Origin of the sequence: Bradyrhizobium sp. SZCCHNRI20481 (genome assembly GCF_032485055.1) — a bacterium.
GTDB lineage: Bacteria > Pseudomonadota > Alphaproteobacteria > Rhizobiales > Xanthobacteraceae > Bradyrhizobium.
Genome location: NZ_JAUEUE010000011.1, coordinates 172,215 through 229,885 on the forward strand (window position 1 = coordinate 172,215; position 57,671 = coordinate 229,885).

The following is a 57,671-nucleotide window of genomic DNA, read 5'->3' on the forward strand; positions in this document are numbered from 1 at the left end:
GATCGGCCTCGGCGAACGCGACGCGAAAAGCACCGTCCGCATCGGTTTCGGGCGGCAGAACACGATCGAGCAGGCCGAGACGGCGGCCGTACTCCTGCGCGATGCGGCCGAAAAAATCAGGGGAAACGCGGTTTCGAGCGACGCCGCGGCGTGACCTCAACCGGCTGACGGCGCTGACGGATTTTTACGATTGCGCCTCGCAGGCCCGTCCCGTAAGAGTTGCCTCCTGGAGAGATCGTCCAGTAGGATGCCGGGATGCTCAGGGGACCGATCAGCGCGGAAGACTTCAAAGGGCAATTTTGGGGCCACGAGACGTTTCCCCTCCGCCATCTTTGGTTGCGAAAGGCATTTGACGCAGTCAAAGGTGGAAAGCCGCGCGGCATCTTCTCCGACGAGCAGTCCATCGTCACGTTCGGCGTCGGAAAGAACATGGCGCTGTCCATCCGCTTCTGGGCGCTGGCCTGCCGGATCATCGAGGACGACGGCTCGCGGGCCGACGCGTCCAAGCTCGGAACGCTTCTGTTCGGCGGAGATCATCCCTGGGATGAGTTCATGGAACGGCCCGCCACCGCCTGGCTGATGCACTGGCTCGTCGCCGGCGAGCCGCGGATGACCACGACCTGGTACTGGGCGTTCAATCATCTGCAGGCCCGCACCTTCGATCACGAGACGCTCGCCAAATCCATTCTCGACTACTGCAGACTGCGCAAGTGGCCGAGGATCTCGGACCGCACGGTGGTCCGCGACGTCGAATGCTTCATCCGCAGCTACGTCCCGCGGGGCGACAAGGCCGTCGGCGAGGATGCGCTCGAGCCCGTGCTCTCGGAGCTCGGACTGATCCGTCCGGCCGCCGGGCGCCTCTACGAATTCAGGCATGGCCCCAAGCCCAGCCTTCCGGACGGCGTGTTCGCGTTCGCGCTGAACGAGTTCTGGGACCGGTACGCCCCGCAAACTTCGACCTTGTCGGTCGAGGCGATCGCCTACGAGCCCGGATCGCCCGGCCGAACCTTCAAGATGGACGAGAATTCCGTCGTGGAAAGGCTGGCGGCGATCGACCACGTCACGCGCGGGCGCATGGTGTGGTCGGACTCCGCTGGCGTCCGGCAGATCGTCCGCCCCAAGGCGATCCCCGATCCGTACGTCCTCCTCGCGACGGCCTACAAGGGCGACCCCGACAGGAGGCGCGTGGCATGACTCTCGCCGACCACGTCAAGATCTCCCGGCGTTTCCAGCGCGCGATCCGGTTGGACACCGACATCGAGAAGAGCGACGCGCTCAACGGCTTCATCTGCCAAAGGTCGGCCGCCGAGTGCCTGCAGACGATGGCGGCTCACGTCGCGCGCAGCACCCACAGGGCGTTCACCTGGACCGGTCCGTACGGCGGCGGAAAATCCAGCCTCGCCGTGGCGCTCGCCGCGCTCGTGGGACCGAAGAACGCCGCGCGATCGGCGGCGATGGAAGCGGTCGGCCCGGCGACCGCGCGCGTCGTTGCGGACGGATTCGGTCCGAGCAAGCGCGGATGGCTCGTCGTGCCCGTTGTCGGACGGAAGAGCGATCCGGTGGCGGACATCGGGCGGGCTCTCGAAGAGGCGCGACGGAGGGACCGGTCCGGCGGCGGGCGGCCGCGCGGCGAGGTCGCGTCGGGGCGCGAGCTGATCGACCGCATCGTCCAGGAAGCGGAGCAACGCGGGCACGACGGAGTCCTCCTCGTCATCGACGAGATGGGCAAATTCCTGGAAGGCGCCGGTGAAAGTGGAGACATCTACTTCTTCCAGGAGCTCGCCGAGGCCGCCGGCCGCGCCAAAGGGCGCATCGTCGTCATCGGCATCCTCCATCAGGCCTTCGAGCAGTACGCGAGCCGTCTCGGCCGTTCGACGCGGGACGAGTGGGCGAAGATCCAAGGCCGCTTCATCGACATTCCTCTGATCTCAGGCGTCGACGAAGTGATCGGCCTGCTGGGTCGCGCGGTGGTCTCCGAGCGTCGGCACCCGTCGACCGCGGAAGCGGCGGAGGCGATCGCGCAATCGATCCGGACGCGCAGGCCGGGGAGCGCGCCCGACCTCGGCAAACGCCTGGACGCGTGCTGGCCGCTGCATCCGGTCACCGCGGCCCTTCTCGGTCCGATGTCGCGACGCAGGTTCGGGCAGAACGAACGCAGCGTCTTCGGCTTTCTCGCCTCGGCCGAGCCTGGCGGGTTTCAGGATTTCATCAGAACGACGCAGGAGCGGTCCGGAGAACTCTTCGGCCCCGATCGGCTCTGGAATTATCTCAGGACCAATCTCGAACCCGCCATCCTCGCGTCCAACGACAGCCATCGTTGGGCTCAGGCCGTGGACGCCGTGGAACGCTGCGAGGTACGCGGTTCAGACCTGCATGTCCGCTTGGCCAAATCCGTCGCACTGATCGACATGTTCCGGAACGGCTCCGGCCTCGCCGCCGACCGCGTCACGATCGGCGCGTGCGCGCCCGACGCCACGAAGGCCGAGATCGATCGCGCGCTGAACGATCTGGAGAAATTCTCGGTTGCGGTGTTCAGGAAGCACCTCAACGCGTGGACGATCTATGCCGGCAGCGACTTCGACATTGACGCCGCGGTCGCCGGCGCCATCGCGCAATCGACCGGATTGGACCTGGCGAGACTCGCCAAGCTGGCCGGCCTGCAGCCGGTGCTGGCCAAGCGCCACTACTACCAGACCGGAACGCTTCGTTGGTTTCAGACCGAATTGATCGATCTGGACAGCCCTCGCCACGAGAAGAGCCATGCGGGAGACGAAGCGGGGCGCTTCCGTCTCGTGATCTCCGTCGACGAGGCGGATCGGAAAGCCGCGGCGACCACGTGCCGCGAGGCATCTTCGGCCGCCGGCGGCACGCTCGACGTCGTCGGGTTGCCCCGCAACGCTCAGCGGATCCGCGAGCTCGGAAGCGAACTCATCGCCTTGGAGACGGTGAGGAGCAATCGCCCCGAACTGGAAGGCGATGCGGTGGCACGTCGGGAGATCGCCGCGAGGTCCGCAGCCGTCTCGGCCGGCCTGGAGGAGGAGTTTCGGGTCGCCTTTGCCGGCGCGGATTGGTTTGCCGCGGGCGAACGACTGGAGCCGCGATCCGGAGGCAGTCTTTCGCGTCTGGCCTCCGATCTCGCGGATCTGCGCTTCGGCGACGCACCGCACATCAAGAGCGAGCTTCTCAACCGACAACGTCCTTCGAGCAATACTCAGGGCGGGGTACGCGAATTGATCAAGGCGATGATCGCCAATCCGGAGAAGGAATTCCTCGGAATCGAAGGGTTCCCCATCGAACGCGGCCTCTACAGCACGTTTCTTTCGGCATCGGCGCTGCACCGTGAATCGGAGAAGGGCGGCTTCGGCTTCTTTAAACCGGGCAACACCAAGATCGGGAAAACGTTCAAGCCCGCATGGGACGCCGCCGACCAATTGCTGCGTAGCGACGGCGCTCCCGTTCCGCTGGGGCGCCTCTATGCCCGCTGGTCGGCTCCGCCCTTCGGCATCCGACGCGGCGTGATGCCGATCCTCGCCGTCGCCTACATCATGACCAACCGGGACCGTATCGCCGTCTACGCGGAGGGGCGATTCCAGACGGACGTCAACGACTACTTCGCCGACATCCTCCTGCAGGACGAGGACTTGATCGCTCTGCGCGGGATCGAGATCGACCACTTCCGGGGCGCGCTACTGGACGGCGTGGCCGAGGCGATCGAAGCGGTGACCGGCCAGACCGGAGGCCGGGACGCGCTGGACCTCGCGAGACGGCTGGTCAGATTGGTGCGCGATCTTCCGCCTTGGACGAAGAAAACGCTCGGTCTGTCGCAGAAGACGGCCGACGTCCGGCACGTGCTCATGCTGGCCGACGATCCTCACAAGGCGCTCTTCGAGGACCTGCCCGCGATCTTCGAAGGCGGCGATGCCAAGGTCGTCGGAGACGGGATCGCCACGGCGCTGCGGGAGTTGACCTCCGCATATCCGGACATGCTGGGCGGGTTGGAGAGAAAGATGCTCAATGCGCTGGGATATGCCGACGAGGTCGACCTGGAAGATCTACGCAGCCGCGCGCGCAACGTCCGCGACCTGACCGGGGACCTTTTGGCCGACGCCTTCGCCGCGCGACTTGCCACCTACGAGGGGCAACAGTCGGAGATCGAGTCGATCGCCGGTCTCGTGACCCGTCCCGTCCGCGACTGGTCGGATCGCGACCCCGATCAGGCGACGCTCGCGCTCGCCGATTTCGCGCTGAAGTTCAGGCGAGCCGAGGCGCTCGCCCGCGTCAAGGATCGAAAGCCCACCTCGGAGGCCATCGCGGTGGTGATCGGCACCGGCGAAAGCGGGAAGGAGCTCTTCGAGGAGTTCGAAGTCGCCGAGCGCGATCGGCGACGCGTCACCGAGCTGGCGGAAGAGCTCTCGCAAGTGCTTTCGCGCTTCGGCGCGAACCGCAACATCGCGCTGGCCGCCTTGGCGGAGGCCGGACTCGTCGCGTTCGGCGCGGGCGGCGCGCCGCTCGGAAAGGTCGGATGACATGGAACGGCACGTGCTCGGAATTTCGGGAGGGCGCGACAGCGCGGCGCTGGCCGTTCACATGCGTCGTACCCGTCCCGACCTCGACATCGAATACTTCTTCACCGACACCGGCAAGGAGCTTCCCGAGGTCTACTCGTTCCTGGGAAAGCTCGAGGGTTTCCTCGGGGTCCCGATCCAGAGGCTGAACCCCGACAGAGACTTCGATTTCTGGCTCAGGGAATACAACAACTTCCTACCCTCGCCGCGGACGCGCTGGTGCACGAAGCAGTTGAAGCTCCGGCCCTTCGAGCGATGGCTCAGGCCCCACCTCGACGCCGGGGTCACCGTCTACAGCTACGTCGCCATCAGAGCCGACGAGAACCACCGCGAAGGACTGACGGCCACGCATCCCAATCTGCGCGTGGTCCTGCCGCTGCGGGAGCGGGGCATCGACAAGAACGGCGTCATCGAGCTTCTGGACGGCGCCGGCATCGGTCTGCCGACGTACTACCGTTGGCGCTCCAGAAGCGGCTGCACGTTCTGCTTTTTCCAGCAGAAGATCGAGTGGGTCAATCTGCTGCGCGAACATCCCGATGCGTTCGAGGAAGCGAAGAAATACGAGAAGAACGCGCTCGACCACGGGTCCCCGTTCACGTGGACCGAAAGGGAATCCTTGGAAGAACTCGCGCAGCCGGAGCGCATCGCGGACATCGAGAAGCAATTCCAGATCCGTCAGGAGCGGCTGAAGGCGAGACGGCGCCCGAACGCGCTCCGTCCGGACGAGGCGATCGACGAGATGCCGTTCCAGGACGACGGTGCCGGCTGCCTCGTCTGTCACAAGTGAGGATGCCATGACCACCGAAACGGGCGACGGTCCCGCATCCCCCACGGTCAGCGAAATCTATAAGGAGCAATATGCTCATTTCCGGAGCATGAACGACATCCTGTACAAGATTCCGCCGCTGTTCGGAGCCGTGGTCGGCGGCCTCTGGTACGTCGCCCTTCAAAATCTCCCGTCGGACAAATGGCTGGCCCGAGCGGTGCTGTTCTTTGCGGGATTGTCTTGCGTCGGATTCGTGCAGGTCATGCAGCGCTTCAGCATTGCGTTCAAGCTCTATCTGAAGAACCTGAACAAGCTGGACGGCGCCTATGCCGTGAAGATCGACGGCGGCTTTTCGACGATCGACGTGATCAAAACGATGCTGTGGGTAGCCGCGGCCGGATCCGGCATCGCCATCGTCTACTCATTCTACAATTAGGATCTCGCTCTACGAAGTCCTGCCCGATGCACCTCTCGTCGGCGGAAACGCGCCTAGGAGAGCCCTCGAGCCGTCGCTCGCCCGTGATCGCCTGGCCAAACCGGGGCGAGCTTCCTCGGCCGCGTATGCCGACGAGATGGGCATCTCGAGAAATCCGTGGACCTCAGAGGTGGCGGCATCGTCCGCGCGGAGCGTAGGCGAGGCCGCCCCGCTTGAGCCGCGATTCTTCTGCTTCGCCCTAGGCGGACGCGTGGAGCGCTTCGATGAATTGGGTGACTTCTTCGTAGTCGTTCGCTTTGCTGACGGGAACGAGCTGGACCTTCATATCCTTGAACCACCGTTCCCGCTCGACGCCCGTCGTATCCTCCTCCGCCATCAGAGCGAAATGACTAGGGCCCGAGGTGGTCGCAAATACGTCAGATATGTAGCTGAGCAGCAGCTTTATTTCCGGGTCGGTCATCGAGGCGCCGACGAATATGATGGTGAACATTGTGAACATCGCAGAGAGAAGGCTCTGGTAGGCGCGCTGGCGATAGACGATATCCCGGTAGTCCATTTCCGTCAGCACGATCCCGTTCCCGACACGTGACGCGTCTCCGTGGGCCTTCAAGATGAAGAACTCGCGTTTCGAAAGGCGTCTTTGAATCTCGCCAGAGTCCAAGAACGTACAGACCGCCACGTCGTACATGCCGCTCGCTCGGTAAGCCTGTTCTAGGAGGGTGTCGTAATTCGTCGTCAGGACGAATTGCAGCCGATCGGCCTTCGTCAGCGTCTGATGGAGTTCAGTGGGCCGCGGCTTCGGCTCGATGAACGTCTTCACCACGAACTCGTCAAAATAAGCGGCGAAGTCCTCCTTGAGGCCACCCGCAACCATCAGATACTTCGACGGATCGGCCACCAGCTTCCTGTAGTCCGCCACCTTTGCGTCATCGATGACCCGATGCCCGCGCGCCTCATCGATCATACTGGACAACAGCGTGCCCCACGACGGCAGCCCGGCTCCCATGGAGGCACCCGCCCCTACTAGCACCGCGCAACGCTTCTCCCTGTACGCCTGCTTGAGATTGTCCGGGATTCTGCCTGGATCGAAAGCGGCCATCATGATCCTCCGTCAATATCGGGGCAAAAAGCGTTGAGAGCCCTGGCTCTAACCTCGATGTTGCCGGCCGTTCCGCCTTGTACGCGGAATGCGATAAGATATTCGTAAAGATACCGATCCAAAGTTCTGACCCTGCGACGTCCGCGGATGAGCACCTCGGGTTCAGCGGTATATTGGCGGCGCAGATCGTCGAACGATCGATAGGCGGCGAACAGCTTGTCGGGATCCACGACGGCCCCCGCCCGCTGACGGGTCAGCACCAGCAGGCACAAGTCGACGAATATCCACTTCTGCGTTATCTTGAAATTCGCCAAACGGTTGACTGCGGCCAGGACGTTCAGGACGTCTCCGACATCGGATGAAAGCTCGAGAACCTCGTTGCGCCGGTCGGGCCCGAACTCCTTGAACATCCGACGCAAGTCGGGCGCCTTCAGGTCGCTTGAGGCGCCATAAGCAGCGATCGCGAAGGCGTGCGCAGCGTAGTCCTGCCGCTTGTACCGATTGTCCGGGATCCGGCACTCTTGAAAGAAGACATGGGACGTCGCGATGGCGTCGACGACGTGACGCATCGGGCCGCCGAGCGCATTGCGCAGTTCGGCAGGGTTCAAGGATACTCCCATCTGAAGTCTGGAGAACAGATTGGTGATCTCGTCCGGTGTCGACTTCACGATCTCGGCGACCGATGCGCTGAACTTCGTGAATTTCTTCCTCAGATCCTTGTGCATGGACGAGAAGGTGTGCCCGGCCACCGCATGACCTTCGATCTCGGGAAGCGGCTCGGGATAATCCAACCGAAGATTTCCTGCACGGAATTCCCAGATGGCTCTGAGGCGTTGTTGACCGTCGACCGCATCGTAACCGTGCGGCCCGCCGGACGCGAGCTTCCTGAGATAGATCTTAGGAATATCCATTCCTCTGAGAATGGAATCGATGAGAAGGACTTGCCGTTGAGCCTTCCAGGCCGGGCCGCGCTGCCAAGCAGGATTGAGATTGATCGAACTCCGCTCTCGATAAAGGCGGTCCAGCGTCCATTGACGCTGACGGATCTGCATCGTCTTTACTCGCTAATATCGTGTTGAAGATTTACGGTCCCTCAAAAGTCGTTTCGTTTCTACTCCGCGGCGACTCCCATCACCGCAATATCGCTTTCCCTTATCGCTTCGACCGCGGCCTCGATGTCGGCATCGGACAGGAAGGGCGCCTGCGCGAACACGATAGCCGGCTCGCCGCTCAATTTGGCGGCCAGATGTCCTTGCCCCAACAGCGCTTCCGCCCCCTTCTGACCGAGCGCGATCTCCGACGTGCCCACGCTCGCCACCTTCAGGATCAGACGATTGCCGAGATTGTCGCGCAGTTGGATCGGCATGACGTTCGCATCCGGCCGTTGCGCTGCGAAGATCAGATGGATGCCGGCGGCCCGGGCCTTCACGCCGAGTCGCTGCACCGTGGTCGCGACCGCGTCCTTGTAAGTTTCGGTGAGCATCCATTCCGCAAACTCGTCGTGAACCAGGAAGACGAGCGGCAGCCGTTCCGATGCGGGCTTCGCCGCGTTGAAGGAGCGCAGATCGCGAACGCCTTGCGACCGGAACAATTCGTACCTTCTGTCCATCTCGGCGACGAGGGTCTCGAGCTCTTCCTGGGCTCGCGCCTGATCCACGACGATACCGCCGCGGACGTGCGGGAGGCGCTCGACCGCCGAATAGTCGACGCCCATCTTGGGATCGATCAGAACGATCTGCGCAAGCGTGCTCGGATTGGTGGCCGCAATGTCGAGGATAATAGCCTGGATCAGGACCGACTTTCCGCTTCCCGTGGCACCCGCGATGAGCGTGTGAGGATCGTGAGACTGACCTCCCCCGAATGCGGAGCCGAGGTTCAAGTAGAGGATTTCCCCGTCCAACTCGCGCAGGCCCAACACGAAGGACGTGTTCTGGCCGGCTGCGTTGCGGTTCACTTCCCGCCTCGCCCAGACGTCCCAGAGAGATACGACCTGCCGGGCCGGTCTCGCGACCGCGACCACGATCTCTCCCGGCAACGGGGAGATCGAGACGAGGCGGAGGCCGTGGGTCGTGAGAAGAGCCGATTCGCGATTCTGGATGTCTTCGATACGGAGCCGGTCCGATCCGACGAACCGGATCAGAGCGGCGTTGGGCGTCAGCCTGGTGCCGGCAATCCTGGCCTGCAGCCCGTAGCCGAGAAGCGCGGTCCGGAGCTTTTGCGCCGTGCCGTCGAGCCAGGTTTGGTCCGCCTGCGAGACCGATGCGTTCTGCAGCGCGCGACTCTCGATCAAAGAGAGGATATCTCTCGGCCCGTCGGCCTGCGGCGCCGGCGCGGCAGCGGAGCTCGGCTCCGGCGCGACCGCCGCTCTGGCCGGCGAAGGCCCCGGCCCGCTCGAAGGCGAGAGCGCATCCGATGTCGGAGCCGGCGCTGCGGCCGACGTCGCTGCGGCCGCTGCCACCGGGCCGGAAGCTCCGGTCACCGGCGCGGGGCCTGTCTGTGCGAAGTCGGTGGATCTCACGACCCAACCGACGCGCGGCGCCGGTTCGCGTGACTGTTCGTTGGTCCAAGGTCGCTCCGGTCCCAAGGCCTCGCGAACGGGGGCAAGCGGCGAGCGCATCTCGTACGATTTGACCAGGTCGCGGAGGTTCTCGCGACCGAACATCTCCTGCAGGCTGTTCGGGATTTCGGCGACGGTCTCCTGCTCGCCGGGCACCGTGGCGTCCGCAGGTCCTCTGACAAAGACGTGGGAGTAGCCTCGCAGATCGATCGGGACCGAGCCCTTGCGCATTCCGTCGCGCACCGCCTCGAGCGTCAACGACTCTCCCAACGCCGCCGTTCCATCCAACAGCAGATCGGATATTCTGGAGAGCCAGAGATCGCGGTCGAGCCGCCCCGGATCTCCGAACAGAGCATCCTCCATCCGCTGCACGGTCTGCCGCAACTGATTCTTGGACGTCCTGCGCGCATCCGCCGCGGCTTCCGCGCCCACGTACTTCGCCTCGGTGACGATCGCGCGCAACCGCGGTTGACCGTCGGCCCCCTTCGTGACGCTCAGCGCCAGTATGTCCGCGATGCCCTGCTCGCGCTGCCCCAACCATTCGGCGTAGTCGTCCAGCAGGAACCAAGCTACGGAAGACCGCGCGCCGAGCTCCTCGGCGACGAGCGCACGACTCAGCACGAGACCGATCAACTCGCCCGCCGAGACCCCTCTTCTCGCGGCCCTGAGGACGATGTCGCCGGAAATCGCCGAAGCCTCGTCGATCATCCGCTGGGCCAACGCCGATAGCCGATCGTCGGGCAGGCCTAGGCTGAGTTCGGCCAAGCGGCGCTGGACGAGGACATGAAGCAGCCGCAACTCCGATGTCGAGGAAACGATCATGTTGCGTCCGTGAGTCCGCTGGCGTCGGTAGCGGATCACGTTGATGTTCTGCGCCTGAAGCTGTCTCTTGTCCAAGAGGTCGTCGTAGGTGGCGACCCATTCGGCAAGACCGTGGACCTCGTCGAACATCGACTTCAGATTCTGGTCGCCGAAGGAGATCTCGCGCGCCGGCAGCATGTGCTCCGTGGGAGCCACGCCTCTCTGCCTTACGACGGCCGCGACGGCATCGAGATAGGCCCATCCCGCCTGAGGCTGCCGCGGGCAAGCCAGATAGCTCGTGGCCTTCAGTTCGTCTTCGGCGGTGACCCGCCGGTAGGACCACCTTGCAGGGACGTGATCGAGGATGTCCGGCAGAGACGCCGGGACGGGAACGGAAAACCATTCCTGCTTGGCCTGCCTGGACACCACGTCGTGCAGGAAAGCGACGTCCACCGAATGCTCTTCTGAGGAAGCGCCGCCGCCGTCGAGCATGACGCCGATGCGCAGCTTGGACATGAAGTTTCTGGAGGTCTCGCTGACCACCAACGTGTCCGGATCGCCCTCGGGACGCTCCAGAAGCTCGCCGTAGACCTTGCCGAGCTTCTTCCTGTCGCGGTGCCGGACGAGCACGTTGCAATGCATCTCGTCCTCGTCGTGTACCGATCCCAGCGCGTTGACGGTGGCGAGCGGAAGGCCGGCCGCGTCGCAGTTGTAGAGCATGATGCTCAAATTCGAACGCTCATGCGGTTGCAGTTCGAGATACCTTTCCAGCAGCGCCCTGATCTGCTTGGCCGCCTCCGACGGATCGACATCGGTCGACGCCTCCGACGGATCGCGCACCGGGCGCTCCATCAGACTGTACTCGTTGAGCGTACCGGTCTCGGCGACGAGAACCGGCTCGGCTCCCTGGTAGGCGACCGCTATCTCCGGATAATACGGGTGAGCGAGCTCCTCGCGGAGATCGGCGAAGAACAGTCTCGGATCTCCGAAGATCACGTCGTCCGCGTTCAAGAGATGCGCCGCCAATCCGGCGACGCCCCGAGCCTTGACGGCGCTCGCGGCGAGCCTGAGCGGATGCCATGGCGCGACGATGCTCGAAGGCGCTCCGCCGGAGACCGCCACGCAACCCAGCGCCAGCACGGGCTCCCAGAGCTCGCGCCGGTTCAGATCGCCGGGCGCGTGGCTGGCCAGCGTTCTCAATAGCTCGCCGTATCGTTCGGACTGCGACAGAAGATAGCCGCTGGTCAGCCCGTCGCTCCTGAAAGCCCGGATGGCCTTGGCGTACTCGTCGGTGAACGCAGTCCACGCGGATCCGATCGCCGCGAACGCATCCGCCGTCAGTCGCCCGGCCTCCGATGCGGCCTTGAGCGATCTCGGATAGGACTTGCCGACGTCCTCTCCGCCGTCCAGACGCGGCACCAGCGACCCCGAGTCGGAACGAAAGGCCGGCTGAAGGGTCGAGACGTCGCTCAGCGAGACCGCCTGCAGACCGCCCTTTCGGCTCATGGGCTGTCGCGCGACGCTGGACCGGACCAGCGGGCGGCGCGTCAGCCGATCGAGGTCGTCCCGGAGCTCGATGCCGATAGCGTCGGGGCGTCCGTTCCAGATCAACTGAACCGTGATCTTTTCCGCACCCACCTTGAGGATGAAGTCGAACTTGATCTGGATCGCGCTCCGGGAGATCGAAACATTGGGCTTGTAGCCCCTTCGCCTGGACGCGGACTCCAGCAGCGCCTCGTATTCGAAAAGATGCGAAGTGTCCCACTTCACCTTGTCGCCCATCAGGCCGGGAAGGCCCCGGTAGCGAACAGCGAAGGAAGTCGCCACGTCTGCGTTCAGTTCGAGCCATTGGTTCTTCGTGCGCCGCGTCGTACGGATCTCGAGCGCGCGATTGGGCTGGAGCTGGCCGGCCTTCCCGTAGAGCCGTTCCAAGGCGAGCAGTATGCCTTCCAGGAAATCCGTGCACTCGATCGGCCTTCCGAAGACGAACCGCTCCCATTTCGCGCGAAGCGACCGGTCTCGGCCCACTTCATCGCGATGGGCTTCGAAGAACTCGCGATCGTCGTCGCGCGGCTCCTTCCGGGACGTCGCCGCGCGAAGGTAGGATTTCTCGGCATCGCTCAGGCTGTCGGGTAGCTCGAACTCGAAGAACTCGAGGGTTTCCTGGAAGAGGTGGACCTTCCTCTGCTTTAGGCCCGAGAACACGAGCAGGATGTTGTCGACCTCCCACTCGAATTTCGCGAGCTCGGCCGCCTCGGCGCCCCAACTGGGCGGAGACTTGATGAAGCCTTCGATGGCCGCGTGAGCCGCCGGCGGAATGTCGTCGCGGACGGCGGCGAACTGCGTCCTGAGTTCCTCCGCTTCGATGACCTGCCGCGGCGACCTCTGCTTGAGAAGGAGAGGCCGGCAGTCGGCGACGAGCTTGCCGAAATTGCGCTTCCACCGCGTGCTCGACGTCAGCCCCTTCTGTTGGCCGGCGAGGAAGTACCCGGAATGCCGCGGGAGATGCAGGGCGGGAAGCGCCCAGCCCAGAGCTTCCAGGATCGGTTTCGAATCCTCCGCGACGGCGGAGCGCGTCAGTTCGACGTAGTTTGCGACCTGGTGCAGCGTCCAATCGTCGGCGGCGGAAAGCCCGCGAAGCGCCGCTTCCCAAATTGCCTTGTGTTCGTCCGGAAGCCCGGTACCCGCGCTGGCCGCCTGCACCCACAACTTCGGCTCTTCCGTCAACTGCTTCGCACCGAGCAGCGTGACGTCCTGCAGGGATTCTCCCTGGTCGTCGTCGTTGTTGGCGAGAAGCAGCGCCGGCAGATCGCATTCCGCATGCCGAAGCGCGACCGTCCTCTCGTCGGTGAGGACCTCTTCCGGCAGACCGAAGCGCGCGACCAGACCTCGCGGAATCCTCACGGCGATCTTCGCCGCGGTCTCACGGTCGGCGAGGAGCGCTTTCACGATCGCGGCCACCTGATCGCCCGTCAGTTGGTCAAGCATGAAGCGTGCGATGCCGTCGCCGTCCGCGGACGATCTGAGGCGCTCTCTAAGCGACGCGGCTCCGACTGCGCCGAGTATGTCCAGACCGTTCACCGCGTCACCTTCCTTCCGAACGGATTCTCGACGTATGCGCACGAATCCGAAAGGCGCTTGAGCAGTCCGAGACTCGCGAGGCGGTCCTCGAGACGTCGGGCATTGTCGGAGAAGTCCTCCTGGTCCGCCTCGCCGCTCGATATGAATTTCTGGGCCTGGTGGTCGCCGACCACGATTCCGTAGCGATCGTGGAGGTAGGCGAGGAAATCCTTGAACTCCATCCTCACGTCCACGCAGCACACCACCAGCGTCTTGAGCAGCCGATCCGTCGGTGCGTACCGCACCCGGCGGCTCGCCCGACGCGACGAAAGACCGATGAGCCGGGCCCACGTTCCGTGAATCTTGCCGACGTGCTGCTTGTGCCGCGAGATCGCCTTCTCGACCAGAGTTTCCAGCAGATCGCCGGGCGTGCGGCGCTCTTCGTCCGCCTCGATGAAATCGTCCGGGATGTCGAACTTGGCGACGAGCAGGTCGAGGGTGTTCGCGACGGGCTCGGCCGAGGATGCGGCGGCCGACCATTCAGGCGTATCGGCCACGCGCCTGACGTAGCGCTCGATCGCCTCCTGAGGCAGAGCGCTGTTGCGCTGGAAGGAATCCGCGGACAGGTCCCGGACAACCGAACGCTTCGGAGAAACGATCTCGCAGACCAGCGACGTATCCTCGTCCCGCCCGAGAACCTCGGAGGCTCGCCGCAGTTGGTAGAGGAGAAGGCCGAGGCCGGTCATCGTCACCAGGTGGGGAATCGCGTCGTAGATCGGCATGTCGCGGTCGAGGATCGAAAGCCAATCCTCGGCGAGCCTGTCGAACACCGGATGGCTTCGGCAAGGCACGTAGGCCCCGGCACGTTCGTTCCGCGCGAATTGGGGTTCGCCCTGAAGAACCCGCACGAGTCCGTCGTACGGAGCCTTGGCGCCGAACAGCCGTTCGACCAGAACGCGCCGAAGCTCGTCCACGCGGGCGCTTCGGCACAACATCAGATAGAGGACCTCGCCGGTGCGAGCGAAGAACCGGCGATCGGTGGATACGTTCGACCCCTTCGCCTGCACGTTGGCATCCTCGTACAGGGCGTTCGGTCCGAAGGGGAAGACGAACTTCGAACTCCACCTTTTGTTGCTCGCTCCCTCGATGGCCGAACTCTGCAGGAACGAGACGATGGCCGCGAAATCCTCGAAGCTCTCGAAGCGGTCGCGGAGGTATCCGAAATCGGCGTCGTCCAGGCCGCCGGCGTTCTCGCGCATCAACGCCAACCAGGTGCACCACATCGCGTCGTCGGATCGGTCGCCGGCGCGGACGGTCGCGATGTGAGGATTGTTGAAAAGCAGGTTGCGCAGACGCAATTGCTGCTGGGGACGATAGGAAAGTCCGTTGAGGTTGGTTTCGCGCAGGGCGCGACCCTGCGAGTGTTCCGCGTGGAGAACGCCGAGGAACTCCATCATGGTCAGCCAGGGCGTCTGCTCGTCGTAGAGCCTGTGACCCCAGATTGCTTCGTCGACCCACATCTGCGGGCCGGTGCCGTCGTCGTGCCCTGTGGGGCGCGGAAGAATCTCCATGCTCACACCCTTACGACGACGCGACGCGGTTGGGCGCGGCCGTCGCTGCCCACTTCGATGAAGCGCAGCATCAGTTCGCCCTCCGCGGGAGCACCGTCCTCGTCGACAACGCGGCGCCGGTCGGTCGCGCTGAGAAGCTTCGCCTTGAACGCCAGAAGATCCTCGTGGCACTCCAGCGAAAAACTGCTCGGCAGAGCGCCTTCGGCGACCCGTCCGAGAAACTCGAACCGGGTGGGCGTGAGCGATAGGACGACCGGTCCCGGATCGTCTCCCCGGGAGACCCGCACCTTGAGCGAAACGCCGCGCTTGGCCGTGAGAGCGAGCGTCACCTCCTCCCCCTGGTGGCGCGGCACGGATATCGTTTCGTCGAGCAAAGGACTGGTCTTGGACTGCGAGTGACTGCCGGACGTGGCGAGCACGAGTTCGTCCTGGTTCTGCACGAGCATTCCGGTGAAGACCCTGTTCAGGCCGCGCATCAACAACGGCATGACGCCTCTCGGTGTCCCCTGGTTGGCCCGCAGCTTTGTGACCATGTCGAGGTAGTCGCCGCCGTAGCGGAAGACCGTCAGATCCCAAAGCTCGAAATCCGCGGCGTGGTCCTCCGGCAGCGTGAAGAACAGCCGCTGCCTCTGCGAACGCAACATCGGCAGAAACGCATCGCGGGTGTCCTCGTCCGCGCCTTCGAGATAGGCGCGCTGCGCCCCCGTGTACGCGGGCGTGCCGCCGTACACCGGATCGACGAGGACCAGCGATTCGTAGTTGGCCCGAAGCTGCGGATCGTCCGCGCCGTAGACCAGCAGATCATCGACCTTGTTGCTGGTCTCGGATCCGATCCCGAACGAGTTCAACTTGCGGAACAGATCCGTCTTCTCGGCCCGCCGGGAAGATAGGTTTTCCCCGAACACGTTGCGATAGATGCTGGCGAGATGCCCGGCACCCCGAGACGATATCTCGGCGACCTGACCGCACGACATCAACCCATCCTTGGCGGCGGGATGCCCGAGGAGGATGTTCGTCACCAGCGCCAAGGATTGGCGGACAGGAAAGTGCACGCCGTTCTGTTCGCTGAGCTCGACGAGCGCCGTCAGCCGCTTGCGGAAGACCGCGCCCTGCGAAGGGTGCTGCAGCCTCGTCCGGTTCTCCATGATGGGACATTCGTTGGCACCGTCCCGCATCGGACACGCGGCGCAGTCGCTCCAACCCGGATGGGACGTCACCTTTTCGATGATCATCCCGATCATCTCGGAGGCCGGCGCTTGGCTGAGATCCCGTAGACGGATGTGCACGCCGGGATCCGGATTCGTACCGGTGACGAGCAGTCCCTCGATCGCGCGGGTCATCGACTTCAGCGCGTCCGTCTGCGGCGCGGCCTTCAGCTTCTCCAGAAGCTGCCCGTGATTCGCCGCCACGAGGTACACTCGCGACGCGGCGCGACTGCCGACGTCGCCGGCCATGCGCCCGAGCAGGTCGGCGCTTTCATCGGCCCGCAGTTCGCTAAGATCCTTGACGATCACGAACTCGCGCGATCCGACGGACAACGTCTGGACCTTGTCACCCCGATTCCAATCGGTGTCTGAGCCTCCCAACGCGCTCCAGACCTCCCGGCAGTGATAGGTCTTTCCGTCGCCCGCCGTACCGGTGAGGATTTCGGTGCAAGGCTCGTCCGATCTGAAATTCTCGATGACGACGTCCAGAAACTGAGCGGGAAGCACGAGCGGCTCGATCCTGTGCCGCTTCAGCGCGCGCTGGATCGTCTCGTCGTACATGTTGTCGTTCGTCGGTATCGGACCATAGCTCCTAAGGAACTTGATCCAGCGATTCTCGGGCCCCGCGGGCATCGTGCTCCGTTTCCCCCAACCACGTGCTTCCGCCCGTCGGGCGCGCCGTAATTCACATCATGGGCGTGCATCGCGCCCTGAACTAACGTAGACATATATATTCGCGAGGGAAAGAACTCGTTGCGGAAAATCCGCCGCTTTTGGGCCGACTAACCACAACTGGCGCCTAAGCAATTAGGCGAACGTCTTCGTGCCCGAACGCCCGCGGCCCGTCAGCGGCGGCGGTCCTAGCGGCGGACCAGATGTGCATCGCGACTCGCATCTTCCGGTCGCGCTTCACCGCCGCTCCATCCTACCGATACATTTCGGTGCCTGCAGCGGGTGGCATCGGTCCGCAAGCCCGGCGCCGACCGTGGTCGTCCACCCCCTTTACAACTTCAGGATGACCGTGGTCGGATGTCCAGTTTGGACGACTGCCGTTCGGCAAGCGCCAAAGGCAGGAAGGATCGCTGCCAAGTGGGGGGTGGGGCCGTGAACAAATCGTCCGACTTCGGGATCGACCTCGTTGCCCGGCTCGAAGAGACGGTCAACGAGAAGGTATACAAAGCGATCGCGCTCCGCGTACGCACCAAGGTTCTTGGAGCGAGGAGCGACCTGGACAACTCGTCGCGGCGGTGGCCGTTCGAACTCATCCAGAATGCCCACGATGCGGGAGCCCGGGCCGGCCGGGAAGCAATCAGCCTTTCCTTCGATCTGACTGGTGGCGTCCTACGTTTCGAACACGACGCCGCCCCGTTCACCATGGACGAGTTTGCGGCACTTCTCACCGGTGGATCCAGCAAGGACTTCATGTCGACCGAGACGACCGGTCGGTTCGGCACCGGCTTTCTGGTCACCCACGTGCTCTCCGAGCGCGTGCATGTGTCCGGCATCCTCGATGTGGACGGCAATTTCCGCGGTTTCGAGGTCGAGCTCGACAGGCCCAACGACGAGGGAATGCTGCTGCAGAACGTGCAGGATTCGCAGGCGTCGTTGAGACACACGCGCGCTGTGGCGGCGCTCGACGGAGAGCCGACGGCATCGTTCGCATACGTCGTGGACGACGAGAGGACGGCCGAAGACGGCCTGCGCGCGTTGGAGGACGCCCTGCCTTTCCTTTTCGCCACGTGCAGGCGGCTCGGCGAGATCACGATTCGGCGCGGAGACGCCGAAGTCCATTGGAAACTGACTTCGTCGTCGAAACCGAACCTCTTTTCGACGAAACCCAGCGAATACTACGTGTCGCGGACGGGAAACGACGGCCGAACGGATTGGCGCGTGATCCGAGCGACCGAAACCCGCTCCTCGACAGGCGCGATGGTCGTCGCCCTCATCAAGGAGGGCGCCGGCTGGTCGGTGCGGAAGCCCCTCACGTTGCCCAGCGTCTTTCGTCAGCTGCCGCTTCTCGGCAGCCCGGTGCTCCCGGGCTGGACGGTCATCGACGGACTTTTCGATGTCGAGCAGGAACGACGAACCATCTACATATCCGGCGAGCAAGCGAGACCTCTTCGCGAAGCGTTCGCCGCTCTTCCCGCTCTCATGGCCCTGGCCAACACCGAAAACTGGACAAACGGCTACCGCATCGCGCAACTCGGGCTTCCCCCCGGTATCGCCGGCGAGACGGCAATCGGAGTGTGGACGGAAATTCTGTCGACGACAGCACAGAAACTGTCGATGCTGCCGCTCATCCGAACCGCAAAAGGCGGCAAAGTCCGCTGTGCGAACCACACCGATGACGCTCGCTACGCCGACTTCATACGTCGTCCGCAAACAGGACCGAGCTACGACGATCTGTGGGAACTTGCGGCATGCTGCACCGAGGCCGACCCGCCCGACCGGGCCGTCTCCGAGGGATGGTCCGAGATCGTCGAAGGCTGGGAGACGCTTGGCGTCAAGGTATCGTGGATAGACCTCGAGACCATAGGCGAGCGCGCCTGCGAAGACGTGGAAAAATTGGAAGACCTCAAGGTAGAGACCGATCCGACCGATTGGCTCACGCGCTATCTAGATGCGGTAGGCAAGACGTGGAAGCTGAACGGGATCACCAAGTCCTACGTCGACGGCCTCGTGCCCGACCAGCATGGCATCCTGCGGAACGCTGACGAACTCAAGTTCGACGGAGGCGTGTCGGGGCGGACCAAGGAAATAAGCGCCGGCATCGGCCTCGACCTCGAATCGCAGCTTCTGGACGAGCGGCTAGTCGAGAGTTTGGCTTCGCAGAATCTCGCCGCCGGGCTTTTCACCCTTCGCGAGATCACGAAGGGCGAGCTTGCCGAAGACGAAGCGATCGAAGGGATGTTGCACCGGCTTTCCACGTCGTTACCGGACGACCAAAAGGTCGCCGAAGAGAAGAAGGCAGACGTCGACGCAAGCATCGACCTGCTGGCCCATCTTTGGGCCGCCGGAGGCAAGGCGTTGGAGAATGCAGCGTGGAAAGTGCCCCTGCTGGCAAGAGATGGCGCGGCTTACAAGCCCCGGCGGCGCCGGACCATGATGCTGCCGGCTTCCGTCTGGCCGGAATCGGCACGGGGCTTTCTTTCCGCATATCCACCGGGTCGCGTCCTAGACGAGCGCTATGCCGAAAGAGGCCAGGACCTGATCGAAGCCTTGTCGTCATGGGGCGTGGCGTATTCTGGGCTGTTGACCAGCGTCGACCGCGAGGAAATCTCCGAAAGAGGATTGAGACCGTTAGCCGCCGTACCCGACCAGGTCGCCGGTGTCACCTTGCGCGACGCAAGTCTTTCTCAGATCGCCCTGCTGGAGCCCGAGCTTATTCAGTACTGCAAGACGACGCGGGAAAAAGCGAAAGCTCTCTTGGGGCTCGTAGTATGCTTCGTCGCCGCAGCCGACGCTTCCTGGCGCTGCTCCGTCGAATTTCCCGTCAAGACCGCTGACGGGCAAAAGAACATAAGCCTGACGCCTTCGCTTTGGCTGAGCGACTTGCGCAGCAAGCCATGGATTCCAATCGAACAGGATGACGAGGTCGTGCACCATCCGGCGACCACGGCGCTCGTCAGGGATTTGCTCGATCCGGAGTGGCTGCAAGGCAATTCATATGGTGCGGAACTGCTGGTTCGGCACTTCGGGCTGGACGCGCTCGACGTGCGCCTGCTGGCCGCCGCAGCAGACGAGACCGTGCGCCAGCAGCTAAGAGACAGCCTCGCCAGGATCGTCGAAGTCGTCGGCGGAAACACCCAGGTCATCGAAGAGCTTGCCATGAAGGCTCGACAGCACCATCAGGGCGTCAATCTCATGAGGAAGCTCGGCCTTGCGGTCCAACAGTGCGTGCTCGAGGCGCTCGAATCGCGGGGTCTCAAGGTTGATCCAGACGACTATGGCTACGACTTCTTAGTAACGGCCAACGACGATCCTGACGACTTGTCCTCCCAGTTCCAGATCGCGCAATACAAGCTCGAGGTGAAAACAACGACGACGGGCGAACCTCGGCTCACGCCTCTTCAGGCGTCGACTTGCGCCCAGGAACCGGACACGTTCGTACTTTGCGTCGTCGATTTGCGGGATTTCGCGGGCGACGTCCATGCGATCGAATGGTCGTCCGATATCGTTTCGCCATTGTGTCGCCTGCTTCCCGGCTCCGCCATTCCGATCAGCGAAACCCTCTCGTTCGTCGAGGGTGCGGCCGAGAGCGACGTTCCCATCAGAAACGCATCTTCCCTGCGGTACGGCGTGACGGCCGACCTCTGGGAAGCGGGATTGGATTTCGACAACTGGGTCGAGGCCGCGTTCGGAAGCGACGCAGAGTCCACCGCAATTCATAGGGCTGTCTGACACACGAAGATCAAGACCAAGTCTGAACAGGCTTTCACTTTCTGATTTCACCTAGCCGAGATCGCCGATCCGGCCAGCAAAAACTTTTCGAGGGCGGACGATGCCAGAGCCACACCGACGCGAACGTCTCAGGCCAGCCTTCGATTCGGTCGCGAAAGCGATGAAGGCCGCGGTCGCCGTGATCATCACGGCGATAGTCGCCGCCATTGTTCTTTGCGTACCGGACCAGACTTTCGAAATCTATCGTGTGCTGGCCGATCCGCTGCAATCCTGGCACCTGCTTCCTTCCAGCCTGGCGCTGGTCTGCGCCACGTTCGCGACCTGGTGGTGCTGCAGGGCGAAAGTCCTTGTGGCGGCGAATGAGACAAACACCGCTCCGCACAGTTTCGCTTCGGCCGTAGCTGATCGATTTCCTGTCTCGCAGGTCGGGTTGCAGGGCTCGACTCCAGGCTTGGCATCGCTGGCTCCCTAGGAAGCCTCGATCCTGATGGCGAAGCTTTAGCCAAATGTAGCAGCAGATGACGAACCCGTAGGTAGGAGGCGTCGGCAACTCTCGAGGGCCCACAAACAGCGAAGCCGATCAAAATTTCCTCAGACTAAACGGAAGCTTTGGTCTGGGTTATTTTCGGCAAAAGCACAAAATTGACGATTATTGAAGGAGATAGCTGGCGCGCCGGGAACGATTCGAACGTTCGCCCCTCAGTTTCGTAGTTCGATGTAGCTCAGCTCATTCCGCCACGTCTCACCGCCCGGCCCCTATCGGAGTGCTCTGGCGTACGAACAGGCCATTGTCCTGACGGCTCGGACTCGACCAAACTGCCTAAGGAAATGCGGTACCGCGGGAGAGCGGGAGTAAGGCGAAGGTCCTCGCCCTGCAGGCACTTGGAATGGGGCAATTTGAATGATCGGCGACTTGGACGAGCGCCTTCTGCGGCTTCGAGACGTAAAGCAAAAAACCGGGCTAGGCACGTCCACGATCTATCGGCGTATCGCGGACGGCACTTTCCCCGTCCCTCGCAGTCTTGGACCCAACACCGTGCGTTGGTTACAGTCCGATATCGACGCCTGGATCAAATCACTGCCGCCGTCTCGCGTACCGGCTTCACTGAACGCCGAAGGTTGAGCAGGTCCTCGATCGGCATCTGGTCGACTATCAACAGATCGGCCCAGGCCTGCGCCAGCTCGATGCGGCGATCGAGGTGCTCGGCCCGGTTATAGGCGCCCTCCACGACATTCTTGGGTACGTGCGCCAGCATCAGATCGATGATGTGCCGATCGTGCTTGTAGCGCTCATTCATCACAGTCGAGAACGTCGCCCGCCAGCCGTGCGGAACGTGGCGATGATGGTAGCCAGCACGATTTAGCAGGTAGCCGATCGCGTTCTCGCTGGCCGGACGATGTGCATGTCGCTGGTTCGGGAAGAGATAGGGTGTTCGCCCCGTGAGCACGCGAAGGGCACGCAGGACGTCAAGAGCCTGGGTCGAGAGCGGCACCAAGTGATCCCTGCTTTGATCATCCTTGTACTGGAGACGGAGTTTCATCCGCTCGGCGGGCACCACCCAGATGGGAGATTTTGGATCCAGATCTTCGAACTCTGCCCAGGGCGCCGCAATCAGCGTTCCCGGCCGCAAGGCCGTCAACGCCAAGAGCCTCAATCCGAGCTTAGTGACTGGCGAGGCCGGCGTCTCGTCCGCCCGCCGCAGGACGATCCTCGCTTGTTCGAGGTTTGTCACAGCCGGTTGACGTCCCTTCTTCAGCGGCCTCATCGCCTTCTGAACGGCAGCAGCGGGATCATTTTCGGCCCGTCCCGATGCGATGGCGTAGACGAAGACCGCCGACATCCGCTGACGGACGCGCCGCGCAGTTTCGAGAGCGGGACGATCCTCGATCTGACGCAGAACAGCGATCACGTTGGCCGCAGTGATATCCCTGATCGGGATGGAGCCGAGATCGGGGAAGACGTCCCGCTCCAATGAATAGAGGACATCGAAGGCGTGCTGCTTGACCCAGTGCCCCTTGTTCAGATCGTGCCACTCACGGGCAATCGCCTCGAAGGTCGACGATTGACTTGTGGCGACCTGGAGACGCCTGAGCCGCTTCTCGACGGCAGGATCCCGCCCCTCGCGAAGAAAGCGCTTGGCGTTTGCGGCCGCGTCCCTGGCTTCCGCAAGGCCAACAGAGGGATAGGGTCCGAGCGAGAGCAGCTTCTCCTTGCCGTCGAACTCGTATCGCAGGCGCCACAATTTCCCGCCTGCTGGAGAGACGTACATGTGGAGGCCAGCACCGTCGGTGAGCTTATAGGGCTTGTCCGCCGCCTTGGCTTTCCGAATCTGGACGTCACTCAGCATGAACTCACCCGCAATACCCGGTCAGCTCGGCCCGATACCCGGTTTCATACCCGGTAATTATCGGGTTTGGATGGGCAATCCTGGGAAGGGCCGGCAACAATTCCAACACCTAATGCATTGTTAGACAAGCATTTTGGCAGGTTTTGGGAATGGCGGGGATGGGTGGCTGGCGGAGAGAGTGGGATTCGAACCCACGGTACGGTTTCCCGCACACACGCTTTCCAAGCGTGCGCCTTAAGCCACTCGGCCATCTCTCCGGCGGCCCTCTCTTGGCGGGGTCGGCGGCGTTTTGCAAGCCGGGCGGGGGCTCAAGGGCTAAATTTCCCCCAAATCGCTGATAAAAATCATCAATCCGCCCTGGTCGCGGGCTCGATCGGGAGGCCGTGCCGCCCGGCCGGCCCATCATGAACCGGCCGGCCGGGCGGCAAGACCACTGTTTTGCAGCCCGTCGGTCCGGCTGCCGACTGAGGGATTCGCGATGCCGTCATCCTCCCCTGCCCGTCTCGCCGTCCTGCTGACGGCGGTGCTCAGCCTCGCCGCCGGCCCGGCCCGCGCCGATCAATGCACCAAGCAGGGCGTCGACGTGACCTGCGACGACGGCCGCAAGGGGATCTGGCAGGGCGATGCGATCCTGTGGCCGGACGGGACGAAGTCGAGCCTGAAGCCGCACCCGTCCGTCATCGTCGGCAACAAGGCATCCGTGGTGGTGGGACCCGGCGTGTTCGTCGGACAGGGCAACGGGATGGTGCCGATGGACAATCCGAGCTCGCCGAACAAGCTGCGCTGCGCCGTGCTCGACGGCGTCTCCTACTGCCATTGAGCCTCGCCGCACGGAGCGGCGAGGAGCAAGTCCGGTTCAGTGATAGCGCGCGCCAGGCGACAGCATGCGGCCGGCCAGAAAACCCGCCGGAGTGGCAGGCAGGGGTTCGATCTCGACCTCGGCAGCGTCACCGTCCTGCAGCGCCTCGACGAAGTCGGCAAACCATTGCTGGATCGAATGGCGGCGCAGCTTCGTCATCATGATCTCATAGCGCATGCGGCGCTCGTTGAGCGGCATCGACAGCGCCATCGCGATCGTCCGCGCCATGCCGTCGATGTCATGCGGATTGACGATCAGCGCCGCATCGAGCTCGTTGGCGGCGCCGGCGAATTTCGACAGCACCAATACGCCGGGATCGACCGGGCTCTGCGCCGCGACATACTCCTTCGCCACGAGATTCATGCCGTCTTGCAGCGGCGTGACGACGCCGACCTGGGCGCTGCGATAGAGGCCGGCCAGCACGCCCTGACCATAGCCCTTGTTGAGGTAGCGGATCGGCGTCCAGTCGACCTCGCCATGGCGGCCATTGACCTCGCTGACGAGGCGCGCGACCTCGCTCTGCAGATTGCCATAGGCCTCGATCGATTCGCGCGACGGCGTTGCGATCTGCAGCAGCGACGCGGCGCGCAGCAGGCTCGGGTGCATCGTCCACATCCGGTCGAAGGCGTTGATGCGGTTGACCAGACCCTTGGAGTAATCGAGCCGGTCGACGCCGATGGCGAGCTTCTCGCCATTCAGGCTGCGGCGCAGCCGCGACACATCCGGATGCGCCACCGCCTTTGCCGCCTGCTGCGCAAACTTGTCGGCGTCGATGCCGATCGGGAACACGGCCAGACGTGTGCGGCCGTGCAGCGACCTGACCACGCCGTCACGCACCTGCAAGCCGAGATCGGCGCGGATGCAGGCGGTGAAATTCTCGCGATCATCCTCGGTCTGGAAGCCGATCAGATCATAGGCGAGCATCGCGGTGACGAGATCGCGGTGATTCGGCACGCTGTCGATGACGCTGCGCGCGGGCCACGGCGTATGCAGGAAGAAGCCGATCGGGCTCTTCACGCCCAGCGTGCGCAACTCCGCGCCGAGCGACAGGAAGTGATAGTCCTGGATCCAGAACAAGGTGTCCGGCTTCTGGAACCGGAGCAGCGCGCGCGCCACGAAGGCGTTGACCTCGCGATAGGAACGATAGTCATCATGCGAGACGCTGATCAGATCGCTGCGTGAATGCAGCGCCGGCCATAGCGCCGAATTGGCGAAACCTTCGTAGTAGCCGGCATAATGCGCAGCCGGCAGATCCAGCAGCGCGAGCGCGCCTTCACCGATCTGCTCGATCTCCGCGATCGGTTCCGTCTGCGCGCCGTCGCGCACACGACCCGAGGAACCCACCCATACTGCCCCCGATTTCTCCACAACGGGCAGCAATGCTGCCGCAAGTCCGCCGGTCATTGGCTCATTGGCTTTGCCACGGGCCACCCGATTCGAAACCACGACGAGGTTCACAGCTCCCTCCTGTTGGTCATATCGGTTAACAGCTGTTCATCAATATGGTTCCGGGCCACCCTTTCAACCAATTGAAACCAAATTCGGGCATTCGCGCGGTGTAATCACAGCGTCAAATCAAGTCAGAACTGTTCTAATCAACAGCGACGCATTCAACATGCGACCGCTTGGCGAATGGAACTAACAATGTAGCGATGCGGAACCACTGCACGGATCGCTAGGTCGATGAATTAGTTCCACCGCCGGCGAGGCGCGTCAGGAATGCGCGCACGTCGTCCGGTGCGTCGAAATGTCCGTCGACGCCGAGCGCACGGCGGCCGACGGAGAACGAGAGGCCGGCGAAATCCGGCATGATCGCGAACACCGTCTCATCCGTAACGTCGTCGCCGATGAAGAACGGCTTGCGTCCCTTGAACGGTGCGTTCCGCATCAGCTCGCGCACGCCGCTCGCCTTGGTGAAGCCGGCATGCTTGATCTCGCACACACACTTGCCGGGCAGCACCTCGATCGGCGCCCCCGGCAACTCGGCGCGGATGCGCGACACTTCTTCGTAGATCGCCTTCTCGGCCTGCGGCGCGAGGCGATAATGCAGCGCCAGCGAGTAGCCCTTGTCCTCGAGCAGAATGCCGGGGCTGAGCCTGGCGATCGCAGCGAGCCTGCGCTTCAGCTCCTTGTCCAGCGGCGGCGCCTTGATGGCGTCCGCCTCGCCGCCGCCGCCGAGCCGCATCTCCGCGCCATGGCCGCCGACGGCGGGATAGACCTCCGGCGCGAAGATGAGATCGATGTCGTTGAGCGAGCGGCCCGAGACCAGCGCCAGCGCGCCGGAGGTTCGTTGCAGCAATGCGTTCAGGGTCTCGGCCAGGCCCGGCGGCACCCACACCTCGCGCGGCGTCGGCGCGAGATCGAGCAGGGTGCCGTCGATATCGAGCAGGATCGCCACCTCGCGAAGATGCGGCACGAGACTGGTGGGCGCCGGAACGATATCGGCGGGCTCCGACGCAGGAGAAGCGATCAGATCGGAGTTTTCGGACATCATCAACTACTCCATGACAGCGAGCGGACGCGCCACCTGCTCGAGCGATTTGCGCTCGGCCGCGATGGCATAGCGCCAAGCGACGAGCGCCGCCACCAGCATCAGCGCGGCACCGAACAGATAGCCGCCGAACACCGCGCCGCGCGCCCCGCTGTCGAGCAGCGCGCCGAACAGCGCGGGTCCCGCGACGCCGCCGATCCCGGTGCCGATGGCGTAGAACAGCGCGATCGCGAGCGCGCGCACTTCCAGCGGAAAATTCTCCGACACGGTGAGATAGGCGGCGCTCGCCGCCGGCGACGCGAAGAAGAAGATCACCATCCAGGCCGCGGTCTGCGTCGCGGCGCTCAGCACGCCGATCGAGAACAGATAGCCGGTGAGCGCAAGCAGCACGCCGGAGACGCCGTAGGTGAAGGTGATCATGGCGCGGCGCCCGAGCGTATCGAACAGGCGGCCGAGCAGCAGCGGCCCGAGCACGTTGCCGGCCGCGAAGGGCAGGATGTACCAGCCGACATGGTCGGACTTGATGCCGTAGAAGTCGGTCAGCACCAGCGCGAAGGTGAAGAAGATCGCGTTGTAGAAGAACGCCTGGGCGATCATCAAGGTGAGCCCGACCAGGGAGCGCTGGCGATAAACTGAGAACAGCGTATGCGCGACCTCTCGTAACGGCGTGTGGCTGCGCATCCGCAGCCGCATCCTCGGCAATTCCTTGGCGCGCGCCTCGCGGTCGTGGCCGGTGACGTCGCGTTCGATCTCCGCAACGATCCGATGCGCCTCTTCGGGATGGCCGTGAATCATCAGCCAGCGCGGACTTTCCGGAATCCACATCCGCATGACCAGCACGACGAGGCCGAGACAGGCGCCGATGCCGTAGGCCAGCCGCCAGCCGACATCCGGGCCGGTGACGTCGGGATCGAGCAGCACGATGGCGCCGACCGCGCCGAGCGCGGCACCCAGCCAGAAGCTGCCGTTGATCATGAGATCGGTCCAGCCGCGATAGCGCGCCGGCACCAGCTCCTGGATCGTCGAGTTGATCGCGGTGTACTCGCCGCCGATGCCGGCGCCGGTCAGGAAGCGAAACAGCGCGTAGGTCGCGATGTTCCAGGACAAGGCGGTGGCGGCCGTCGCGGACAGATAGAGCGCAAGCGTGACGAAGAACAGCTTTCGGCGGCCGATGCGGTCGGTCAGCCAGCCGAAGCCGAGCGCGCCGAGCACGGCGCCGGCGAGATAGGCGCTGTTGGCAAGCCCGATGTCGAGATTGGAGAAATGCAGCGCCGGGCTCTGCTTGAGCGCGCCCGACAAGGCGCCTGCCAGCGTCACCTCGAGCCCGTCGAGCACCCAGGTGATGCCGAGCGCCAGCACGACGCGGGTGTGAAAGGCGCTCCAGCGGAGATCGTCGAGCCGGGCGGGGATGTTGGTTTCGATGACGCGATCCCGGCCTGCCATGTCGCCCGGCGGAGCGCCGGATTGCGGCGCTGACGTGACGACGCGGAGGTTGGGAAAGGATGCCTGTCGGGGTGCCATGGAATCCCAATGCGACGGCGCAGGTCGCACCGCATGCTCGACCGAGAGGATGAAGCAAATGCGGCGAATGCCTGCCGCTGCGACTCAACGTCTCGTCGCGCGCAGGGTTCCCGGAGTGGGGCGGGGTTCGGCGCTCGACCCGCCTGGGGGCCGCAGCGTTTCCTGGGTGAGGCCCAGGCGCGCCTCATTTCAGCTGTCGTCCCGGGCAAGCGAGCGAAGCGAGCGCGACCCGGCATCCATACCGCGTGACGCAAGATTGGGGCACGCGATCGATACCGCCCGCCACACATCTGCCGCGGCGTACCGATCCCGGCGTTCGCCGGGATGACAGCGGAGAGTTTGGCCGCGGGCCCGCCAACGCATTGGCGAGCGGCGCGAAGACCAGCCTGTCGCCGCAAAACTCACGCCGCGCGGATGTTGGCCATGAAGCGGTTGAGCTCCGCGCGCAGCCGCGCGCTCTCCGAGGACAGCGACTGGGCCGAGCGCAGCACCTCCTCCGAGGCTTCGCCGGTCTGGGTCGCGCCGCGATTGACCTGCGTGATGTCGGTGGCGGCGGCCTGCGTGCCTGCCGCGACGCTCTGCACGTTCCTGGCGATCTCCTGGGTCGCGCCGCCCTGCTGCTCGACCGCGGTGGCGATCGACGCGGCGATGGTCGAGATCTGGCGGATCGTGCCGCCGATCTGCTTGATCGCCGTCACCGACTCCTGGGTCGCCGCCTGCATGCCGGAGATGTGGTTGGAGATGTCGTCGGTCGCCTTGGCGGTCTGCTCGGCCAGCGACTTGACCTCGGAAGCCACCACCGCAAACCCGCGGCCGGCATCGCCGGCGCGGGCCGCCTCGATGGTCGCGTTCAGGGCCAGCAGGTTGGTCTGCTCGGCAATCGCGGTGATCAGCTTGACGACGTCGCCGATCTCCTGCGCCGCACGCGACAGCTTGCCGATGCGCCCGTCGGTCTCCTCGGCCTGGGCCACGGCGGATTCCGCGATGCGGCTGGACTCGCGGACCTGGCGGCCGATCTCGTTGACCGAGGCCGACAGCTCGTCGGTCGCGCTCGCCACCGAGTGGATGCGGCCCGTGGCCTGGTCGGAGGTGCCGCTGACGCGGCTCGCCAGCGACTGCGTGGTCTCCGCGGTGCGCGTCAGGGTCGAGGCCGCCTGCTCGAGATGCTCGGCCGAGGTTGAGACGTTGGACACGATCGAGCCGACGGCGGTCTCGAACTCGTCGGCGAAGCGGATGAGCTCGGCCCGCCGCGCGGCGCCCGCCGCCCTATTCTGGGCGTCCTGCGTCGCAGCGTCGCGCTCGGCCTTGGCCACCGCCTGGACCTTGAACTCCTCGACCGCCGCCGCCATCTCGCCGATCTCATCGGCACGCCCGAGGCCGGGCAGCCGGACGTCGAAATTGCCCGAGGCGAGCTCGCGCATCGCCTTGCACATCGTGATCATCGGCTTGGAGATGCCGTTGCCGAGCATCAGCGCCAGCACGGCGCCGAGCGTCAGCCCGCCGATCGCCAGCATTGCGATCAGCCGCTCGATGTCCGCGATGGTGGTGTTGGTGGCGGCCTCGATGCGCTGCTGGTCGGAGGCGACCTCGGATTTCAGCCCGTTCGACAGCGCGATGATCTCGGTCCCGACCACGCTCATCTCCTGTTCGAGCTTGCCGAGCGCCTTCATGTTCTCCGACAGCTTGATGAAGGCGGCGCGGTACTGCTTGATCAGGTCGCCGAGCTCGGCGACGCGCTGAGTGATCTTCTCGTCATTGGCATAGATCGTCACCAGCGAGGTTTCCAGGAAGCGCGTGCGCGCGATGGCGCCGTCGGCCGTCTTGGCATCGGGCTTGGCGATGTAGGTCCCGACCAGCGCGGACACGGTCAGGTACTGGCCGGTGAGGTCCTTGGCCGTGGTCTGCACCGACGGCAGGCCGGCCAGCGCGGCGGTGTCTGCCAGATCATCGAACTTGAAGCGGATCTTGTTGCCGATGAGGCCGATCTGGTCGGTCGCCAGCTTCGCGTTCTCGCGGGTCAGAGCAACGATGCTCGAGAATGTCTTGGCGAAGGCCTGAAACTGCGCCTGCAGCTTGCCGACCTGCGCCCGCCGCTCGGCGCCGGTCGCCGCCATGGATTTGTCGATCGCGGCCTGGAGTGCCTGCTGGGCAGCGGTGGCCGCCGCCTCGTCGTCGGCTTTGCCGGTCAGGGCATAATAACGGGCGAGCGCCTGGTACGAGACCAGCTCGCGATCGATGGTGCGGGTGGTGTCGGCTTCGGCAACGCTGCCGCGATAGGCTGCCACCGCCGCGGCGACCCGCTCGAATCCCAGATAGGAGAAGCCGATGCTGGCAGCAGAGATCGCCAGCACAACGGCGAAGCCAAGGACGATCTTGCCGCGAAAACGCAGGGTCAGAAAATTGGCACGCCGCGACTGCGGCGCAAGCTGCGCAGACATTCCCACCCCCGACACGCCATTCTTTAATATTGGCCAGAAACCAAACCGCCCGGCGGCAACGCACCAAAGCGTGATCAAAACTACGTCACAATGGCTAAGGGGCGGTAAATGGGCAGCGTCGGCCTACGGCCTGCGCTTCACCTGCGCCGGTGCCGGCTCGCGTGGCGCGCCACATGCGACCGGATCGCCGATGCCGCGCGCAAGACGTCGCAATGACATCGGAGACGAAAATTCGAGTTGCAAAGTCCTGAGGGCGCTGTTTCTAATCAGAATAAGAATAATTCATCGGGAGGTTACTCGTGTCGACAGTCAAACTGACGGTGAACGGCAAGGCGGTCTCGGTCGAGGCCGAGGATCGCACCCTGCTCGTTCACCTCCTGCGGGATCATCTGAACCTCACCGGCACCCATGTCGGCTGTGACACCAGCCAATGCGGCGCCTGCGTCGTCCATATCGACGGCCGTGCCGTGAAATCCTGCACCGTGCTGGCCGGCCAGGCCGCCGGCGCCAACGTCACCACCATCGAAGGCATCGCCAAGGGCGACGAGCTGCACCCGATGCAGGCGGCCTTCCGCGACAATCACGGCCTGCAATGCGGCTATTGCACGCCGGGGATGATCATGTCGGCCATCGATATTGTGCACCGCCACGGAGGCGAGCTCGACGAGAGCACGGTGCGTGAGGAGCTGGAAGGCAACATCTGCCGCTGCACCGGCTATCACAACATCGTCAAAGCCGTGCTCGACGCTGCCGGACGGATGAAGGTCGCGCAAGCTGCCGAATGAGGCCGGCGAGAGCCGCCGTTTACCGCAATACCGAGACCACGACCGCTGCGCGCGATGGCCGCGGCGGGACAACAGAACTCCGGTAGGGGAGAGATTCGCATGGGTATGGAAGGCATTGGCGCCAGCGTCGTCCGCAAGGAGGACAAGCGTTTCATCACCGGCAAGGGCCGTTACGTCGACGACGTCAAGCTGTTGGGCATGACCTTTGCCCATTTCATCCGCAGCCCGCACGCGCACGCCAAGGTCAAGAGCATCGACTCCTCGGCCGCCGAGGCGATGCCTGGCGTGGTCGCGGTGCTCACCGGCCGCCAGATCGTCGACGACAAGGTCGGCAACCTGATCTGCGGCTGGGCCATCACCTCCAAGGACGGCTCGCCGATGAAGATGGGCGCATGGCCGGCGATGGCGCCGGAGACCGTGCGCTTCGTCGGCCAGGCCGTGGCCGTGGTGATCGCCGAAAGCAAGAACCTCGCACGTGACGCCGCCGAGGCAGTCGTGGTGGAGTACGAGGAGCTGCAGGCCGTCGCCGACATGCCCTCCGCGCTGAAGCCCGGCGCGCCGCAGCTTCACCCGGAAGCCCCCGGCAACGTCGTCTACGACTGGTCGATCGGCGACGAGGCCGCGGTCAACGCCGCCTTCGCCAAGGCCGCCAACGTCGTCACCCTGGAATTGACCAACAACCGGCTGGCACCGAACGCGATGGAGCCGCGCGCGGCGATCGCCGAGTACGATGCGGCCGAGGAGCATTTCACGCTCTATACGACGTCGCAGAACCCGCACGTCGCTCGCCTGGTGCTGTCGGCGTTCTACAACATCGCACCAGAACACAAGCTGCGCGTGATCGCCCCTGACGTCGGCGGCGGCTTCGGCTCCAAGATCTTCATCTACCCGGAAGAGATGGTGGCGCTGTGGGCCTCCAAGAAGGTCGGCCGTCCGGTGAAATGGACCGGCGACCGCACCGAGGCGTTCCTGACCGACGCGCACGGCCGCGACCACATCTCCAAGGCCGAGATGGCGTTCGATGCCGACAACAAGATCCTTGGCCTGCGGGTCAAGACCCACGCCAATTTCGGCGCCTACATGTCGCTGTTCTCGTCGTCGGTGCCGACCTATCTGTACGCGACCCTGCTGTCGGGCCAGTACAACATTCCGGCGATCTATGCCGAGGTGATGGGCGTCTACACCAACACCACGCCGGTCGACGCCTATCGTGGCGCCGGACGCCCGGAGGCGAGCTATCTGCTGGAGCGGCTGATCGAGACGGCGGCGCGCCAGTTGAAGGTCGATTCGGCCGATCTCCGGCGGAAGAACTTCATCACCCAGTTCCCGCACCAGACCCCGGTGATCATGGCCTACGACACCGGTGACTTCAACGCCTCGCTCGACGCGGCGATGAAGGCGATCGACTATGCCGGTTTCCCGGCCCGCAAGGCGGCGGCAAAGGCGCAGGGCAAGCTGCGCGGCCTCGGCCTGTCCTGCTACATCGAAGCCTGCGGCATCGCGCCGTCGAAGGCGGTCGGCAGCCTCGGCGCCGGCGTCGGCCTGTGGGAGTCCGCGGAGATCCGCGTCAACCCGGTCGGCACCATCGAGGTCCTCACCGGATCGCACAGCCACGGCCAGGGCCACGAGACCACCTTCTGCCAGCTGATCGCCGAACGCCTGGGCGTGCCGATCAGCCAGGTCTCGATCGTTCATGGCGACACCGACAAGGTGCAGTTCGGCATGGGCACCTACGGCTCGCGCTCGGCCGCCGTCGGTCTCACGGCGATCCTGAAGGCGATGGAGAAGGTCGAGGCCAAGGCCAAGAAGATCGCAGCCCACGCACTCGAAGCGTCGGAAGGCGACATCGTCATCGAGAACGGCGAGTTCAAGGTGACCGGCACCGACAAGTCGATCGCGCTGCCGATGGTCGCGCTCGCCGCCTACACCGCGCACAACCTGCCGGACGGCATGGAGCCCGGATTGAAGGAGACTGCCTTCTACGATCCGACCAACTTCACCTTCCCGGCCGGCACCTATATCTGCGAGCTCGAGGTCGATGAGGCCACCGGCAAGACGTCGTTCGTCAACTTCGTCGCGGCGGACGATTTCGGCCGGCTGATCAACCCGATGATCGTCGAGGGCCAGGTTCATGGCGGTCTGGTCCAGGGCATCGGCCAGGCACTGCTCGAGCACGCGATCTACGACAGCAACGGCCAGCCGGTCACCGCGTCCTTCATGGACTACGCGATGCCGCGCGCCGACGACGTGCCGTCGTTCAAGCTGAGCCACACCACGACCCTGTGCCCGGGCAATCCGCTCGGCGTGAAGGGCTGCGGCGAGGCCGGCGCGATCGGCGCATCCGCCGCCGTGATCAATGCGATCACGGATGCGATCGGCAACAACAAGCTGGAAATGCCGGCGACGCCCGACCGCGTCTGGCACGCGATCCACGGTTGATCATCGCTCCGGGGCGCGCGCAGGCGCGGCCCCGGAATGATCTCGATGAAAAATTCAGGGAGATTCCCATGTACGAGACGACCTACCATCGCGCCTCCTCGGTCGACGAAGCGGCGGCGCTGTTCGCCAAGGGCAGCGAAGCCAAGTTCCTGGCCGGCGGCCACACCCTGCTTCCGGTCATGAAACAGCGCCTCGCCAGCCCGTCCGATGTCATCGACATCGGCAAGATCAAGGACCTGATCGGCGTGCAGCTGTCCGGCGACACGCTCGTGATCAAGGCGGCGACGACCTATTACGACATCATGACCAATGCCGACGTGAAGAAGGCGATCCCCGCGATCTCCTACCTCACCTCGGTGCTCGGCGATCCCGCCGTGCGTCACCGCGGCACCATCGGCGGCTCGATCGCCAACAACGATCCGGCCGCGGATTTCCCGGCGGCACTGATCTCGCTCGGCGCGACCGTGAAGACCAACAAGCGCACGATCTCGGCGGATGATTTCTTCAAGGGCCTGTTCACCACGGCGCTCGAGGACGGCGAGATCATCACCGAGGTGTCGTTCCCGGTGCCGGAGAAGGCGGGCTATGCCAAGATGCGCCATCCGGCGTCGCGCTTCGCGCTGACCGGCGTGTTCGTGACCAAGACGAAGGGCGGCGACGTCCGCGTCGCCGCCACCGGCGCCTCGCAGAGCGGCGTGATGCGCGTGCCCGCGATCGAGGCGGCGCTGAAGTCAAACTGGTCGGCCTCGGCGATCGACGGCGTCAGCATCCCGGCGAGCGGCCTGCTCAGCGACATCCACGGCTCGGCTGATTACCGCGCCAATCTGGTGAAGGTGATGGCGCAGCGCGCGGTGCAAGCCGCGGGCTGACCTCACAACGCGGATCATTCCGCGCAACGGCACAACAAATTCCACACGGCGCGCAGCGATGCGCGCCGTTTTGCTTTGCGACATACGGCGCGCTTGCGTTGGCCGGATACACGCGGGACAATCGCGGATCAGGAAACGCATCGCGCGTGATGATGTCTGGTTGATGCGGACAGCAGCCAAGCACACCCACCTCCCCTGGAGAGGGAGGGTGAAGGTCGCGGCGACCATCTTTGTCCGATCGACCTCATCACGCGCCGAAGCACCGCAGGGACAAGACAACGTGCTCGACAAGACCGCCCCACAGACCGAGACCCGCGCCACCGGACCGCTCGCGGGCTTTCGCATCGTCGAGTTCGCCGGCATCGGACCGGGTCCGTTCGCCTGCATGCTGCTGGCCGACATGGGCGCGGAGGTGGTGACGCTCGATCGCGTCGGCGCGCGCAAGACCATGAAGTCGGTCGCCGGTCGCGGCCGCAAGGTCATCGAGCTCGACCTCAAGGACAAGGCCGTCATTGCCGAGGTGCTCGACCTGCTCGCCGGCGCCGACGCGCTGATCGAAGGTTTCCGGCCCGGCGTGATGGAGCGGCTCGGCCTCGGCCCCGACGTCGTGCTCGCGCGCAATCCCAAGCTGGTCTATGGCCGCATGACCGGCTGGGGCCAGCAGGGACCGTTGGCGCAAGCGGCCGGCCACGACATCAACTACATCTCGATCACCGGCGCGCTGGCCGCGATCGGACCCAGGGAGCGGCCGGTGCCGCCGCTCAACCTGGTCGGCGATTTCGGCGGCGGTGCGCTCTACCTCGTCGTCGGCGTGCTCGCCGCACTGCTCGAAGCCTCGAAGTCCGGCAAGGGGCAGGTGGTGGACACCGCGATGTGCGACGGCGCGGCCTCGCTGCTCGCGATGTTCTTCGACCTCACCGCGATGGGCCGCTGGACGGAGGGACGCGAGCGCAACTTCCTCGACGGCGGCGCGCATTTCTATGGCGTCTACGAATGCGCCTGCGGCAACTTCATCTCCATCGGCTCGATCGAGCCGCAATTCTACGCGCTGCTGCGCCAGCATGCCGACCTGTCCGATCCCGCCTTCGACGCGCAGATGGACCCGCGCGCCTGGCCGGCGCTGAAGGAGAAGCTGGTCGCCGTGTTCAAGAGCAAGACGCGCGAGCAATGGTGCGCGATCATGGAGGGCACCGATATCTGCTTCGCGCCGGTGCTCACCATGTCCGAGGCGCCAAAGCACGCCCACATGGCCGCCCGCGGCGTCTTCGTCGAGCGCCACGGCATCACCCAGCCCGCCCCCGCCCCACGCTTCTCGCGCACGCCGTCGACGATACGGGAGCCGGAGGTGGTGGAGATTGGGGCTGTCGTGAGTGCGTGGAAGGCTGGCGGGTAAGCGATTGCGGCGCGGTCGCGCCGATCAACGCTGCGCGACAATCCCGATGCCAGTGAGTTGACGACGCCCGCGCCTCACCCTCGATGTCGTCCCCGCGAACGCGGGGACCCATAACCACCGGCCGCAGTTTGGCGAAAATCGTCTGCGACTATGCCCTATCGATAGATCACGCGGTATGGGTCCCGGGTCGGCGCCCGACGCCGCTGGCGCGTCGTCGGGCTTGCCCGGGACGACAGTTGAGGGTTTGGCGACATCCTGCCTCCAATCACGCCGTCATTGCGAGCGCAGCGAAGCAATCCAGGGTGCGGACGGAAGTCTGGATTGCTTCGTCGCTCTGCTTCTCGCAATGACGGGCGCATCTCCTCCACCTACTCCGCCGCCTCCACCTTCAGCACGCCGCGGCGGATCTGGTCCTCTTCGATCGATTCGAACAGCGCCTTGAAGTTGCCTTCGCCAAAACCGTCGTCGCCCTTGCGCTGGATGAACTCGAAGAAGATCGGGCCGATCGCATTGGCCGAGAAGATCTGCAGCAGCACCTTGGTGTGGCCGCCATCGACCACGCCCTCGCCGTCGATCAGGATGCCGTTGCGCTTGAGGCGGGTGACGTCCTCGCCATGCCCGGGCAGGCGCGCTTCGATGCGCTCGAAATAGGTCTCGGGCGGCGACGGCATGAACGGCAGGCCCGACGCGCGCAGGCCCTCGACGGTGGCGTAGATGTCGCGGGCGCCGCAGGCGATGTGTTGGATGCCCTCGCCGCGATAGATCTTGAGGTACTCCTCGATCTGGCCGGAATCCCCGGCATCCTCGTTGATCGGAATCCGGATCTTGCCGTCGGGACTGGTCAGCGCGCGCGAGAACAGTCCGGAGGCGCGGCCCTCGATGTCGAAGAAACGGATCTGGCGGAAGTTGAACAGTTTTTCGTAGAAGCCGGCCCAGACGTCCATGCGACCGCGATGCACGTTGTGGGTCAGGTGATCGATGTAGTAGAGGCCGGAGCCGATGGGGCGCGGGTCGCGCTCGCCGATCCACCCGAATTCGAGATCATAGGCCGAGCCCTTGGCACCGTAGCGATCGACGAGATAGAGCAGGCTGCCGCCGATGCCCTTGAGTGCGGGCACGTCCAGCGTCTTCTGGGCCGGCGGCAGATCGGCCGGCTCGGCGCCGAGCGCGATCGCCCGCGCATAGGCCTTCTTCGCGTCGACCACCCTAAACGCCATCGACGGCGCGCACGGGCCATGCGCGGTGACGAACTCGTGACCGTGGCTGCCGGGCTCCTCGTTCACGAGGTAGTTGATGTCACCCTGGCGGTACAGCGTAATCGCCTTGGTCTTGTGGCGCGCGACCGCGGCGAAGCCCATCAGCTTGAACAGCGCGTGCAGCTCGCTTGCTTCGGGGTGCGCATATTCGACGAACTCGAAGCCGTCCGTGCCCATCGGGTTGTCGGCGGAGATGGTGGCAGGAGGTGCATCGTGCGGAAATGGACCCATGGGGGAAGCTCCTTCAGCTTGATGGGCGGATCATCTCCCGAATTCCGCGCACGGGGCATGCAAACCATTGTCATTTTCGCAAAAATATGCACGATCCATGCACATTCAGAGGAAATGACGCATGATTTCTGTCGATAGCTTCGATCTCCGCATCCTCGCCGCACTGCAGGACGACGGCCGGCTCACCAACCAGGAGCTGGCCGACCTCGCCGGGCTCTCGGCCTCGCAAGGCTCGCGACGGCGGATGCGGCTGGAGGAGGACGGCGTCATCGCGGGCTATCGCGCGCAGCTATCCGGCACGTCCCTGGGCTTCGAGCTGATCGCCTTCATCCAGATCACCCTGGCGACGCATTCGCCCGACAACGCGCAGAAGTTCCGTGCGCTGGTGAACCGCGTCGACGACATCCAGGAGGCTTACGCGCTGACCGGCGACTCCGATTATCTGCTCAAGGTCGTGCTGCGCGACCTCAAGAGCCTGTCCGACATCGTCAACAATGTGCTGATGCCACACCAGAGCGTGGCGCATGTGCGGTCGTCGATCGTGCTCGACCGGCTGAAGGAGAGCGCGAAGCTGCCGCTGGCGTCGCTGTCTGCTGGCTGACGACGTGGCGCAAATCGAGGGAATTGCGCCATTCAACACCGTCGCGGCTTTTGCGACAGTCACATCATTCCAACATCTGCGAGACGAACATGGCGCTGCAGCTTCGCCCGAACTGCGAATATTGCGACAAAGACCTGCCACCGGCAGCAACGGACGCGCGCATCTGCTCCTACGAATGCACCTTCTGCACCGACTGCGTCGAGACCAAGCTGTTCAACGTCTGCCCGAACTGCGCCGGCGGCTTCGCGCCACGGCCGATCCGGCCCGCGCGAGAATGGCGGCCGGGCGTCTGCACGGTGAAGCAGGTGCCATCGGACAAGCGCGTGCATCTGAAATATGCGGCCGAGGACGTCGCGGCCTTCGTGGCTGGTATCAAGAGCGTGGCGCCGGAAGAGCGCTGATCTCTATCCCCGTCATTCCGGGGCGCGCGCAGCGCGAGCCCGGAATCCATACTCACGATCGAGATTTTGGATGGAAGGCTTAGCCACGGGCGGCTCGCGTCACCACATCCGCCTGTGGTTATGGATTCCGGGCTCGGCCCTGCGGGCCGCCCCGGAATGACGGCGGTGGGTGGAGTGGCTACTCGGCCGCGACGATCGTGCCTTCGACCTCGCCGAAGCCGACCCGATAGCCGTTGCCCTGGCACCAGCCGCGCATCACCAGAGAGTCGCCGTCCTCAAGAAACGTGCGCTTCACGCCGCCGGCGAGCTCGACCGGCTCGGTGCCATTCCAACTGATCTCCAGCAGGCTGCCGCGCTGATGCTTCTCCGGGCCGGAGATCGTGCCGGACCCGAGGAGATCGCCGACACTCATGGCACAGCCGGACGAGGCATGGTGCATCAGCTGCTGCACGCTCGACCAGTACATGTACCTGAAATTGGTCTGCGCGATGGTCTGCGCGGCGTTGCTGCCGGAGGCACGCAAGGCCACGTCGAGGGAGAGATCGTAGTTCTGCGCGGCCTTCTGCTGCAGGTAGGGCAGCGGCGTTGGATCCTGCGTTGGCCCCGACACGCGGAACGGCTCCAGCGCCTCCCGCGTCACCACCCACGGGCTGATCGACGTCGCAAACGCCTTGGCTTGGAACGGGCCGAGGGGCACATATTCCCATTGCTGGATATCGCGTGCGCTCCAGTCGTTGAGCAGCACGAAGCCGAAGATCATCGCCTCCGCCTGCGCCTCGCTCAGCATCTCGCCGAGCGGCGACGACTGGCCGATGACGACGCCCATCTCCAGCTCGAAATCGAGCCGCTTGCACGGCCCGAAGCTCGGCACCTCGGCGCTCGGCGGCTTCAATTGCCCGCGCGGCCGGCGCACCTTGGTGCCGGAGACGATCACGGTCGAGGCGCGGCCATTATAGCCGATCGGCATGTGCAGCCAGTTCGGCTGCAGCGCATTGTCCTTGCCGCGGAACATGACGCCGACATTCGTGGCGTGCTCCTTCGACGAATAGAAATCGGTGTAGCCGGCGACGTCGAACGGCAGATGCAACGTGACGTCCTGGCGCGGCAGCAGCGCCCGGCTGCGCAGCGGCTTGTCGTCACGCAGCCGCGGATTGTCGTGGCGCAGCAGTGCGCTGATCGCAGCCCGCGTCTTCGACCACACGGCGGGGCCGAGCGCCATGAAGGCATTCAGCGAGGATTGCGCGAACACCTCATAGGCCGGCGCCAGATCGAGCAGGCCTTCGTCCTCGAGCACGGCGAGGTCGAGCACGAACTCGCCGATGGCGACACCGACGCGTGGCTTTGGCGAATCGGCGGCGGAGAACACACCGTAGGGCAGGTTCTGGATCGGGAAGTCGGAGGCTGGATCGACCGGGATGAAGGAGCGGAGCGAGGGATCGTTGGGATGAGTCAAAATGCTTCTCCGGACTACGTCGTCATGCCCGGGCTTGACCCGGGCATCCATCTCTCACCGCACAGAGAATGTCGTGGATGGCCGGGTCAAGCCCGGCCATGACGGCATTCTCCCAGTTCAAGGCCTGTTCGGATCGAAACGCTTCTCCAGTCCGTTCCAGCAATCGGCGTAGTCGCTCTGCATGGTGCCGGACTCCGCGGCGTGCTTGGTGATCCGCTGCGGGAAGCGCGTCTCGAACATGAAGGCCATCGTGCCCGTGAGCTTCACCGGCTTCAACTCGCCATTGCTGGCGTGATCGAACGCCTCGCGATCTGGCCCGTGCGGCAGCATGCAATTGTGCAGGCTCATGCCGCCGGGCACGAAGCCCTGCGGCTTGGCGTCATAGACGCCGTAGATCAGACCCATGAACTCCGACATGATGTTCATGTGATACCACGGCGGACGGAAAGTGTTGTCGGCCACCATCCAGCGCTCGGGGAAGATCACGAAATCGATGTTGGCCGTGCCGGCGGTTTCCGACGGCGAGGTCAGCACGGTAAAGATCGACGGATCGGGATGATCGAAGCCGATGGCGCCGACCGGCGAGAAGGTGCGCAGGTCATATTTATACGGCGCGTAGTTGCCGTGCCAGGCAACGACGTCGATCGGCGAGTGCCTGAGCTCGGTCTTGAACAGCGCGCCGCCCCATTTCACGTAGAGTTCGGTCGGCGTATCCTTGTCCTCATACGAGGCCACCGGGGTCAGGAAGTCGCGCGCATTGGCAAGACAATTCGCGCCGATCGGGCCGCGCTCCGGCAAGGTGAAGGCGCCGCCATAATTCTCGCAGAGATAGCCACGTGCCGGTCCCGCCGGAATCTCCACCCGGAACTTGACGCCGCGCGGGATCACGACGATCTCGCCAGGCTCGGCGTCGATGCGGCCGAACTCGGTGACGAACAGCAAACGGCCCTGCTGCAGCACGAACATCAGCTCGCCGTCGGCATCGTAGAAGTGCTGGTCGACCATCGACTTGGTGATGACGTAGACATGCGCCGCCATGCCGGCCTGGGTCGTGGCATCGCCGGCCGTGGTCATGGTCTGCACACCCTGCAGAAACGTCACATCGCCTGCCGGAAGCGGCGTCGGATCCCAGCGCAGCTGCTGCACCGTGATCTCCTGCTCGTGACACGGCGCGGTGCGCCACAACCCGGCATCGACCTTCGCGAATCGGCCGGAGTGCTTCACCGAGGGCCGGATGCGGTACAGCCAGGAGCGCTCGTTGGAGCCGCGCGGCGCGGTGAACGGCGAGCCAGACAGCTGCTCGGCGTAGAGCCCATAGGCGCAGCGCTGCGGCGAGTTGCGCCCGATCGGCAGCGCGCCGGGCAGCGCCTCGGTCTCGAACGAATTGCCGAAGCCGGACATGTAGCCCGGCGTGACCTGTCCCGATGCGCGGTGCAACTGGTCAGGCGATGTGTTGATGTTCATCATCCTTCTCCTTGCAGGCGGGCCCACATCTCGCGGTCGCGCTCGGCGGTCCAGATCACGGGATCGTCGATGCCGCTGGCTTCGTCATAGGCGCGCGACACGTTGAACGGCAGGCAGTGCTCGTAGATGGCGAAGCTCGAGAATTTCGGATCCATCACTTCGCGCGTGGCGGCCATGGACTCCTTGAGGCTGCGCCCCCTGGCGACCGACATCTCGGCCGCGCCATACAGCGACGAGACGAAGTCGCGCGTCATCGCGATCGCCTCGCGCACCGTGGTCTCGCCCTTCAGCGCGTCGCCGCGGCCGGGCGCGATCGCCTTGGGATTGAAGTCGCGGACCTCGTTCAGGGTCGACGGCCATTCGCGCAAATAGGCGTCGCCGCAATAACAGGCCGAGTGATATTCGATGAGATCGCCGGAGAACATCACCTCGGCGTCCGGCACCCAGGCGACGATGTCACCGGACGTATGGCCCGCACCGAGCTGGATCAGTTGCACCTCGCGCTTGCCGAGATGGATCGTCATCTCGCCATCGAAGGTGAGCGTCGGCCAGGTCAGGCCAGGAATGCTCTCGGCATCCTGGAATAGGCGCGGGAAGCGGCCGTATTCGGAGTCCCAGTCCTGCTGTCCCCGCTCCACGATCAGCCGGCGCGTCTCCTGCGACGCAACAATGCCCTGCGCGTGATAGGCCGAGGCGCCGAGCACGCGCACCGCGTGGTAGTGCGACAGCACGACATATTTGATCGGCTTGTCGGTCACCGTCCTGACGCGCTCGATCACCTTGTTGGCCATCGCCGGCGTCGCCTGGGCATCGAACACGATGCAGCCGTCGTCGCCGACGATGACCGCAGAGTTCGGGTCGCCCTCCGCCGTGAAAGCATAGAGATCCGGGCCGATCTCCGAGAAGGTGACCTTCTTCTCGGCGAGATCCGTGGTCGATGCGAAACCTTTCGCCATCACTTCATTCCTTGTGTGCGCAGCAGCCTATTGCTGCTGCTGTTGTTGCTGTTGGCCGGCATCCGCCATGCTGCGTTTCGCCAGCGCGATCGCCTCGCCCAGCACACCGATGTCACCGATGTGATTGGCGAGGATCAGGACCAATGCCGCATCGAGGTCGGCGCTTTCGAGGTCCGAGAGGCCCCGATGGGCTTCGACGATGGCGCGAAAGGCATCGTCGGGCTTGGCGAAATTGGAAGCGGTCGAGAGTGTCATCGTTGCGGCTCCTCAGCTCAGGCCGGAGGCGCGTGCGACCGCCGCCGCGATCGCGGCGCGGCGCGGATGCCGGAAGCGCGCCGCGACATAGCCGTCCGGACGCAGCAGATAGGATGTGCCGGGTTCGGCCCCGTAACGCTTGCCCGCGAAACCCTCGCCATCGGCAAGTCCATTCGGACCGCCGATGCTGACGACACCGACATCGTCGGGCACATCGATCGCCTCACCATTGGCAAAGGACAGCAGGGTGAAACGCCGGCCCTGAGCATTGAATGCATCGGTGAGATGAAGGTGCCGTCCGTCTGCCGTCTCGAGCGGCGCATCCGGCATCGATGTTCCCGGACAAGGGCCACTGTGCCAAGCCTCGTCGTCTTCGGTCGACAGCGGCGTCTGGTAGACCGAGGGAACCGACAGCCGGCCGCCATTGACCATGCGCTTGCCGAATTCGGTGTCCCTGGCGAGCGCGAGCACCACCTTGCGTAGCCGCGCCTCCTGGTGCGAATTCGGCGCCATGAAATCCGTCGCCCGCGTGGACTCGCGAATGTTTTCGTCGGCCGCTGCGCTTCGCTCCAGATGATAGGTTTCGAGCAGCGCCGCGGGCGAGGTACCGCGCAGCACGCGATCGAGCTTCCAGGCCAAGTTCTCGGCATCCTCCAGCCCCGAATTGGCACCGCGCGCGCCGAACGGCGAGACCTGATGGGCGGAATCGCCGGCAAAAACGACGCGACCATGAATGAAGCGTTCCATGCGCCGGCACTGGAATTTGTAGAGCGAGATCCATTCGAATTCGAACTGATCATGGCCGAGCATGCGCGCGATCCGTGGCCGCACATTCTCCGGCTGCTTCTCGACGTTGGGATCGGCATACCGACTGAGCTGCAGGTCGATGCGCCAGACATTGTCCGGCTGCCGGTGCAACAGCGCCGAGCGCCCGGCATGGAACGGCGGATCGAACCAGAACCAGCGCTCGGTGGGGAATTCAGCCGTCATCCTGACGTCGGCGATCAGGAACTGATCCTCGAACACCTTGCCGGAAAAACCCGCGCCGACCATCTGGCGCAGCGAGGAGCGCGCGCCATCGCAGGCGATCACGTATTGCGCCGATAGCCGATAGGCGCCATCCGGCGTCTCGATCGTCAGCACGACATGATCGTTGCGCTGCTCCAGCGCCGTCACCTTGTTGCGCCAGCGCAGCGAGATCTCCGGCAGCGCGTTGACGCGATCGACCAGATAGGCCTCGGCGTAGAACTGCTGCAGGTTGATGAAGGCCGGCCGCTTGTGCCCGGGCTCCGGCAGCAGGTTGAACTGATAGAGCTCGGACGGACCGTGGAAGATGCGGCCGACGTTCCACACCACGCCCTTGTCGACCATCCGGTCGCCGACGCCGAGGCGATCCCAATATTCCAGCGAGCGCTTGGAGAAGCAGATCGCGCGCGAGCCCTCGCCGATACGGTCGGCATCATCGAGCACCACGACGGCATGGCCGCGCTGCGCAAGATCGATCGCGAACGACAGCCCGACGGGACCCGCACCCACGACGACGACCGGATGCGCGGCCGGCGTGGCCTGATCCTGGTCTTCGTGCCGATGATAGCCGAACTGAACCTTCGCCTGGCTCGCGCCCTGCCCCGGATTGGCCTGCACCATGGCTTGCTCGCCTTGTGGTTTTCTTGGACTTTCGAAGCGACGACTTTCGAAGCGACCGACATTTCCTCGGGCGAGGCCATTCGGCCGTCTTGCCAGATAGTCTCACCTGCAACTATTCTAAAGCCGACGGCTTCGGCCGCGTCAACTCAAAAATCGGAGCGCGATCTTGGCGAAGCCATCCAGCGCGGCGTCCAGGCGGCAGGCGAAGCCGGTCGAGGATGACCGAAATGCCGCAGTGCCGCAGGAAGACGAGCGGCTCGACCTGTTCAAGTTCGCGCCATTCCGGCTCAACCGTCTGGCCGCCGAGGTCAGCGCGGCGCTCGCCGTCGAATATCGGGAGCGCTATGGGCTCGACATTCCGGAATGGCGCGTGCTCGCGACGCTCGGCTTCCGCCGCGAGGCCTGCAGCGCGCAATATGTCGCGGCGTGCACCCGCACGCACAAATCGACCATCAGCCGGGCCGTGACGTCGTTGCTGGAGCGGCGGCTGATCGAGCGCGTCGAGAACGCCGAGGATCGCCGCGAGTTCCGTCTGCGCCTGACACGTAAGGGCAAGACGCTTTACGAGGAGCTGATCCCGCGTTTGCAGCAGCGCGAGCGCGAAATCATGGCATGCCTGTCGGCCGACGAGCGCAAGACGTTCGACCGCCTGATCGGCAAGATCGAGGAGAGCCTCGATCTGATCCAGACCAGCGAGGAGGCCGATGCGAAGCAGGCCTATTGAGCCGAGCTTCGTCCGGTGGGCAAAGCGCCGAAGGTGACCCGTGCCCACATCCTTCGTCAAACGACAGCGATGGGCACGGGGGCGCGCGAGACTGCCGTCGACGACGAGCAAGGCGCCGCGCGCCTTTGCCCGCCCTACTTGTTAGTCGCCGACGATCGCCGCCGCTCCTCGACTTCGACCACGTCGGCGCCCTCTCCGCGCCAGCGCAAAATCTCCATCGCCAGCACCGGGTGATTGAAGCCCTTGAGATGCAGGTCGTCGATCGGCCTGGCATCGACCGACTGTTCGACCACGCCGAACACCCGGCGCGACACGATCACTTGTCCTGCCTTGGCTTCGTCGCATAGCCGCGAGGCGAGATTGGTGACGCTGCCGATCGCGGCGTATTCGAGCCGGTGCTCGAAGCCGACCTGGCCGAGCGTCGCATACCCCAGTGCAATGCCGACGCCGAACCCCAGGCTATGGCCGCGATTTTTCCAGCGCTCCGTCAATTGGCCGATCTCGTCGCGCATTTCGAGAGCCATCTTCACCGCGCGCATGGTGTGATCCTCGAACCGGATCGGCGCATTGAACAGGATCATCACGCCGTCGCCGGCATAGCGATCGAGCGTGCCCTCATATTTGAAGATGAGCTTGCCGAGCGCGGCGTGATATTCACGCAGCACGTTCATCGCCTCTTCGGGCTCGGTCGTCTCGGTAAACGCGGTGAAGCCGCGCAGATCGCAGAACACCACCGTGACCTCGCGGCGGTGGCTTTCCAGCAGCGCATCATGGCCGTCCGACGACGCGATGATCTGCGCGACCTGCGGCGCCAGGAAGCGCTCCAGCCGTCTGATCCGCTCGATCTCCGCCAGTTGCTTCTCGACCCGCTCCTCGAGCGACTTGTTCCATTCGCGCAGCTGCTCGGTCTGCTCGGTGAGCTTTTCGGCCTGCTGCTGCACCGTCGCGTGGGTCAGCGCGAGCTCGCGGCCCTTCTGATCGACCTCGGTGAACAGTCGTGCGTTGCGCATCGCCAGCACGGCCTGGTTGGCAAATGTCCGCATCAGTCCGATCAGGTTCGGCGGGAACGTGCCGGCCGACCGCCGGAGCACCACGAGCGCGCCGAGCACGCCCTGCTGATCGACCAGCGGCGTGAACAGCACGGCGTGAAAGCCGGCGGCGACCGCGACGTCACGCAGCGGGTGATCGGGTGCGCTTTCGAGCTCGGCGATCGCGATCGGCTCGCCGCTGCGCACGGAGTCGGAGAGCAGGCTCGTCCGCTCGTCCAGCACATTGTGCGCGCCGTCCCGGTCGACGCCCTTGGCCTCCACCAGCCTGAAGCCGCGTTCGGCGGCCTCATAGGAATAGATCAGCACGGCGTCGGTCTTGGTGATCTCCAGCGCCCGGGCCGCCACCGTCGGCAGCACGGCATTGAGATCGAGCGAGGAGGCCACCGCGCGGCCGACCTCCTCGAGCACCTTCAGCTCATTGATCGACTGAGCCAGATCGCGCGTACGCTCCTCGACCTTGGCTTCCAGCACGGCATAGGACTGCGCGAGCTGGCCGGCCATGCTGTTGAACTGATCGGCGAGCTCCTCCAGCTCGTCATTCGTCTTCACCTCGATGCGCTGGGCGAAATCGCCGGCGCCGAGCTTGCGCGCGCCGGCGCGCAACGCGGTGATCGGGACGAGCATGCGTCGCGCCAGCAGCGAGCCCGCGAGGATCGCAACGGCAAGACCGAGCGCAATCAACAGCGCCCCGCGCAACAGCTGATCGCGGATCGGCGCCAATGCGTGCGCGGTAGACTGTTCGAAGAACACGGACCAGCCGAGCTTGGGGAGCGTCGCGACCGCCGAGAGCACGGCGTGGCCGGCGCTGTCCGTACCGGAGGCCAGCGGCTGGCCATCCGGCGTGAGCACCGCCGCGACCTGCGGCAGCTTGGAGAGGTCCTGACCGACCGCCGGCCCCCTCGCCGAGCTCGCCAGCACCTGGCCGCGCGGATCCACCACGTAGGCGGTGCCGACCTTGCCGATCTGCGCCTCGGTCATGAAGTCTTCGAGAAAGTCGAGGTCGATGTCGGCCACGGTCACACCGGCATTGAAGCCGGAATGCGCGACCGAGATCGACATCGTCGGCTGCGCACCCTTGAAGGTCACAGCGGAGAAATTGCTGCCGTGCGTGACGGTGTCGGTGAAGCGCAGGTCGCGCGACAGATCGTTGCCCGAGGAGAACGCGATCGAGGTGCGCGACACCCGGAGCTGTTCCCGGCCCTGACCGTCGAGCTGATAGAGCTGCCGCACAGCCGGCGCCTGACTCAGCAGTTGCACGTAGTCGGCGCGGCGGAGCTCCAGCGTATTGGCGCTCGCCCGCGTCACCCAGCTGATCTGTCGCTGCAGATCCGAGAGCGCCTGATCGATCCGCCGGGCGCTGGCGTCGGCCTTTTCGGCCATGGCGGCGGTCAGGCTCGCTTTGGTGGACTGATAGCTGATCCAGGTTTCGGTCGCGCCATTCACGGCCAGGACGAACACGACGAGCCCGACCAGCGACACGACGTATTTGGCGAACAGGCCCTGCCGCAACGACCAGCCTCTGTTCTCGACCTCGTTCATCCGGACCCCTCACGCGCGTCATCGCCGAGGTCAGCCTCGGACAAGCGCGTCCGCTGCCGTCCTCGCGGCAGCGACACCTCGGAGACGGGACCGTGCGGGTGCGAGACGGTCCGTCGCCGGCATCCGTTTAGCACATAATGACAAGCAGAGCCGCGCGTGCAGTGCGCACCCGCGCCGCCCGTTGTTTGCGCGGTTGGCCTTGAACCCCTCCACCGCTCGGAGGAGATCCCTGCGGATTCGGTTGCCTGCGGTTCTATATTACCTATTGAAGATTCGCTTCAGTACGTCGTTCATCGGCTGGCTATCCTGCGCGCCGTCCTGCCGAGGCTCGGCGGGGGCGGCCTCCGCCGAGCCCTGGCCGGCATCGCCCGAAGACGGCGGAACAGCGCCGCCCTGGGGCGCAACCAGCGTACGGCCGCGGCCCTTGGCCTGCGGCTGCGCGCCCTGCTGCAGCCCTTGCTGAATCAGATTGCCGATCGCCGATCCGAGATCGCCGCCGAGCAGGTCGGATTGGCCGGCCGCCGGGGCCTGCGCGTTCGGAGCCACCGTCGATGGCGCGCCGTTCGAACCGGCGTTGGGCGCAGCATTTCCGATGAGGCCGCCGATGCCGTTGATCAGATTGTTCAGCCCGGCTCCGTCCTTGCCGAACAGGCCCTGGCCCATCTGCTTGAGCCTGGCGTAGGCAGCATCCGGATTGTCGAGGATGCCGGCCATGTCGGGGTAGAAGCGCGGCTGACTCCAGGGGCCGTCGATGACGATGGGAATCCCGAGACCAACCGGCTCCGAGGTGCGGCCCTGCCCCTCGGTCGTCATCACGAGCTTCGGCTCGACGCGCATCGCCAGCGCCCGATTGCTCAGATCGATCGTCCCCGCACCGGTGACCTTGACCAGCGGTCCGACCAGGTTGAGGTCACTGGTGGCGGCCTGCCCGCGCTCGACCTGGAACGAGGCCGAGAGCTGCGTGAGATCGGTCGTCAGCTCCTTCGAATCCTGCCATCCCGACAGCGGATTGGCCGTCAATGAGCGGATCATCTGCGCGACGTTGATGCCGCGGATAGCGCCGTCCTGGAACAGCAGGAACGCCGAGCCGCTCAGGTTGCTCATGAGAGCCTGCTGGCTGGCGCCGCTGGAGCGCAAGGCCAGCTTGCCCTGCATCCGCGCATCGAGCTTGTCGAATCCGGCGACGCTCGAGAGCAGCGGCAGCGCCCGGATGCCGACGAGATCGCAGTGCATCGCATAGGCCGGATTGCCCGTGGAGGCGTCGATCACGACCTCGCCACTGGCCTGCCCGTCATAGGCGCCAAGATTGGCGACGGTCGCCTTCAGCAGGCCGCCGGCCAGCGAGGCTTCGAGATCAAGCGGACCGAGGCGAGCCCCGGAGAGAACGACATCCGTCGCCGACAGCTTCACGCGCGCATCGACGTAGTTGAGACCGCGCAAGTCGATTGCCGCCGTGCTCCATCCCGACGCGCCGGCAGAGCCCTGCCCCGCAGGTGCTCCCAAGTCGAGCCGGCGAACGTCGAGATCGACCTTCACCAGCGGCTTGCTCGCGAGATCGACCGAGGCCCAGCCGTTGAAATCGCCATCGCCAAGCGTACCGCTGAGGCCGTTGATCATCACCACCGGGCCATTCAGCCGAACGTCGGCGCGGCCAGCAAGGACTCCGCGAAATGCATTGGCCATGTCGATCTTGAAATCGACCGGCAGCGTCTGGCGGTCAATTGGCAGTGCAGGCGCCGCCGCTGTGACGTCGAACGTCACCGGGCGGCCGCCGGCACGGGCCGCGCCCGTGATCTTGACCTTGCCGTCGGACAGAGACGCCGTCGCGCCGATGCCCTCGAGCCGATTCTCGACGCGGTCGCGCGGATTGGAGAGGATGACAGCGCCGTCCCTGACGGTGACCCGTTCGATCCGGACCGCAGGCGCCGCTTCCGACTTCGCCGAGATACGGCTGCGCGGCGCGTTGTCCCGCAGCCGTTCGCGCAGCAGCGGCAGATAGAGTGTGGGCTTGTCGATGATGATCTCGCCGATGTCGGGCCGGCCGGACCACAGGCTCGACAGCGCCACGTCGGCCTGCAGCGTGCCGATCGTCAGCCGATTGTTGCCGTCCCGCTCCTTCGGATCCTGCAGGGTGATGTCCGTCAGGGTCGCATGCAGCGACGGCCACAGGCTGACGCTTGCCGAGCCGGCGATGCTCAGGCGATAGCCGGTGTCACGCTCGACGCGGTCTTGGATGGCGACCGTGAGGAAGCTCGCCGGAAGTCCAAAAGCGAGCGCCAGAGCGAGCACGACGATGACGGCGCCAATCAAACCGCCTGCGATCTTCAATGCCTTCATGTCGATGTCCCAAGCGCAAGGCGCGAGCGGTCTCCACGGGTTAGCGTGCGGCAACGCCGACCCGGTTCAATCCGAATTTTTCTCGGAACGAAGACCGCTCCGAGAGCGACCAACATAGTCGTGAGCGCGTGCGCCATTATGTGACTTATGACACACTTCCGCCCGGGCGGATTCTGTAACTCGGGCTCTGAACCACTGCCGAAGGTATAGTGATGAGCAAGCAGGCCGAATTTGCGGTCATTCTGAAGATGAACCCGATGTTCGCCGACCTCGGCGCGGACGAGCTGCAGCGAATCTCGAGCCTCTGTCACACCCAGCACCTGTCGTCGGGCGAGGTGCTGTTCCAGAAGGGCGACCCCGGCAATGCCCTGTTCGGGGTGCGGCGCGGCCAAATTCGCATCGAGACCGGCGCCACCGACGGCAGCCGGCTGACCCTCAACTTCATGGGGCCCGGCGATCTGTTCGGCGAGGTCGCCGTGCTCGACGGGCAGGAGCGCACGGCGGACGCCACGGCCGGTGAAGCGTCCGAGCTGTTCGTGCTTCGCCGCGAGGATTTCCTCAGCTTCCTGGAACGCGAGCCCAAGGTGGCGATCAGGATCATTCAGCTGCTGTGCCAGCGCATCCGCTGGCAGAGCGAGCGAATGGAGGAATCGGTGCTGCAGCCGCTGCCGGTCCGGCTGGCACGCCGGCTGTGCGCGCTGGCGGAGGATTTCGGCTCCGAGGTTCATATCTCGCAGGAACAGCTCGGCGTCTTCGTCGGCGCGGCGCGTGAAAGCGTGAACCGCCAGTTGCAGGCCTGGCGCAAGGACAAGATCCTGGATCTGCAACGCGGCCGCATCCTGCTGCATGACCTGACGAAGCTGAACACGATCGCACGCAACGAGTAGCAAGCCGGGCGCCCAGCTTCGTTCACCGCGAATTTGTCGATTGCGGGTCCGGTCCATGGCGGGAACCGCCCGTCGTGCATCGTTTGGTATCGGCATCGGCCAAACATGATCGCAATTGGGCCACCACGCCTCACAATTTGCGACATGAACTCTTTTTAACAATTCTAACAGGGTTCAATCCGGCGGCGGAGAGTTCCATTTGCTCGCGCGCGGCTGCGTGCGGGTGGAGCTTTGCGCGCCAGACGAGCGTGGTTGGAAGTAACATCATGAGTCTTGCGTTGCCGGCGATCGCGATCGAGGCCAGTGGTTCGGTTGGCCGTTGGCGCAAAGCTCTCGCGGTCTGGATCGACGCCGTGGAGGATGGTTGGGCCGTTCCGGCCTTGATCGTCGGGTTCGTCGCGGTCTGGATGGTGTATTTCTCGATCGCCTATCTGGGAGGCGATCTCCACCAGGACGTGATCGAAACCTGGTCGCTCGGACGCAGCTTCGACTGGGGCTCGACCAAGCATCCGCCGCTGATGGGCTGGGCCGCGCGGGCCTGGACCACCGTGTTTCCGCTGACCAACTGGTCGTTCAACCTGCTGGCGCTGACCAACGCCGCGGTCGGCCTCTGGGCTGTCGACCTCATCACCCGGCGTTTCGCGCGCGGTGACAAGCGCCTGGTCGTACTGCTGCTGCTCATGCTGCTGCCGGTCTATCAACTGCATGCGCAGCGCTTCAACGCCAACGCCGTGCTGCTGTCGAGCTGGCCGCTGGCGACGTGGTGCTTCCTGCGCTCGTTCGAGACGCGTCACGTCGGCTGGGCCGTCGCAGCCGGCCTGACCGCGGCACTCGCCATGCTCGGCAAGTACTACGCGGTCTTCCTGATCGCGGGCTTTGCGGTCGCAGCGTTGTGTCACGGCGAGCGTCGGGCCTATTTCACCTCGTCCGCGCCCTGGATCGCGGCGCTGTCCGGCCTGGCCGCGCTCGCACCTCACATCTATTGGCTGGCCACGACCGGCGCCCAGCCGTTCTCGCATGCGATCGAGCATCACGTCGGCAAGACCGCTGGGGCCGCCCTGGTCGAGGGCAGCGGTTTCCTGCTGGCGATGGCCGGCATCGCCGGTATCCCCGGCCTCATATGGCTCGCCATGACGCGGCCTCGCCCCACCCGCGTGCTGAACGATGCGCTCAGCCTCGAACCCGGGCTCCGGCTGCTGGCGACAATCAGCATCGGGACCATTGTGTTCCCCGCGCTGGTCTCGGTCGTGTTCGGCACCGACATGCCGCCGCTGTGGGGCCTGCAGGGCGTCTTCCTGTTCGTCATCGTGATCGTGTGCGGCGCGAGCTATCACGCTCCCCGAGACATCACGATCAATCTCGCCGCGGCGACGATCGCGATCGCGGCATTCGCGGCCACCGTCGTGGCGCCCCTCCATGCATTGTACCGGAACTACGTTCCGTTGAACGAGGGCCGCAACTTCTATGAGCCGGCCGTGACCGAGCTCGACCGCCTGTGGCGGACGGCGTCGAACGGCGTCCTCCCCGCCGTCGGCGGCGACGACGGCCTTGCTTTTGCCGCCGCGTTCTACAGTCCCGACCATCCGCGCTATGAAATGGCGCTGGTGCACCCGCACGAGCTGCAGCCTCCGTCCAAAGTGCTGACCGCGCAAGGCTGGGCGGCGCTTTGCTACGACTCCGACATCTCCTGCATCTCGGGCATGCAAGCTGCGGCGGCGCAGGCGCGACGTTCGGTGCGGGCCGATTTCACGCTCCGGACCAAGCTGTTCGGCCTGGAGGGCGCGAGCCAGGGCTTCGTTGCCCTGATCGTTCCGCCTGAGACCGCCGCGCCGCTCGAGAGCACGCCGAGCGAGGCCCACGATCTCAGCGCCCGCCGCCGCATGCCCTCGACCGCGAACTGAAACAGCTCGTTCCAAGCACGTCATCTCATTCCGCAGCCGGCGACATCGCCGACGGCGGCGGCTTTGGCTGATGCCCCACCTCCGGCTCATGGCCGGACTGCGCCTCGTCGGCGGCCTCGCCGGAGGAGACGATCAGCTTGCGGCCGAGCCGGGCGAACAACGCGCCGACATCGTCCATCACCAGGAACATCGCCGGCACGAACAACAGCGACAGCACGGTCGAGAACACCAGCCCGCCGATCACCGCCAGCGCCATCGGCGAGCGGAACTCGCCGCCGGCACCGACCGCGAGCGCGCTCGGCATCATGCCGGCGACCATCGCGATCGTGGTCATCACGATCGGACGCGCCCGCTTCATGCCGGCATCGATGATCGCCTCGTCGCGCCTGATCCCGGCATGGATCGCCTCGACCGCGAACTCCACCAGCATGATCGCGTTCTTGGTGACGATACCCATCAGCATCATCATGCCGATATAGACCGGGATCGTGAGCTGCTTGCCCGTGAGCATCAGAGCTCCGATCGCCCCGCCGATCGACAGCGGCAGCGAGAACAGGATCGTGATTGGCTGCAGGAAGGTGCCGAACAGCAGCACCAGCACGGCGTAGACGATCATCAGGCCCGCCGTGATCGCCGTGACGAAGCCGGAGGCCAGCTCGTTCAGGCTTTCGGCGTCATCGGACGGGATCAGCTTGACGCTGGCAGGCATGCTCTTTCTGACCGGCAGCTCATCGATCTGCTTGGTTGCGTCACCGAGCGCCGCCAGTCCGACGAGGTCGGCGGCGACGGTCGCCTGCCGCCCGCGATCGTAGCGGCTGATGCTGGTCGGCCCCTGGTCGAGCTTGATGTCGGCGACCACCGCCAGCGGCACGCCGCCCTTTTCGCCGTACTGGCCGAGCGGCACCCGCAACTGTTCCAGGATCTTCACGTCGCTGCGCGCTGCATCCTCGAGCTGCACCCGGATCGGGACCAGCCGGCCGCCGGCGTCATACTTCGCCAGCGCCGGTCCGACATCTCCGATCGTGGCGACGCGGATCGTCTGCGACAGGCTTTCGGTGGACACGCCCAGACGAGCGGCCAGGTCGGCGCGCGGCTGCACCCGCAATTCCGGCCGGTCGAGCGAAGTGTCCGACACCACGTTGGAGATGATCGGAATCCGCTTCATCTGCGAGGCGAGCTCGCTCGCAACGTTGTCGACCAGCTTGGGATCCGAGCCTGTCAGCACCAGCTTGATCGGGCGCAGACCGTTTTCGTCGGTGAACCAGAAACGGATGTCCGGAATGGTTTCGAGATCCTTGGTGATCTCGAGTTCGAGCTCTTTCTGGGTGATCTTGCGCTCAGTCTTCGGCGTGTAGTTGACGATCATTCCGGCGCGGCGAACCTCCATCGCGCCCTGGAGCCGGCCGCCGTCGACGAACACGCTGCGGACCTCTGGCCGCTTGCGCAGGCGCGCGACGATGTCCTCGGTGACCTTCTCGGTGTAGGCGAGCTGCGCGCCCGGCGGCAGCTCGATCGCGAGCAGCGATCGCGCCGCGTCCTGCGCCGGCAAGAACCCTTGCGACAGCAGCGTCGTACTCCAGATCGAGGCAGCGAAGATCCCGATGCCGAGCAGCACCGTGACAAAGTAGTGCTTTACCGACCAGGTCACGATGCGCTGATAGGCACGCAGGATGAACCCCGGCGGCGGATCGTCATGGTCGTGATGCTTGAGGAAGTAGGCCGCCAGCATCGGCGTGACGAAGCGCGCCGCCAGCAGCGAGAAGAACACCTGAACCGAGACGGTGATGCCGAACTGCTTGAAGAACTGGCCGGCGATGCCGGACATGAAGCTCGCCGGTGCAAAGATCGCGATGATGGTGAGGCTGATCGCGATGACCGCGAGCCCGATCTCGTCGGCAGCATCGAGCGCCGCGCGATAGGGCGACTTCCCCATCCGCATGTGGCGCACGATGTTCTCGATCTCGACGATGGCGTCGTCGACGAGAATGCCGGTCGACAGCGTGATCGCCAGGAACGAGACCATGTTCAGCGAGAAGCCGAGGATGTCCATCGCCCAGAAGGCGGGGAAGATCGACAGCGGCAGCGAGATCGCCGCGATCACCGTGGCCCTGAAGTCGCGCAGGAACAGGAGCACGATGATGACGGCCAGGATCGCGCCCTCGAACAGGGTCGAGATCGCGGCCTCGTAGTTGCCTTTGGTGAACTCGACCGAGGTGTCGATCAGCTTCAGATCGACGTCGGGATGGGCGGCCTTCACCTGGTCGATGCGCTTTTGCACGGCGGCCGCGACGACCACGTCGCTGGCTCCCTTGGAGCGCTTGATGCCGAGCGCGACCACCGGCTCGCCGTTGAAGCGCGCAAAGGTACGGCGATCGGCGATCGTGTCGGTGACGGTGCCGAGATCGGCGAGCCGGACCTCGCCGCCGCCGAACAAGGGAATCATCGTGTTGGACAGCTCGTTCAGCGTTTTCGCGCCGGCAAGCGTGCGGATCGCCTGGTCGTTCTTGCCGATCTCGGCGCGGCCGCCGGCGACGTCGACATTGGTGCCGCGCAGGCTCTGGCTGACATTGACCGCGGTGAGCCCCATGGCCTGCAGCCGGTCGGGATCGAGCGAGACCAGGATCTCGCGCTCGACACCGCCGATGCGCTCGACCTGGCTGACGCCGCGCACGCCCTGCAGCTCGCGCTTGACCACGTCGTCCACGAAGAACGACAGCTGCTCTGGCGTCTTGCCCGGTGAGATCGCCGCATAGGTGACGATCGGCAGGCCGATCTTGTCGACGCGCGAGATCAGCGGCTCGATGACGTTCTGCGGCAGGTCGGAGCGCACCCGGGTCACGGCGTCCTTGACGTCGTTGATGGCGCGATCGGTGTTGGTCTCGAGCGCGAACGTAATCGTCGTCACCGACAGGCCGTCGGTGATCAGCGACTGGATGTGGCGCGCGCCCTCGACGCCGGAGACGCCGTCCTCGATGATCTTGGTGACCTGGGATTCAAGCTCCGACGGCGCCGCGCCGAACTGCGCCACCGCGACCGAGATCACCGGAATGTCGGCGTTCGGCAGCCGGGTGACCGCGAGCTTGGTGAAGCTCATCCAGCCCAGGATCAGCAGGATGATGGAGAAGAGGATCGACGGCAGCGGGTTCCTGATCGACCATGCCGAAATGTTCAGTGCCATCAGCGTACCCGCGTGCGATCGATGTCTTCGGCAAACATGGTCTTGATCTGGTCGCCATCGTGCAGCGAGCTGCCGGCGTCGGCCACCACGATTTCTCCCTCTGTCAGCCCGTCGAGGATCTCGCTCGCCGTATCCGACACCAGGCCGACCCGCACCCGGCGGGTCTCGATCGTGTTGCCCTTCACGACCTGGATGGTGAGATGATCGATCGCCGTATTGGGCACGGCGACGCCGCAGCTCCGCCGGGCATCGATATTGGCGCGCGCGAACATGCCGGGCTTGAGCGACGGATTGCTGGTCAGCGCGATGCGCACATGGCCCAGCTGGGTGGTCCGGTCGACCTGCGGCGCCACCACGCGCAGGCGGCCGACAATGTCGGGTAGGTTGTCGCGAGTGATGCGCACCGGCGCGCCCGTGCCGAGCTTCAGGAGATGAACGCTCGGAACCTCGGCGTCGAGCTCCAGCTCGTTGTTCACGGCGATGCGGAACATCGGACCGGCCTGCGGCGAGGCCGGCGCACCGGCGATCGTGCGGACCTCGGTGACGAGTCCTGCCGCCGGCGCGCGCAGCGACACGGGCCGGTTCGCGGCCGCCGCCGGCGCTCCCGGCTGCGGCGGTGACGGCGTCAGGCGCGCCAGCTCCTGGTTCTCGGTAACGGTGTCGCCCTCCTTGACCAGAACGTCGATGACCCGCGAGCCTTCCTGATCGGCGCCGACCACCGCCTCGCGGCGGGCCACGACGAAGCCGGTGACGCGCACGAGATCTGAGAAGCAGGCCTTCACCGCCTTGGTCACCAGCACCTGGGCCTGCATCGGCGGCTCCTCGGCGGTGTGATGGGGACGATGCTCATACCAGTAATAGCCGGCGAACAGGGCCACGAAGACGACCGCACTGGCCGCGGACTTGAGGGATTTTGGCAGCTTCATCGGCAGGGTGATCCGGTCGGCGCGAGATGCGGGTTATGGATGCTGCGAATTTGGCACGGGGCGCTCCGACAAGGCGATGCGCCCCGCAATCCTGCGGGACGCATCCGGCCACCTCGATCTCCGGCCACGCGACCTCCGACGGCGCTTGATAGACGCGGCGCTACTTGGCCGCCGCCGTCTTGCTCTGCATGTTGACGACCTGAACGCGGCGGTTCACCTCGGCGAGCGGCTGGCTCGGATCCTTCAGCTTGCTCTTGCCGTAGCCCACCGTCACCAGGTCGGCGCCGGCGATGCCGAACTTCTCGACCAGATAGCGCTTGATCGAATCGGCGCGGCGCTCGGAGAGGTCCTGATTGTAGGCCTCGCCACCGGCGGCATCGGTATGACCGGCGACGACGAAGGTCGACCCCTTCAGCTCGGCGTTCGTCAGCGCCCGGCCGAGCGCCTGCACCGACGGCAGCGACTTCTGGCTGATGTTGGCGGAGTTGTAGTCGAAGGTGATCTCGAGGTCGATGTTCGGCTTGGTCTTGGCGACCGCCGCGATCTCCTCGCGCTCGGCTGATGACAGCGAGCGCGTCGAGCGGCCGCGAATGCTCTGCAGGAACTTGTCCTGTTCCGGCGCGACCGCAGGCGCGGCCTCGGACGGCGGCGACATCGACAGTCCGCGGGTCAGCGGCCTCTTCGGCCCGGCCAACGCGCGGACGATCTGATCCTCGCTGACATCATCGGCCGCGAACGCCGGCATCGCGCTCAGCGACGCGGCCGCGCTCAGGACCGTCGCGGCCAGGAGAGCCGTCAGGCCGGCGGTCCTGGTCGAATTCGTTTTCGGTGCGGTCATTGCCATCCCTCCTCACGCGAACTGATCATCCCGGTGTCCGTCGCGAAGGCCCGCTCGCGACACCCGGCTGTCCGCTGTTATGTCGGTCCGGCCTGCCGCATGGTTCGAGCCGGCCGGCCGACGCGCGCAAGAAATCAGCGCACGCCGTAAGCTTCGAACTCGCGGACGATGTTGGGGTCCATCGCCTTGGCGTTGGCGATGTCGAGCGCGCCCTCCTGCGCAGCGCCGTTGCGCTGCTTGGCGAGACCCCGGCCGTACAATGACGACGTCAGGCGCGGATTGATCTTCAGCGCCGCATCGAAATCGGCGATCGCGTTCTTGACCGCGCCGCTCTTGAGGTTGACCAGCCCGCGGCTGTCGAGCGCGTCGACGAAATTCGGCCGCAGCCTCAGCGCCTCGTTGCAATCGCGCAGCGCAGGCTGCA

General features: G+C 64.9%; 40 protein-coding genes and 1 tRNA gene (2 of these 41 cut by a window edge). 18 read left to right on the forward strand and 23 right to left on the reverse strand.

Features of this window, described 5'->3' with window-relative positions; translation table 11 throughout:
- The 5 genes from QX132_RS19405 to QX132_RS19425 all read left to right on the forward strand — a co-directional run.
- Positions 1 to 154, forward strand: the 3' end of a protein-coding gene (locus QX132_RS19405; RefSeq protein WP_316162441.1) for a cysteine desulfurase family protein. 1,028 nt of this gene lie to the left of the window's left edge; the window shows 154 of its 1,182 coding nt (coding positions 1,029-1,182); its start codon lies beyond the left edge, outside the window; its stop codon occupies positions 152 to 154.
- 101 nt (positions 155 to 255) lie between these two features.
- Positions 256 to 1,194: a DUF4007 family protein gene (locus tag QX132_RS19410; protein ID WP_316162443.1), complete on the forward strand. Its 939-nt coding sequence runs from the start codon at positions 256 to 258 to the stop codon at positions 1,192 to 1,194.
- Complete coding sequence (locus QX132_RS19415; RefSeq protein ID WP_316162444.1) at positions 1,191 to 4,526, forward strand: ATP-binding protein; 3,336 nt, start codon at positions 1,191 to 1,193, stop codon at positions 4,524 to 4,526. Before QX132_RS19410 ends, QX132_RS19415 begins: the two co-directional genes overlap by 4 nt.
- A gap of 1 nt (position 4,527) precedes the next feature.
- Entirely contained in the window at positions 4,528 to 5,352 is an 825-nt protein-coding gene (locus tag QX132_RS19420; RefSeq protein WP_316162446.1) for a phosphoadenosine phosphosulfate reductase family protein, read from the forward strand.
- Positions 5,353 to 5,359: 7 nt separating this feature from the next.
- Positions 5,360 to 5,767, forward strand: coding sequence for a hypothetical protein (locus QX132_RS19425; protein WP_316162448.1), 408 nt, complete (start codon positions 5,360 to 5,362; stop codon positions 5,765 to 5,767).
- 238 nt (positions 5,768 to 6,005) lie between these two features.
- On the opposite strand, the gene QX132_RS19430 is transcribed toward QX132_RS19425, so the two are convergent.
- From QX132_RS19430 to QX132_RS19450, 5 genes are read right to left on the reverse strand one after another with little or no spacing between them, the layout of a single operon-like run.
- Complete coding sequence (locus QX132_RS19430) at positions 6,006 to 6,866, reverse strand: SIR2 family protein (protein WP_316162450.1); 861 nt, start codon at positions 6,864 to 6,866, stop codon at positions 6,006 to 6,008.
- Positions 6,866 to 7,918 (reverse strand): DUF262 domain-containing protein, encoded by a 1,053-nt coding sequence (locus QX132_RS19435; RefSeq protein WP_316162452.1) that lies wholly within the window; start codon positions 7,916 to 7,918, stop codon positions 6,866 to 6,868. Before QX132_RS19435 ends, QX132_RS19430 begins: the two co-directional genes overlap by 1 nt.
- 59 nt (positions 7,919 to 7,977) lie before the next feature.
- Positions 7,978 to 13,305 carry an FtsK/SpoIIIE domain-containing protein gene (locus QX132_RS19440; protein WP_316162454.1) on the reverse strand — a complete coding sequence of 1,776 codons (5,328 nt, stop codon included), beginning with the start codon at positions 13,303 to 13,305 and terminating at the stop codon, positions 7,978 to 7,980.
- Entirely contained in the window at positions 13,302 to 14,855 is a 1,554-nt protein-coding gene (locus QX132_RS19445) for a hypothetical protein (RefSeq protein ID WP_316162456.1), read from the reverse strand. Before QX132_RS19445 ends, QX132_RS19440 begins: the two co-directional genes overlap by 4 nt.
- Before the next feature lie 2 nt (positions 14,856 to 14,857).
- On the reverse strand, positions 14,858 to 16,621 hold the full coding sequence (locus QX132_RS19450; protein WP_316162458.1) for a hypothetical protein: 1,764 nt from the start codon (positions 16,619 to 16,621) through the stop codon (positions 14,858 to 14,860).
- A gap of 543 nt (positions 16,622 to 17,164) precedes the next feature.
- Between QX132_RS19450 and QX132_RS19455 the strand changes: the two genes are divergently transcribed.
- The 3 genes from QX132_RS19455 (at position 17,165) to QX132_RS19465 (ending at position 21,584) form a co-directional block, all read left to right on the forward strand.
- Entirely contained in the window at positions 17,165 to 20,461 is a 3,297-nt protein-coding gene (locus QX132_RS19455; protein ID WP_316162460.1) for a sacsin N-terminal ATP-binding-like domain-containing protein, read from the forward strand.
- 160 nt (positions 20,462 to 20,621) lie between these two features.
- A complete protein-coding gene (locus QX132_RS19460) occupies positions 20,622 to 20,933 on the forward strand; it encodes a hypothetical protein (RefSeq protein WP_316162462.1) in 312 nt (103 codons plus the stop codon).
- A gap of 429 nt (positions 20,934 to 21,362) precedes the next feature.
- Positions 21,363 to 21,584 carry an AlpA family transcriptional regulator gene (locus QX132_RS19465; RefSeq protein ID WP_316162463.1) on the forward strand — a complete coding sequence of 74 codons (222 nt, stop codon included), beginning with the start codon at positions 21,363 to 21,365 and terminating at the stop codon, positions 21,582 to 21,584.
- Here QX132_RS19465 and QX132_RS19470 read toward each other — a convergent pair.
- Both QX132_RS19470 and QX132_RS19475 read right to left on the reverse strand, forming a co-directional pair.
- Complete coding sequence (locus tag QX132_RS19470; protein ID WP_316162465.1) at positions 21,532 to 22,809, reverse strand: tyrosine-type recombinase/integrase; 1,278 nt, start codon at positions 22,807 to 22,809, stop codon at positions 21,532 to 21,534. The two genes, QX132_RS19465 and QX132_RS19470, sit on opposite strands and share 53 nt — an antisense overlap.
- A 167-nt stretch (positions 22,810 to 22,976) precedes the next feature.
- Positions 22,977 to 23,066 (reverse strand) — tRNA-Ser (locus QX132_RS19475).
- A 221-nt stretch (positions 23,067 to 23,287) separates the two neighbouring features.
- On the opposite strand from QX132_RS19475, the gene QX132_RS19480 reads away from it, so the two are divergent.
- Positions 23,288 to 23,629 carry a hypothetical protein gene (locus tag QX132_RS19480; RefSeq protein WP_316162467.1) on the forward strand — a complete coding sequence of 114 codons (342 nt, stop codon included), beginning with the start codon at positions 23,288 to 23,290 and terminating at the stop codon, positions 23,627 to 23,629.
- 36 nt (positions 23,630 to 23,665) lie between these two features.
- Here the strand turns inward: QX132_RS19480 and QX132_RS19485 are convergent, their stop codons facing one another.
- The 4 genes from QX132_RS19485 to QX132_RS19500 all read right to left on the reverse strand — a co-directional run bounded on the left by QX132_RS19485 (position 23,666) and on the right by QX132_RS19500 (position 30,118).
- A complete protein-coding gene (locus QX132_RS19485) occupies positions 23,666 to 25,126 on the reverse strand; it encodes a trehalose-6-phosphate synthase (RefSeq protein WP_315757256.1) in 1,461 nt (486 codons plus the stop codon).
- 217 nt (positions 25,127 to 25,343) lie between these two features.
- Positions 25,344 to 26,162: a trehalose-phosphatase gene (gene otsB, locus QX132_RS19490; protein WP_315798743.1), complete on the reverse strand. Its 819-nt coding sequence runs from the start codon at positions 26,160 to 26,162 to the stop codon at positions 25,344 to 25,346.
- 3 nt (positions 26,163 to 26,165) lie between these two features.
- Positions 26,166 to 27,680, reverse strand: coding sequence for an MFS transporter (locus QX132_RS19495; protein ID WP_315773902.1), 1,515 nt, complete (start codon positions 27,678 to 27,680; stop codon positions 26,166 to 26,168).
- A gap of 401 nt (positions 27,681 to 28,081) precedes the next feature.
- Positions 28,082 to 30,118 carry a HAMP domain-containing methyl-accepting chemotaxis protein gene (locus tag QX132_RS19500; protein WP_316162468.1) on the reverse strand — a complete coding sequence of 679 codons (2,037 nt, stop codon included), beginning with the start codon at positions 30,116 to 30,118 and terminating at the stop codon, positions 28,082 to 28,084.
- A gap of 299 nt (positions 30,119 to 30,417) precedes the next feature.
- Here QX132_RS19500 and QX132_RS19505 point away from each other — a divergent pair, with 299 nt between their 5' ends.
- The 4 genes from QX132_RS19505 to QX132_RS19520 all read left to right on the forward strand — a co-directional run bounded on the left by QX132_RS19505 (position 30,418) and on the right by QX132_RS19520 (position 35,604).
- A complete protein-coding gene (locus QX132_RS19505; RefSeq protein WP_315717018.1) occupies positions 30,418 to 30,903 on the forward strand; it encodes a (2Fe-2S)-binding protein in 486 nt (161 codons plus the stop codon).
- 99 nt (positions 30,904 to 31,002) lie between these two features.
- Positions 31,003 to 33,342 carry a xanthine dehydrogenase family protein molybdopterin-binding subunit gene (locus QX132_RS19510; RefSeq protein WP_315740751.1) on the forward strand — a complete coding sequence of 780 codons (2,340 nt, stop codon included), beginning with the start codon at positions 31,003 to 31,005 and terminating at the stop codon, positions 33,340 to 33,342.
- Between the two features lie 68 nt (positions 33,343 to 33,410).
- Positions 33,411 to 34,211 carry a xanthine dehydrogenase family protein subunit M gene (locus QX132_RS19515; RefSeq protein WP_315773906.1) on the forward strand — a complete coding sequence of 267 codons (801 nt, stop codon included), beginning with the start codon at positions 33,411 to 33,413 and terminating at the stop codon, positions 34,209 to 34,211.
- 280 nt (positions 34,212 to 34,491) lie between these two features.
- Positions 34,492 to 35,604, forward strand: a complete 1,113-nt coding sequence (locus QX132_RS19520; protein ID WP_316162566.1) for a CaiB/BaiF CoA-transferase family protein — start codon at positions 34,492 to 34,494, stop codon at positions 35,602 to 35,604.
- A 368-nt stretch (positions 35,605 to 35,972) separates the two neighbouring features.
- Here the strand turns inward: QX132_RS19520 and hppD are convergent, their stop codons facing one another.
- On the reverse strand, positions 35,973 to 37,091 hold the full coding sequence (gene hppD / locus QX132_RS19525) for a 4-hydroxyphenylpyruvate dioxygenase (RefSeq protein WP_316162470.1): 1,119 nt from the start codon (positions 37,089 to 37,091) through the stop codon (positions 35,973 to 35,975).
- Between the two features lie 121 nt (positions 37,092 to 37,212).
- On the opposite strand from hppD, the gene QX132_RS19530 reads away from it, so the two are divergent.
- The gene (locus tag QX132_RS19530; protein WP_316162471.1) at positions 37,213 to 37,692 is read left to right on the forward strand and encodes an Lrp/AsnC family transcriptional regulator; all 480 of its coding nucleotides are present in this window, start codon (positions 37,213 to 37,215) and stop codon (positions 37,690 to 37,692) included.
- An 89-nt stretch (positions 37,693 to 37,781) separates the two neighbouring features.
- Positions 37,782 to 38,093 (forward strand): DUF1272 domain-containing protein, encoded by a 312-nt coding sequence (locus QX132_RS19535; protein WP_316162473.1) that lies wholly within the window; start codon positions 37,782 to 37,784, stop codon positions 38,091 to 38,093.
- 178 nt (positions 38,094 to 38,271) lie between these two features.
- Here QX132_RS19535 and fahA read toward each other — a convergent pair whose 3' ends face one another.
- From fahA to QX132_RS19560, 5 genes are all read right to left on the reverse strand, one after another.
- Positions 38,272 to 39,546, reverse strand: coding sequence for a fumarylacetoacetase (gene fahA / locus QX132_RS19540; RefSeq protein WP_316162475.1), 1,275 nt, complete (start codon positions 39,544 to 39,546; stop codon positions 38,272 to 38,274).
- 117 nt (positions 39,547 to 39,663) lie between these two features.
- Entirely contained in the window at positions 39,664 to 41,010 is a 1,347-nt protein-coding gene (hmgA, locus tag QX132_RS19545; protein ID WP_316162477.1) for a homogentisate 1,2-dioxygenase, read from the reverse strand.
- Positions 41,010 to 41,966: an MBL fold metallo-hydrolase gene (locus QX132_RS19550; protein ID WP_316162479.1), complete on the reverse strand. Its 957-nt coding sequence runs from the start codon at positions 41,964 to 41,966 to the stop codon at positions 41,010 to 41,012. Before QX132_RS19550 ends, hmgA begins: the two co-directional genes overlap by 1 nt.
- A gap of 27 nt (positions 41,967 to 41,993) precedes the next feature.
- Positions 41,994 to 42,221: a DUF2783 domain-containing protein gene (locus tag QX132_RS19555; RefSeq protein ID WP_315750764.1), complete on the reverse strand. Its 228-nt coding sequence runs from the start codon at positions 42,219 to 42,221 to the stop codon at positions 41,994 to 41,996.
- Between the two features lie 12 nt (positions 42,222 to 42,233).
- Positions 42,234 to 43,868 carry an FAD-dependent oxidoreductase gene (locus QX132_RS19560; RefSeq protein WP_316162480.1) on the reverse strand — a complete coding sequence of 545 codons (1,635 nt, stop codon included), beginning with the start codon at positions 43,866 to 43,868 and terminating at the stop codon, positions 42,234 to 42,236.
- A gap of 166 nt (positions 43,869 to 44,034) precedes the next feature.
- Here QX132_RS19560 and QX132_RS19565 point away from each other — a divergent pair, with 166 nt between their 5' ends.
- Positions 44,035 to 44,592 carry a MarR family winged helix-turn-helix transcriptional regulator gene (locus QX132_RS19565; RefSeq protein ID WP_316162482.1) on the forward strand — a complete coding sequence of 186 codons (558 nt, stop codon included), beginning with the start codon at positions 44,035 to 44,037 and terminating at the stop codon, positions 44,590 to 44,592.
- A gap of 134 nt (positions 44,593 to 44,726) precedes the next feature.
- On the opposite strand, the gene QX132_RS19570 is transcribed toward QX132_RS19565, so the two are convergent.
- Together QX132_RS19570 and QX132_RS19575 are read right to left on the reverse strand one after the other, a co-directional pair.
- Positions 44,727 to 47,180 carry an adenylate/guanylate cyclase domain-containing protein gene (locus QX132_RS19570; RefSeq protein ID WP_316162484.1) on the reverse strand — a complete coding sequence of 818 codons (2,454 nt, stop codon included), beginning with the start codon at positions 47,178 to 47,180 and terminating at the stop codon, positions 44,727 to 44,729.
- Between the two features lie 258 nt (positions 47,181 to 47,438).
- Complete coding sequence (locus QX132_RS19575) at positions 47,439 to 49,517, reverse strand: AsmA family protein (protein WP_316162485.1); 2,079 nt, start codon at positions 49,515 to 49,517, stop codon at positions 47,439 to 47,441.
- A 212-nt stretch (positions 49,518 to 49,729) separates the two neighbouring features.
- Between QX132_RS19575 and QX132_RS19580 the strand changes: the two genes are divergently transcribed.
- Together QX132_RS19580 and QX132_RS19585 are read left to right on the forward strand one after the other, a co-directional pair.
- Positions 49,730 to 50,404, forward strand: coding sequence for a Crp/Fnr family transcriptional regulator (locus QX132_RS19580; protein ID WP_315740764.1), 675 nt, complete (start codon positions 49,730 to 49,732; stop codon positions 50,402 to 50,404).
- A gap of 266 nt (positions 50,405 to 50,670) precedes the next feature.
- On the forward strand, positions 50,671 to 52,305 hold the full coding sequence (locus QX132_RS19585; protein ID WP_316162487.1) for a glycosyltransferase family 39 protein: 1,635 nt from the start codon (positions 50,671 to 50,673) through the stop codon (positions 52,303 to 52,305).
- A 25-nt stretch (positions 52,306 to 52,330) separates the two neighbouring features.
- Here the strand turns inward: QX132_RS19585 and QX132_RS19590 are convergent, their stop codons facing one another.
- The 4 genes from QX132_RS19590 to QX132_RS19605 all read right to left on the reverse strand — a co-directional run.
- Positions 52,331 to 55,483 carry an efflux RND transporter permease subunit gene (locus QX132_RS19590; protein WP_316162489.1) on the reverse strand — a complete coding sequence of 1,051 codons (3,153 nt, stop codon included), beginning with the start codon at positions 55,481 to 55,483 and terminating at the stop codon, positions 52,331 to 52,333.
- Complete coding sequence (locus tag QX132_RS19595) at positions 55,483 to 56,409, reverse strand: efflux RND transporter periplasmic adaptor subunit (protein ID WP_316162491.1); 927 nt, start codon at positions 56,407 to 56,409, stop codon at positions 55,483 to 55,485. The genes QX132_RS19590 and QX132_RS19595 overlap by 1 nt, the downstream gene beginning before the upstream one ends.
- A gap of 160 nt (positions 56,410 to 56,569) precedes the next feature.
- Complete coding sequence (locus tag QX132_RS19600; protein ID WP_316162493.1) at positions 56,570 to 57,247, reverse strand: OmpA family protein; 678 nt, start codon at positions 57,245 to 57,247, stop codon at positions 56,570 to 56,572.
- A 134-nt stretch (positions 57,248 to 57,381) separates the two neighbouring features.
- On the reverse strand, positions 57,382 to 57,671 hold the end of the coding sequence (locus tag QX132_RS19605) for a caspase family protein (protein ID WP_316162568.1). Its footprint extends 1,276 nt past the window's final position; 290 of the gene's 1,566 nt are visible here — the last part of the coding sequence; its start codon lies off the right edge, out of view — the gene reads right to left on this strand; it ends in the stop codon at positions 57,382 to 57,384.

Bases quoted from the DNA above. Each gene is read 5' to 3' on its own strand.
- QX132_RS19590 (WP_316162489.1), bottom strand. From the start codon at position 55,483: ATGGCACTGAACATTTCGGCATGGTCGATCAGGAACCCGCTGCCGTCG.
- QX132_RS19600 (WP_316162493.1), bottom strand. From the start codon at position 57,247: ATGACCGCACCGAAAACGAATTCGACCAGGACCGCCGGCCTGACGGCT.
- QX132_RS19495 (WP_315773902.1), bottom strand. From the start codon at position 27,680: ATGGCACCCCGACAGGCATCCTTTCCCAACCTCCGCGTCGTCACGTCA.
- QX132_RS19500 (WP_316162468.1), bottom strand. From the start codon at position 30,118: ATGTCTGCGCAGCTTGCGCCGCAGTCGCGGCGTGCCAATTTTCTGACC.
- QX132_RS19550 (WP_316162479.1), bottom strand. From the start codon at position 41,966: ATGGCGAAAGGTTTCGCATCGACCACGGATCTCGCCGAGAAGAAGGTC.
- QX132_RS19450 (WP_316162458.1), bottom strand. From the start codon at position 16,621: ATGTACGACGAGACGATCCAGCGCGCGCTGAAGCGGCACAGGATCGAG.
- QX132_RS19580 (WP_315740764.1), top strand. From the start codon at position 49,730: ATGAGCAAGCAGGCCGAATTTGCGGTCATTCTGAAGATGAACCCGATG.
- QX132_RS19480 (WP_316162467.1), top strand. From the start codon at position 23,288: ATGCCGTCATCCTCCCCTGCCCGTCTCGCCGTCCTGCTGACGGCGGTG.
- QX132_RS19430 (WP_316162450.1), bottom strand. From the start codon at position 6,866: ATGGCCGCTTTCGATCCAGGCAGAATCCCGGACAATCTCAAGCAGGCG.
- QX132_RS19425 (WP_316162448.1), top strand. From the start codon at position 5,360: ATGACCACCGAAACGGGCGACGGTCCCGCATCCCCCACGGTCAGCGAA.
- QX132_RS19435 (WP_316162452.1), bottom strand. From the start codon at position 7,918: ATGCAGATCCGTCAGCGTCAATGGACGCTGGACCGCCTTTATCGAGAG.
- hppD (WP_316162470.1), bottom strand. From the start codon at position 37,091: ATGGGTCCATTTCCGCACGATGCACCTCCTGCCACCATCTCCGCCGAC.
- QX132_RS19555 (WP_315750764.1), bottom strand. From the start codon at position 42,221: ATGACACTCTCGACCGCTTCCAATTTCGCCAAGCCCGACGATGCCTTT.
- QX132_RS19460 (WP_316162462.1), top strand. From the start codon at position 20,622: ATGAAGGCCGCGGTCGCCGTGATCATCACGGCGATAGTCGCCGCCATT.
- QX132_RS19470 (WP_316162465.1), bottom strand. From the start codon at position 22,809: ATGCTGAGTGACGTCCAGATTCGGAAAGCCAAGGCGGCGGACAAGCCC.
- QX132_RS19575 (WP_316162485.1), bottom strand. From the start codon at position 49,517: ATGAAGGCATTGAAGATCGCAGGCGGTTTGATTGGCGCCGTCATCGTC.
- QX132_RS19465 (WP_316162463.1), top strand. From the start codon at position 21,363: ATGATCGGCGACTTGGACGAGCGCCTTCTGCGGCTTCGAGACGTAAAG.
- QX132_RS19535 (WP_316162473.1), top strand. From the start codon at position 37,782: ATGGCGCTGCAGCTTCGCCCGAACTGCGAATATTGCGACAAAGACCTG.
- QX132_RS19510 (WP_315740751.1), top strand. From the start codon at position 31,003: ATGGGTATGGAAGGCATTGGCGCCAGCGTCGTCCGCAAGGAGGACAAG.
- QX132_RS19415 (WP_316162444.1), top strand. From the start codon at position 1,191: ATGACTCTCGCCGACCACGTCAAGATCTCCCGGCGTTTCCAGCGCGCG.
- otsB (WP_315798743.1), bottom strand. From the start codon at position 26,162: ATGATGTCCGAAAACTCCGATCTGATCGCTTCTCCTGCGTCGGAGCCC.
- QX132_RS19585 (WP_316162487.1), top strand. From the start codon at position 50,671: ATGAGTCTTGCGTTGCCGGCGATCGCGATCGAGGCCAGTGGTTCGGTT.
- QX132_RS19560 (WP_316162480.1), bottom strand. From the start codon at position 43,868: ATGGTGCAGGCCAATCCGGGGCAGGGCGCGAGCCAGGCGAAGGTTCAG.
- QX132_RS19530 (WP_316162471.1), top strand. From the start codon at position 37,213: ATGATTTCTGTCGATAGCTTCGATCTCCGCATCCTCGCCGCACTGCAG.
- QX132_RS19595 (WP_316162491.1), bottom strand. From the start codon at position 56,409: ATGAAGCTGCCAAAATCCCTCAAGTCCGCGGCCAGTGCGGTCGTCTTC.
- QX132_RS19570 (WP_316162484.1), bottom strand. From the start codon at position 47,180: ATGAACGAGGTCGAGAACAGAGGCTGGTCGTTGCGGCAGGGCCTGTTC.
- QX132_RS19410 (WP_316162443.1), top strand. From the start codon at position 256: ATGCTCAGGGGACCGATCAGCGCGGAAGACTTCAAAGGGCAATTTTGG.
- QX132_RS19515 (WP_315773906.1), top strand. From the start codon at position 33,411: ATGTACGAGACGACCTACCATCGCGCCTCCTCGGTCGACGAAGCGGCG.
- QX132_RS19420 (WP_316162446.1), top strand. From the start codon at position 4,528: ATGGAACGGCACGTGCTCGGAATTTCGGGAGGGCGCGACAGCGCGGCG.
- hmgA (WP_316162477.1), bottom strand. From the start codon at position 41,010: ATGAACATCAACACATCGCCTGACCAGTTGCACCGCGCATCGGGACAG.
- QX132_RS19445 (WP_316162456.1), bottom strand. From the start codon at position 14,855: ATGGAGATTCTTCCGCGCCCCACAGGGCACGACGACGGCACCGGCCCG.